This window comes from Patescibacteria group bacterium, from assembly GCA_041662665.1.
GTDB lineage: Bacteria > Patescibacteriota > JABMPQ01 > JABMPQ01 > JAQVVF01 > JAQVVF01.
Map to the genome: position 1 here is coordinate 576,714 of JBAZSC010000001.1, position 57,671 is coordinate 634,384.

The 57,671-nt window shown below is 29.6% G+C and carries 51 protein-coding genes (2 of these 51 cut by a window edge); 31 read left to right on the forward strand and 20 right to left on the reverse strand.

The window, feature by feature from the left end:
* The 5 genes in view from WC663_02955 to WC663_02975 are tightly spaced (at most 59 nt apart) and all read left to right on the forward strand, a layout consistent with a single transcriptional unit that may run on beyond the window.
* On the forward strand, positions 1 to 582 hold the 3' portion of the coding sequence (locus tag WC663_02955) for a glycosyltransferase family 2 protein (protein ID MFA6296285.1). 351 nt of this gene lie to the left of the window's left edge; only the last 582 of its 933 coding nucleotides appear in the window; the start codon falls outside the window, past its left edge; the stop codon is at positions 580 to 582.
* Positions 579 to 1,721 (forward strand): glycosyltransferase family 4 protein, encoded by a 1,143-nt coding sequence (locus tag WC663_02960; protein MFA6296286.1) that lies wholly within the window; start codon positions 579 to 581, stop codon positions 1,719 to 1,721. The genes WC663_02955 and WC663_02960 overlap by 4 nt, the downstream gene beginning before the upstream one ends.
* Positions 1,722 to 1,750: 29 nt before the next feature.
* Positions 1,751 to 2,320, forward strand: coding sequence for a hypothetical protein (locus tag WC663_02965; GenBank protein ID MFA6296287.1), 570 nt, complete (start codon positions 1,751 to 1,753; stop codon positions 2,318 to 2,320).
* 59 nt (positions 2,321 to 2,379) lie between these two features.
* The gene (locus WC663_02970) at positions 2,380 to 3,477 is read left to right on the forward strand and encodes a glycosyltransferase family 4 protein (GenBank protein MFA6296288.1); all 1,098 of its coding nucleotides are present in this window, start codon (positions 2,380 to 2,382) and stop codon (positions 3,475 to 3,477) included.
* A 25-nt stretch (positions 3,478 to 3,502) separates the two neighbouring features.
* Positions 3,503 to 5,062, forward strand: coding sequence for a hypothetical protein (locus WC663_02975; GenBank protein MFA6296289.1), 1,560 nt, complete (start codon positions 3,503 to 3,505; stop codon positions 5,060 to 5,062).
* Here the strand turns inward: WC663_02975 and WC663_02980 are convergent.
* The 3 genes from WC663_02980 to WC663_02990 are packed head-to-tail and all read right to left on the reverse strand — an operon-like array spanning position 5,059 to position 8,279.
* A complete protein-coding gene (locus tag WC663_02980) occupies positions 5,059 to 6,018 on the reverse strand; it encodes a glycosyltransferase family 2 protein (GenBank protein ID MFA6296290.1) in 960 nt (319 codons plus the stop codon). The two genes, WC663_02975 and WC663_02980, sit on opposite strands and share 4 nt — an antisense overlap.
* A complete protein-coding gene (locus tag WC663_02985) occupies positions 6,008 to 7,126 on the reverse strand; it encodes a glycosyltransferase family 1 protein (GenBank protein ID MFA6296291.1) in 1,119 nt (372 codons plus the stop codon). The genes WC663_02980 and WC663_02985 overlap by 11 nt, the downstream gene beginning before the upstream one ends.
* A gap of 1 nt (position 7,127) precedes the next feature.
* The gene (locus tag WC663_02990; GenBank protein MFA6296292.1) at positions 7,128 to 8,279 is read right to left on the reverse strand and encodes a glycosyltransferase family 1 protein; all 1,152 of its coding nucleotides are present in this window, start codon (positions 8,277 to 8,279) and stop codon (positions 7,128 to 7,130) included.
* Between the two features lie 68 nt (positions 8,280 to 8,347).
* Between WC663_02990 and WC663_02995 the strand changes: the two genes are divergently transcribed.
* The gene (locus WC663_02995) at positions 8,348 to 9,499 is read left to right on the forward strand and encodes a glycosyltransferase (protein MFA6296293.1); all 1,152 of its coding nucleotides are present in this window, start codon (positions 8,348 to 8,350) and stop codon (positions 9,497 to 9,499) included.
* On the opposite strand, the gene WC663_03000 is transcribed toward WC663_02995, so the two are convergent.
* Genes WC663_03000 through WC663_03030 form a run of 7 tightly spaced genes read right to left on the reverse strand, consistent with a single transcriptional unit; the run spans position 9,496 to position 16,288 of the window.
* Complete coding sequence (locus WC663_03000) at positions 9,496 to 10,650, reverse strand: glycosyltransferase family 1 protein (GenBank protein MFA6296294.1); 1,155 nt, start codon at positions 10,648 to 10,650, stop codon at positions 9,496 to 9,498. The two genes, WC663_02995 and WC663_03000, sit on opposite strands and share 4 nt — an antisense overlap.
* Complete coding sequence (locus WC663_03005) at positions 10,647 to 11,261, reverse strand: methyltransferase domain-containing protein (GenBank protein MFA6296295.1); 615 nt, start codon at positions 11,259 to 11,261, stop codon at positions 10,647 to 10,649. The genes WC663_03000 and WC663_03005 overlap by 4 nt, the downstream gene beginning before the upstream one ends.
* Positions 11,258 to 12,700 carry a flippase gene (locus WC663_03010; GenBank protein MFA6296296.1) on the reverse strand — a complete coding sequence of 481 codons (1,443 nt, stop codon included), beginning with the start codon at positions 12,698 to 12,700 and terminating at the stop codon, positions 11,258 to 11,260. The genes WC663_03005 and WC663_03010 overlap by 4 nt, the downstream gene beginning before the upstream one ends.
* Position 12,701: 1 nt before the next feature.
* A complete protein-coding gene (locus WC663_03015) occupies positions 12,702 to 13,631 on the reverse strand; it encodes a GDP-mannose 4,6-dehydratase (GenBank protein ID MFA6296297.1) in 930 nt (309 codons plus the stop codon).
* Positions 13,631 to 14,695, reverse strand: coding sequence for a GDP-mannose 4,6-dehydratase (gene gmd / locus WC663_03020; protein ID MFA6296298.1), 1,065 nt, complete (start codon positions 14,693 to 14,695; stop codon positions 13,631 to 13,633). Before gmd ends, WC663_03015 begins: the two co-directional genes overlap by 1 nt.
* A 4-nt stretch (positions 14,696 to 14,699) precedes the next feature.
* Positions 14,700 to 15,800, reverse strand: coding sequence for a UDP-galactopyranose mutase (gene glf, locus WC663_03025; protein MFA6296299.1), 1,101 nt, complete (start codon positions 15,798 to 15,800; stop codon positions 14,700 to 14,702).
* A 53-nt stretch (positions 15,801 to 15,853) separates the two neighbouring features.
* Positions 15,854 to 16,288, reverse strand: coding sequence for a DUF1616 domain-containing protein (locus tag WC663_03030; GenBank protein ID MFA6296300.1), 435 nt, complete (start codon positions 16,286 to 16,288; stop codon positions 15,854 to 15,856).
* 150 nt (positions 16,289 to 16,438) lie between these two features.
* Here WC663_03030 and cysD point away from each other — a divergent pair, with 150 nt between their 5' ends.
* The 6 genes from cysD to WC663_03060 all read left to right on the forward strand — a co-directional run bounded on the left by cysD (position 16,439) and on the right by WC663_03060 (position 23,038).
* On the forward strand, positions 16,439 to 17,242 hold the full coding sequence (gene cysD / locus WC663_03035; GenBank protein MFA6296301.1) for a sulfate adenylyltransferase subunit CysD: 804 nt from the start codon (positions 16,439 to 16,441) through the stop codon (positions 17,240 to 17,242).
* A 140-nt stretch (positions 17,243 to 17,382) separates the two neighbouring features.
* Entirely contained in the window at positions 17,383 to 18,624 is a 1,242-nt protein-coding gene (locus WC663_03040; GenBank protein ID MFA6296302.1) for a GTP-binding protein, read from the forward strand.
* A 116-nt stretch (positions 18,625 to 18,740) separates the two neighbouring features.
* Positions 18,741 to 19,454, forward strand: a complete 714-nt coding sequence (locus tag WC663_03045) for a hypothetical protein (GenBank protein ID MFA6296303.1) — start codon at positions 18,741 to 18,743, stop codon at positions 19,452 to 19,454.
* 68 nt (positions 19,455 to 19,522) lie between these two features.
* Positions 19,523 to 21,292, forward strand: coding sequence for a metallophosphoesterase (locus tag WC663_03050; protein MFA6296304.1), 1,770 nt, complete (start codon positions 19,523 to 19,525; stop codon positions 21,290 to 21,292).
* Between the two features lie 47 nt (positions 21,293 to 21,339).
* Positions 21,340 to 21,504: a hypothetical protein gene (locus WC663_03055; GenBank protein MFA6296305.1), complete on the forward strand. Its 165-nt coding sequence runs from the start codon at positions 21,340 to 21,342 to the stop codon at positions 21,502 to 21,504.
* A gap of 88 nt (positions 21,505 to 21,592) precedes the next feature.
* A complete protein-coding gene (locus tag WC663_03060; protein ID MFA6296306.1) occupies positions 21,593 to 23,038 on the forward strand; it encodes a flippase in 1,446 nt (481 codons plus the stop codon).
* Positions 23,039 to 23,103: 65 nt separating this feature from the next.
* Here the strand turns inward: WC663_03060 and WC663_03065 are convergent, their stop codons facing one another.
* From WC663_03065 to WC663_03080, 4 genes are all read right to left on the reverse strand, one after another.
* Positions 23,104 to 25,206, reverse strand: a complete 2,103-nt coding sequence (locus tag WC663_03065) for a DUF6541 family protein (protein MFA6296307.1) — start codon at positions 25,204 to 25,206, stop codon at positions 23,104 to 23,106.
* Between the two features lie 2 nt (positions 25,207 to 25,208).
* Complete coding sequence (locus WC663_03070) at positions 25,209 to 25,412, reverse strand: hypothetical protein (GenBank protein MFA6296308.1); 204 nt, start codon at positions 25,410 to 25,412, stop codon at positions 25,209 to 25,211.
* A 37-nt stretch (positions 25,413 to 25,449) separates the two neighbouring features.
* Entirely contained in the window at positions 25,450 to 26,034 is a 585-nt protein-coding gene (locus WC663_03075) for a hypothetical protein (protein MFA6296309.1), read from the reverse strand.
* Positions 26,035 to 26,096: 62 nt separating this feature from the next.
* A complete protein-coding gene (locus tag WC663_03080; protein ID MFA6296310.1) occupies positions 26,097 to 28,232 on the reverse strand; it encodes a hypothetical protein in 2,136 nt (711 codons plus the stop codon).
* A 77-nt stretch (positions 28,233 to 28,309) separates the two neighbouring features.
* On the opposite strand from WC663_03080, the gene WC663_03085 reads away from it, so the two are divergent.
* From WC663_03085 to WC663_03100, 4 genes are all read left to right on the forward strand, one after another.
* The gene (locus WC663_03085) at positions 28,310 to 29,260 is read left to right on the forward strand and encodes a glycosyltransferase family 2 protein (protein MFA6296311.1); all 951 of its coding nucleotides are present in this window, start codon (positions 28,310 to 28,312) and stop codon (positions 29,258 to 29,260) included.
* 67 nt (positions 29,261 to 29,327) lie between these two features.
* The gene (locus WC663_03090) at positions 29,328 to 30,389 is read left to right on the forward strand and encodes an adenylyltransferase/cytidyltransferase family protein (GenBank protein MFA6296312.1); all 1,062 of its coding nucleotides are present in this window, start codon (positions 29,328 to 29,330) and stop codon (positions 30,387 to 30,389) included.
* Positions 30,390 to 30,447: 58 nt separating this feature from the next.
* Positions 30,448 to 31,242 carry a CDP-alcohol phosphatidyltransferase family protein gene (locus tag WC663_03095; protein MFA6296313.1) on the forward strand — a complete coding sequence of 265 codons (795 nt, stop codon included), beginning with the start codon at positions 30,448 to 30,450 and terminating at the stop codon, positions 31,240 to 31,242.
* 129 nt (positions 31,243 to 31,371) lie between these two features.
* Positions 31,372 to 31,722, forward strand: a complete 351-nt coding sequence (locus WC663_03100; GenBank protein ID MFA6296314.1) for a hypothetical protein — start codon at positions 31,372 to 31,374, stop codon at positions 31,720 to 31,722.
* A 78-nt stretch (positions 31,723 to 31,800) separates the two neighbouring features.
* Here WC663_03100 and WC663_03105 read toward each other — a convergent pair whose 3' ends face one another.
* The 3 genes from WC663_03105 to WC663_03115 all read right to left on the reverse strand — a co-directional run bounded on the left by WC663_03105 (position 31,801) and on the right by WC663_03115 (position 35,608).
* Positions 31,801 to 33,372 (reverse strand): alkaline phosphatase family protein, encoded by a 1,572-nt coding sequence (locus WC663_03105; protein MFA6296315.1) that lies wholly within the window; start codon positions 33,370 to 33,372, stop codon positions 31,801 to 31,803.
* A 115-nt stretch (positions 33,373 to 33,487) separates the two neighbouring features.
* Positions 33,488 to 34,600 (reverse strand): glycosyltransferase family 4 protein, encoded by a 1,113-nt coding sequence (locus WC663_03110; GenBank protein MFA6296316.1) that lies wholly within the window; start codon positions 34,598 to 34,600, stop codon positions 33,488 to 33,490.
* A 63-nt stretch (positions 34,601 to 34,663) separates the two neighbouring features.
* Positions 34,664 to 35,608, reverse strand: coding sequence for a glycosyltransferase family 2 protein (locus tag WC663_03115; GenBank protein MFA6296317.1), 945 nt, complete (start codon positions 35,606 to 35,608; stop codon positions 34,664 to 34,666).
* A 253-nt stretch (positions 35,609 to 35,861) separates the two neighbouring features.
* Between WC663_03115 and WC663_03120 the strand changes: the two genes are divergently transcribed.
* The 3 genes from WC663_03120 (at position 35,862) to WC663_03130 (ending at position 37,115) form a co-directional block, all read left to right on the forward strand.
* Positions 35,862 to 36,134: a hypothetical protein gene (locus WC663_03120; GenBank protein ID MFA6296318.1), complete on the forward strand. Its 273-nt coding sequence runs from the start codon at positions 35,862 to 35,864 to the stop codon at positions 36,132 to 36,134.
* A 116-nt stretch (positions 36,135 to 36,250) separates the two neighbouring features.
* Positions 36,251 to 36,622: a hypothetical protein gene (locus tag WC663_03125; protein MFA6296319.1), complete on the forward strand. Its 372-nt coding sequence runs from the start codon at positions 36,251 to 36,253 to the stop codon at positions 36,620 to 36,622.
* 100 nt (positions 36,623 to 36,722) lie between these two features.
* Positions 36,723 to 37,115, forward strand: coding sequence for a hypothetical protein (locus tag WC663_03130; GenBank protein MFA6296320.1), 393 nt, complete (start codon positions 36,723 to 36,725; stop codon positions 37,113 to 37,115).
* A gap of 52 nt (positions 37,116 to 37,167) precedes the next feature.
* Here the strand turns inward: WC663_03130 and WC663_03135 are convergent, their stop codons facing one another.
* A complete protein-coding gene (locus WC663_03135) occupies positions 37,168 to 38,634 on the reverse strand; it encodes an oligosaccharide flippase family protein (protein ID MFA6296321.1) in 1,467 nt (488 codons plus the stop codon).
* Positions 38,635 to 38,825: 191 nt separating this feature from the next.
* Between WC663_03135 and WC663_03140 the strand changes: the two genes are divergently transcribed.
* From WC663_03140 to WC663_03165, 6 genes are all read left to right on the forward strand, one after another.
* Positions 38,826 to 40,646: a metallophosphoesterase gene (locus WC663_03140; protein ID MFA6296322.1), complete on the forward strand. Its 1,821-nt coding sequence runs from the start codon at positions 38,826 to 38,828 to the stop codon at positions 40,644 to 40,646.
* Positions 40,647 to 40,654: 8 nt separating this feature from the next.
* Entirely contained in the window at positions 40,655 to 42,934 is a 2,280-nt protein-coding gene (locus WC663_03145; protein MFA6296323.1) for an IPT/TIG domain-containing protein, read from the forward strand.
* Positions 42,891 to 44,189 (forward strand): glycosyltransferase, encoded by a 1,299-nt coding sequence (locus WC663_03150; GenBank protein ID MFA6296324.1) that lies wholly within the window; start codon positions 42,891 to 42,893, stop codon positions 44,187 to 44,189. The genes WC663_03145 and WC663_03150 overlap by 44 nt, the downstream gene beginning before the upstream one ends.
* Before the next feature lie 208 nt (positions 44,190 to 44,397).
* Entirely contained in the window at positions 44,398 to 46,272 is a 1,875-nt protein-coding gene (locus WC663_03155) for a glycosyltransferase family 39 protein (GenBank protein ID MFA6296325.1), read from the forward strand.
* Between the two features lie 438 nt (positions 46,273 to 46,710).
* A complete protein-coding gene (locus tag WC663_03160; protein MFA6296326.1) occupies positions 46,711 to 47,625 on the forward strand; it encodes a glycosyltransferase family 2 protein in 915 nt (304 codons plus the stop codon).
* Between the two features lie 53 nt (positions 47,626 to 47,678).
* Complete coding sequence (locus WC663_03165) at positions 47,679 to 48,293, forward strand: hypothetical protein (GenBank protein MFA6296327.1); 615 nt, start codon at positions 47,679 to 47,681, stop codon at positions 48,291 to 48,293.
* A 45-nt stretch (positions 48,294 to 48,338) separates the two neighbouring features.
* Here the strand turns inward: WC663_03165 and WC663_03170 are convergent, their stop codons facing one another.
* Complete coding sequence (locus WC663_03170) at positions 48,339 to 50,060, reverse strand: DUF2142 domain-containing protein (protein ID MFA6296328.1); 1,722 nt, start codon at positions 50,058 to 50,060, stop codon at positions 48,339 to 48,341.
* A gap of 50 nt (positions 50,061 to 50,110) precedes the next feature.
* Between WC663_03170 and WC663_03175 the strand changes: the two genes are divergently transcribed.
* Positions 50,111 to 51,298: a hypothetical protein gene (locus tag WC663_03175; protein ID MFA6296329.1), complete on the forward strand. Its 1,188-nt coding sequence runs from the start codon at positions 50,111 to 50,113 to the stop codon at positions 51,296 to 51,298.
* 111 nt (positions 51,299 to 51,409) lie between these two features.
* Here WC663_03175 and WC663_03180 read toward each other — a convergent pair whose 3' ends face one another.
* Entirely contained in the window at positions 51,410 to 52,102 is a 693-nt protein-coding gene (locus tag WC663_03180) for an HAD hydrolase-like protein (protein MFA6296330.1), read from the reverse strand.
* A gap of 269 nt (positions 52,103 to 52,371) precedes the next feature.
* On the opposite strand from WC663_03180, the gene WC663_03185 reads away from it, so the two are divergent.
* The 5 genes in view from WC663_03185 to WC663_03205 are tightly spaced (at most 44 nt apart) and all read left to right on the forward strand, a layout consistent with a single transcriptional unit that may run on beyond the window.
* Positions 52,372 to 53,853 carry an O-antigen ligase family protein gene (locus WC663_03185; protein MFA6296331.1) on the forward strand — a complete coding sequence of 494 codons (1,482 nt, stop codon included), beginning with the start codon at positions 52,372 to 52,374 and terminating at the stop codon, positions 53,851 to 53,853.
* A gap of 9 nt (positions 53,854 to 53,862) precedes the next feature.
* Positions 53,863 to 54,423: a dCTP deaminase gene (gene dcd / locus WC663_03190; GenBank protein ID MFA6296332.1), complete on the forward strand. Its 561-nt coding sequence runs from the start codon at positions 53,863 to 53,865 to the stop codon at positions 54,421 to 54,423.
* Between the two features lie 24 nt (positions 54,424 to 54,447).
* Entirely contained in the window at positions 54,448 to 55,500 is a 1,053-nt protein-coding gene (locus tag WC663_03195; GenBank protein MFA6296333.1) for a glycosyltransferase family 2 protein, read from the forward strand.
* A 44-nt stretch (positions 55,501 to 55,544) separates the two neighbouring features.
* A complete protein-coding gene (locus tag WC663_03200) occupies positions 55,545 to 56,408 on the forward strand; it encodes a glycosyltransferase family 2 protein (GenBank protein MFA6296334.1) in 864 nt (287 codons plus the stop codon).
* Positions 56,380 to 57,671 carry the 5' portion of a DUF4012 domain-containing protein gene (locus tag WC663_03205; GenBank protein MFA6296335.1) on the forward strand. The gene runs 646 nt beyond the window's last position, so only the first 1,292 of its 1,938 coding nucleotides appear in the window; it begins with the start codon at positions 56,380 to 56,382; the stop codon falls past the right edge of the window. Before WC663_03200 ends, WC663_03205 begins: the two co-directional genes overlap by 29 nt.

A 57,671-nucleotide genomic window follows, 5' to 3' on the forward strand; every position in this document is an offset into this window, starting at 1 on the left:
GGCACAAGGCTGGAACAAGCTACAAAAAAAACACTTCGGCCGTTGCACCAATTTGGCAATAGAGTTATCTTGGAAATTATAAATATTTTTTTTAGATGTAATTTTAAAGACATACTTTCAGGTTATCGTGTAATGAATAAAAAATTTGTTAAGAATATCCCAATCCTCGCTAATGGATTTGAGGTCGAAACAGTATTAACATTACAAGCATTAGAAAAAAACTTAAGTATTAAAGAAATTCCAATAAAGTACAAGGAGAGACCAGAAGGAAGTCACTCTAAACTTAAATCTTTTAGAGACGGATCTAAAATTCTGTATACAATATTATCGATTTTGCGCGATTATCGACCAATGACTTTTTTTCCATTACTCGCAGGAATTATGATTTTTATAGGCTTTATAATTGGCGTTGTAATAATTATTGAATATTATCAAACTGGATTTGTTTCAAGACTGCCTTCAGCTGTTTTATCAGTTTCTCTGATAATTTTAGGAGCAATAACTTTTATTACTGGCTTGGTTGTTGATACTATCAATCGAAGATTCAAAGAGCTTCAGCAACTTAATCAAAGAAGCAAATGAAAATAGTTTTTGTTTCAGATTCAATCTATCCATATTTTAAAGGTGGCAAGGAAAAAAGAATTTACGAAGTGACAACAAGATTAGTGACGCTTGGACACGAAGTCCATATTTTTACGATGAAATGGTGGCAAGGGGATAGTGTAATAAAAAAAGATAACATTACCTTACATGGGATTTCAAAGCTTTATCAGCTGTATAATAAAAAGAATAAAAGAAGATCAATCAAACAAGCTCTTTTATTTAGCTTAAGCGTATTTATTCCTTTATTGCAAGAAAAATTTGACATCATCGAAGCAGATCAAGTTCCATACTTCCAATTATTTCCATTGAAACTAGTTACGCTGTTAAAAAGAAAAAAACTAAATGTTTCTTGGCTTGAAGTCTGGGGTAGAGAATATTGGATGAAATATCTTGGATGGAAAGGGATTTTCGGTTACTTAGTAGAAAAATTTTCTACTTATTTGCCTGACAATTTCATAGCTATTTCTGAATTAACCAAGGATAAGTTAATCCAGAAATTTAATGTTTCAACAAATAAAATTGTATTTATACCGCCAACTGGAATAGATGAAAACAAATTTAAAAATTTTAAAAAAGTCGAACAATCAGATTGCATTTATTTTGGCAGACTTCTAAATCATAAAAATGTTGATTTATTTATTGAGGCCATAAATATTCTTAAAATAAAAAAACCAGAAATAAAATGTATAATAGTTGGTGAAGGTCCAGAAAAAGAATCACTCCAAAAGATTACAAAAATATACGAACTTGAAAATAATATTAAATTTCTTGCTTCTCAAGAAGAAAACAAGCTTTTTTCATATGTTAATGCCTCAAAAGTATTCGTTTTTCCTTCAACAAGAGAAGGATTCGGTATCTCAGTCCTAGAGGCAAATGCCTGTGGCAAACAAGCAATCGTAATCGATCATGAAGATAATGCAGCCAAAGATTTAGTCATCGACAATGTTACAGGGCATACCAGCAAATTAGATAAGTTGCAATTAGCACAAAAGATTGAGATAGCTTTGCAACAGTATAGCGATGACAGAATTAAGAAGGAATGTATCGAAAAAGCTGCAAGCTATCAGTGGCCAAAGATTATAAATAAAGTCACAAATTTATATAATAATTGTCTTTAATATATTTATTAATAATTAAAACAAACAAAATGAAGAACAAAAAAGTATTGATTCTGTCATTAGTTTTAGGTGGAGCATTTATTTTGACTACCGCCTTTGCTAGTGCAGCATCAATTTGGACAATCGACAATGGTCTAGTTAACAAAGTACTAACTATTGGTAACAAGAAAAACAAAGGTAAACTCTACGTAAAGGGTAAAATTTCTAACCCAAATAAGAAAAAATCAGTTACTGTTGATGACAATCTAAAAGTTAAAGGCACAGCTACGATTGAAGAGAATCTTAGCGTTGCAGGCACCACTACAATTAATGATGTTATTGATGGAGACGGTCTCTATAGAACGCCGGGGATAATTAAAGCGGCTGTGCATCTTTTAAGTAATGGTACTATATCTAAGTCATTTAACAAACTTTCCAATGAAGATGTAAGCTCAACAGCCATTAATGAAACTACAACTCAATTAGATTTTGGAGCAGATCTATCAAACGAATATATACAATTAACTGGGGTTTCAACTAATTTTTCACACATCGAAACCATATCTGGAGAAACCATAACTGTTCATTGTGGAGTTGTCTGCTATATAACAGTCTACTAGATTTCAGGTAGCACTAAAAATAATTAGTGCTACTCATTAATCTAGTATTCAAAATATTTATGAAAATTATTCAAACTCCTGTTCGATTTTATCCAGCAATTGGCGGAGTCGAAAAATATGCCTTAGATTTGAGCTCTGAATTAGCCAAAAACAATAATGTCAAAGTTATTTGTGCAGATGAACCTAAGACAAATCTTAACGAATCAAATAGTATAAAAATAAGTAGGCTTAGAACCTTTTTAAAAATTGCAAATACAAATATTACTTTATCTTTACCATTTAGATTGCTAAGAGAAAAATTTGACTTGATTCACACTTATTTCCCAACTCCATGGAGTTCTGATTGGTCAGTTCTAATCGCAAAACTCAAAGGCAAAAAGGCAGTAATATCTTATTGTAATGATATAAAAGGAAGCGGAATCAGCGATATTATTGCAAAAATATATAATAATACAGTTCTAAGGCTTACATTGAGACTAGCTGATAAAATTATCATTATCGGCCCAAATTTTTTAGAAACATCTAAATATTTAAAAAAATATTCAAATAAAATAATATTTATTCCAATTGGTGTTGATACTGAAAAATTCAAAAAAATAAATATTGATAAAGAAAAAAATACATTATTTTTCTTAAGCATTTTAGATGAATATCATCAGTACAAAGGATTAGATTATCTTCTTGAAGCAATCAGGTTAGTTAAAAAAGAAAATCCAGACGTTAAATTGATTGTTGGAGGAAAAGGAAAATTACAAAGTGATTATATTAAAAAAGCAAAAGGTTTAGGTATTGAAAGCAATGTCAAATTTATTGGATTTGTTGCTGATAATGAATTAATTAGTTATTATAATAAATGCGAGTGTTTTATTCTTCCTTCATGCGATTCAGAGCAAGAAGGGTTTGGAATTGTCCTGCTTGAAGCACTATCCTGCGACACTCCAGTCATAGCAACAGACGTTGTCGGCATAGCAAGGGAAATAAAAGAAAATAATGCTGGAATAATTATAGAGCCAAAAAAAGCCGACCAACTGGCAAGTGCAATAAATACCTTACTTAGAGATCCAGCAGTTTATACAAAAAACATTGATAATCTTGTTTCAAAGTACTGTATCCAGAAAACTGCTCAACAAGTAAGAAAACTGTATAATTCTCTTTAAGAATTTACTAAAATAAAAAAGCGTAATGAAAAACAAAACAAAATATCTAATTTTCCTATCACTATTGCTCGCAATAGGTATTTTGTTTTATACTAGTATTTTTTATAACCAATATCCAATTCTTTTAGGCGATGATGGAATTAGGCATATCAGCCATGCTCAGGAAATTATTAAAACAGGATATCCAAATCAAGTTCTTGATCCTCCAGTATTCCATATTTTGATTGCTACAATTTCCTTAATAACAGGCCAATCTAGTGCTACAGTCCTTACGTTTGGAGTTCCATTTATATTAATGCTTGTCCTCGCAGCAATTTTCATGTTTGCAAAGAAAGCTTTTGGAATAAATATCGCTATTTTAGCATGTTTTTTAGTTGCTTTTGTTTCAAGACAGCCGATTCAAACATTGGAAGATGGTTCATTACCAAGTGTCTTTACTAGCGGTTTCTTATTTATTTTTGGATTATATTTCTTATATCAAGCGCTAAAAAGTAACTACGATGTTCGGTATATCTCGTTATCTTCCATTTTCTTTATATGTCTAATCTTGACCCATCATCTTACATTTACATATTTTTGTATATTTTTAGGCTTAATGTTTATCTATCTACTAGTAAATTCACTAATTAAAAAAGACTTCAGAGCATTATTGATCTTTTTAATCATATGTGCAGCAATCGCTATCCTTGGTTTTTTGTTTGCCTTGCCATATTATGGATATGCAATAATCAATAGCGTTTTTAAAAATATATTTCCAGATATTGCAGTCGGAGGAACAAATGCAGCTCAAATAGTATTGGCAGAAACTGATGTTATGCCATCATTCGCAAGGATTAGCGATCTACTGAGCAATAATTTATTGCTTTATTTAACAATTCTAGGAATTATTTTATGTATATTTTTTAAAGCTAAAAATAATAAAACAAATGACTTTTCTGCTCCAATACTTTTTTCCTGGCTATTGGCATTAATTATTGGCGCATCAATACCAATAACAGTAGAACATCTCCGCTATATGCGTGATATGGCCATACCGATTTGTATCTTATCAAGCATCGCTATAATTCTGAGCATCAGCATTATAAATAATATAAAATACAAACTGTATGTTTCATTTGCAATTACACTTTTACTTATTATTCCAACAGCAAAAAGAGTTGACCACATAATTAGCTATAATACGATGCAAAGAGTTCAGCCTGTAGATACGCAAGCAATCAATTGGATAAAAAACAATACTCTGAAAAACTCTAAAATCTTAATTACTCCTGGTTTTGGAACAAGAGGTTGGGGAGATTATATATCGTTATTAACAGATCGTGAAACAGTTATCATTCAAAACATTAAAGATAAAAAAGAATATTTAGCTTTTAACGATCCAGACAACGAATCATCAAAAAAGTATTTTCAAGAAAATAACATTAGCTATATTTATGCGGGCAAGGAACCAATTGGCTGGTGGCCTGGGTTAGAAAAATTTCCATGGCATAATAGCAATCTAACAAAAGCTAGTAATTTGGATAAAAAAACCGAATTCAATAGTAAATTCGGCAATGTAGAGATATTCGAAGTTTTGAATAACTAATATTTAATTAAAAAAATCCTTTTATCAAATAGTTTCCTTATTTCTTTATTCGAAATACGGATTTTTTTTTGTATTATATTTCTCTTTTTAAAAACCAAGCCTATTTTTTTAAAAGCATCAATTTTTGACTTCAAAAAAAGTTTTAGTTTGCGTCTTTTCAAATAAACAAAGAAACCAGTAATCTGACCAAGTAAAATATACATTCCATATCTAAAAATTAATCCAACTGGAAAATTTTTAGCTATCAACCAAATATGATTTCTCTGATTATAAAAGCAAGAAAAATCGCTACCTGATTTCGAGCTTGCAGAAATCTTATGATAAACAAATGATTTTTCAGATTTTAAAGCTTTATATCCGAGCAAATGACCGCGAAACGCGAGATCAACATCTTCAGCATACATAAAAAAATCAGAATCAAAATATTTTCCATCTATTTCAATGTCTCTCAGCATTTTTGTAGAATATAAAGCAGCTCCGCCACATGGTCCTAAGTACTTATAATTATCATTTTTAATGCTGAAACTTAAGCCAGATTTTGTTATTAAAATACCCTCATTATCAATCTTTTTTTGATCATAATAGTTAATCATAATTCCGCCGATCATCCCAACATCATTATCAGCAAACTTTATCATCTCCCGTAAAAAATTTGGCTCCACAACAGTGTCATTATTCAAGCAAAGAACATAATCAGTACCATTTTTTAAGGCAGCAGAAATACCGATATTATTGCCTTCAGCAAATCCGTAATTACGGTTATTGCAAATTAATTTAATAAAATTGCCAAATTTATCTTTGAGTATTTTTGCTTCACTATTCTTAGAATTATTATCGACTAAAATTACTTCATAATTATCATAATTAATATTTTTTAACGAATTCAAACATTCCATAGTATCGCTAAGGCCATTCCAATTTAAAATAACAATTGATACCCTTGGATTATTGCTCATTTACACGAGTTAAAACTTCTAAAGTTTGTTTAGCGCATTTTTCCCATGAAAATAATCTAGCGCGCTCTAGACCTTTTGAAGAAAGATTACTTCTCAATAAATCATCATCAATCAAACCCAAAATTCTTTCTGCAATTTCTTCAATAGAATATGGATTGTTAATCAAGATGCCGGCATCAGAGCAAATCTCAGGAAGTGAAGAAACATTTGACGTAACTACCGGAGTTCCGCATGCCATTGCTTCTAAAAGAGGCAAGCCAAAACCTTCATACAGAGAAGGAAGAACAAAACATTTTGCGCCAGAAATCAATGCTGATAAATCATTTTCAGGAACATAATCAGTAAATATGACATTGTCTTTTAGTCTAAGTTCCGAAACTGCATTAAAAATATCATCATATAGCCAGCCCTTTTTACCAACAATAACAAGTTTTTCTTTTCTTCCTTTTTTCACTAGCAAATCATAAGCTCTAATTAATCTTTCGACATTCTTTCTTTTTTGCAACGTTCCAACAAAAATAATGTAGTCATTATTTATTTTATATCTTATCTTAGTTTTCTCAATTTCTTCGCTCGATCTTCTATAAAATTTATTCTTATCATAACCAAGATAGATAACAGAAATTTTTTCTGGCTTAACGTCATAGAATTCAATAATATCGTTTTTTGTTGATATTGAATCAGCAATTAAATGATCAGAATATTTTATTGCAAAATTAGTTGTCAATTTAGACAGCATTATATAATCAAAATTTGTAAAATATTCTCTAAATTTTTTGTAAGCCAAGTCATGGATAACTGCTACTTTTTTGCAGCCTGTATAAAAGGGGATAGAGTGAGCTGGTGCAAAAAACAAATCAAATTTATCTTTATTCGTCAAAAAATGGTAAGTTAGTCTAGTTTGAGGCCAGCACATTTTGGGATTCTTCAATATCTTCAAATCAATCTTTCTTGAATCAAAATTATTAGCACAATCCTCATTAACAAACAAAGTATAATCATTACTATGATCAATTTTGACAATATTATCTAATAGATTAGTAAAATATCCAGATATTCCATCTTTCTGTTTCTCAAAATATGGCCTTGAATCAATTGCTATGTTCATTTTATCTAATATAATTATTAAAAACTTTTAAGTATTCATCAGACATTTTCTTCCAGGAAAAGTAATTTACTCTCTTCAAGCCACGCTTTGAAAAATCATTTCTTAAATTATTATCAGTAATTATTAATTTAATCTTCTCGGCTATTTCTTCAACTGAATTAGGATTGTTAATTAAGACTGCTGCATCAGATGTAACTTCTGGTAGTGAAGAAATATTTGAAGCAACTACAGGAGTTCCAGTAGCCATTGATTCCAAAATAGGAATACCAAAACCCTCGTATAGAGATGGCAAAACAAAAACTTTTGCGCCGGCTAATAATGGAGAGATGTCATCTTTAGAGACATAATCAGTGAATATTACATCGTTTTCTAACTTTTTTTCCATAATAGTTGCAAAAATATCTTGATAAAGCCAGCCTTTTTTGCCTGCGATTACAAGTTTTTCATTAATTTCATATTTTTTCTTCAGTAAATCAAAAGCTAATATTAAATTTCTGATATTTTTTCTTTTTTGAAGAGTGCCTACAAAAAGCATATATTCAGAGTCTATATTGTATTTTTGTTTTAACCTAATGATTTCAGACTTTTTTTGCAAGCAAAATTTATTTTTATCATAACCCAAATAAACGACATTAATCTTTTCGTGAGAAACATTGTAAAACTTGATTAAATCATTTTTTGTGGCAATCGAATCTGCAAAAATTTTCTTAGATTTTAGGATAGTTAGTCTAGCAAAAAATTTAAAAATCAAACGGTCTTTAAAATTAAAACATTCCTGTTGAGTTAGAAAAGAAAGATCATGAATTACAGTAAACAAATTTGTTGTACAAAATAAAGGCCCCATCTGATTAGTTGATAAAAAAATATCCAACTTATCTTTCGCAATCATGATTGGTAAAGACAAAACATTCCAAAATAAAAACATTAGAATGTCTCTTCCTACTGATGGTTTTAATTTACATATTCTAATTGAAAAATTATCAGGCAAAATAAAATCAGGAGCCAAATCATAATAAGAATACAAAACATACTTGTTATTGCGATCAAGTTTTAAATTTTCTATTAAATTATAAATAAAAGTCTCAGTACCAGTTTTTTCAACTCTATGGATACCAGTAACATCTATTCCGATTTTTAATTGCTTGATTGCCATTTATATGCTTAAATTAAATAAATACTCAAATTTCACTGAACTAAATTAAGATAAATATATAAGCTTGTATGAAAGTCGCAATAGTACGTGGAGCAACAATCAATAAATGGGAAATGCAAAATTACGAGCCTCTCGCAAAAAATTTTAGCGTAGAAGGAATTTATGCAAAGCCACAATTTTTTAAAACAGAAGATATAAAATTACCGCTTATGAATTTTTTTTCTCTGGCAAAACCAATTAATGATTCAAAAATTGGCCATTATTTTGGTGAATTCTTTTTTGGCAATATAGATTATCCTTTTTTTCTAACAAAATATTTATCAAAATTCGATATTATAAATACAATTGAAACATTTAATCCTTATACTATCCAATCGCTAGATTCAAAAAAGAAAAATCCTAAGCAGAAAGTTATTGTAACAGTATGGGAAAATATACCATTTAATAATGAATTTTTCAATAAACAACGATTAAACAAGAAAAAAACATTGAAAGAAGCGGATCATTTTATTGCAACCTCGATTCGTGCAAAAGAAGCATTGATACTAGAAGGCGCTGATCCAAAAAAAATTACAGTCTTGTATATGGGAATAGATCTAAACAGATTTAAACCTCAGTCAAAAGATACTGAAATGCTTAACAGACTAGGATTTAAAAAAAATGATTTTATTATTCTTTGCATCGGCAGATTGGTTTGGGAAAAGGGGATACAAGATGTCTTAAAATCGGTGGCAAGCATAATAAGAAAAAATTCAAAAGTTAAATTATTGATAGTCGGGGACGGTCCTATGTCTAAGAAAATTACTTCATTATCGAAAAAAATGAAAATTGATAAAAATATCAGATTAATTAAGAACTTTCCTTATCAAGATCTACCAAAAGTACATAACTTGGCTGATATCTTCGTCTTGCCAAGCATTCCAGTAAAACAATGGCAGGAACAATTTGGTATGGTTTTTATAGAGAGCATGGCATGCGCCAAACCAGTCATTTCTACATTATCAGGATCAATTCCTGAAGTTATCGGGGATGCGGGAATCTTAGTATCACCAGCAGATAGCTATGAATTGTCTAAAAAAATAGATTTATTGTATAAGAACAAGAATTTAAGGATTGAGTTAGGTACTAAAGCAAGAAAAAGAGCATTAGATCTATTTGACTGTCAAAAAGCTGGAGAAAAAATAAGTCAAATATTCCAAAAAGTTTACAATCAAAATTAAAGATTAGCAAAAATATCAATAGTTTTTAAAGCAGCTCTATCCCATGTAAATCTCTTAACATTTTCGTGGGATTTTTTAATTAATTCATTTCTAAGATCAGAATCGGATAGAATTTTTGTCATCGCATTTTTTATTGAATCAGTATCTAACGGATCAACTAAAATCGCTCCAATGTTAGCAATCTCTTTTAATGAAGAATTGTCAGAGGTTACAACTGGACATCCAAATCGCATTGCATCAGCTACTGGCAAACCAAAACCTTCATAAAGAGAAGGAAAAACAAACAATGCAGCATTTCTATACAAATTAGGAAGATCTTTATTATCAATAAAACCTGCAAAAATAACGTTCTTTTTAAGATTTAATTTAGAAATAATACTATCTAGTTCAATTTTATCATTTGTTGGAATCTTGCCAGCTAAAATTAATTTATAGTTGTTCTTAATATCTAAATCTAATTTATTGTAGGACTCAAGAATCATTTTAACGTTTTTTCTAAAATCATATCCGCCTAAATGAAGAATATATTTGCCTTCAATTCCGTATTTCTTAATATTTGATTTTTCTAATTTATCGAACCTAACATCTACTCCAGGATATGCAACAAAAACTTTATTTCTATCAAATTTAATTTTTGAAAGTAAATCATTTTTAGCACTTTCAGAAATTGCTAATATTGCATTAGAATCAGTAAAACTTTGCAAATAATTAAGATATTTTTTCTTCAACTTTTCAGATCTTAAATATTGCTTTTCAAAAATCAGCGGAATCATATCAAAAAATACTCTTATGACTTTATAGTTTCCTTTCTGAATTCTAAAATCGCTATCACCAGTAGAAAAAGTCAACAAAATATCAACGTTATTTTTTTCGAGAGTTTTTTTAAGTAGATAGCTTTCAATAAACTGAAAATTTCTATAAAAATTAAAATAAATATTACTATCAATAAAAGATAATGGTTTTAAAATAGTATATTTTTCTAAATTAAGTATGCTAAAATTTGAAAAATTATTATATCCAATTATAAAGAATTCATGATTTCCAGAATGCTTTTCAAGCAAAGATTTTGTCAAATTTTTTGCAACGTAACCAAAGCCTCTGTAAGAGTAGGGTAAAAACTGCGCGATTCTAACATCTAAAGCAATTTTCATTTTTTTGCTACTATATAAGAATTTATCCCAGTAATTTTTAAATTAATAATGCTCTCAAAACTGCGTTTTAGATAATCGTATATGCTATTAGCAGAAATAAGACTGCATGAATCAACAATTTTAAAACCCTGTTCTTTCAATAAATCAGAAAGCAAGAGTAATGGATATGGTCGAACATGAGTTGGATCAAGCCAGAATATTTCTGACATAACCTGAAACGAAGCAGAATTAGGAGTTATAATACCCAAAACTCCTTCGTCGGACAAAGAATTATAGCAGGAATGCAATAAATGCTTTGCATCGTTAACGGAAAAGTGTTCAATGATATGCCCCAAGAATATGCCGTCAAACTTATTTTTATTTTTGTTCAAAAAATCTACAATATTACTCTTATAAACATTCAAGTTTTTTTCTTTGCAACATTTTATTGATTCATCGCTATTGTCAACCCCGATTGATTTAACGTTAATTCCTTTTAACATTTCCATAAAAACTCCTCGACCACAACCTAGATCTAGAACATTTTTGCGACCTGCAAAAAAATTCAAAAAATATTTTTGAGTTTTATAGACATCTAATTCTGAGCCACCAAAATTATATTGAGATTTCATCTATTTAAGATTAGCTTTAAAAATAATTTTATAACATTTTTATCAATAACTTTAAACATATATATTAAAACAGAATAGACGATAGCGCTTAAAATTATTACAACAAAAAGATTCAAATTCAACACAAAATAAACAAAAACACCCATAATAGCAGTACACACAACTATCTTCAAAACACTTAAAATAGTAAATCTTGATATTTTAAAATTGTATTTATGACTAAAACAAAGTAGTAAAATAAATGCTAATATTTCTGATAAAACAGTTGTGAAGCTTGCACCAGCAGCTCCATACTTTGGAATAATAAACACGTTGGCAACAATATTAAAAATTGCTGCAATAATGATTTGATAAGCTACTATTTTTTGTAAATTAACAACATTCATAAGATTGGCGATGGATACATTCAAGAACATAAATACTAAAGCCCAAATCAGAACTCTCAGTGAGGATGAAGCTGCAATAAACTTTTCGCCATAGATAAGCAAAATAAGTCTATCAGCTAGTAGAGCTGTTCCGACTCCTATTGGAAAAGCAAAAATCGCCAAAATCCTGATTGATATTTCAAACAATTTCATTAGTTGTTCTCGAGACGATACAAAAAGTTTTGACATTATCGGATATATCGATGTAATAACAATTCCTTGTATAAAATTCAATGCAAAGATTAAATTATAAGCTGCATTATACAAGCCGACTTCGCTATCTCCTTTAAAAAATTTAAGCATTACGCTATCAATACGATAATAAATTGTCACAAATATTACTGAGATACCAAACGGCAAAGCTAGCTTGATAATATTTAACCAATGTTTTTTTGCAAAAGTAAATCTAATTTTTGCCTTAAAATAAAAAATATAAATCAATAATGACAGAAGAAATAGAACAATGCTAGAAGCGAGATAAAGAAAAGCAAAGTCTACAGCATTTGCATTAACATCTATCCTGATCAAAAAGAAAGCACCTATCAAAATAACCAAAGTCGAAACAATTCTGCCAATTGAAACATACTGCATCTTATTAAATGCCTGAAAAACTGAAGTTAAAATTAATGCAAACGAATTAATAATTGCTGTAATAAACAAAACAACAATTATAATATTTAAATCATGTCCGTAGTTTACAAAATATAAGATTAATCCAGTGATTAAAGACGTGACAAGAATTAAAATTATTTTAATGAACAAAACATTATTAAAATAGGAATTCATCTTTGACTCGTTTTTAGAAATCTCGCGTATCAGAATTGCAGATAGTCCAAGATCTAATCCAATACCACAAATTTCAACAAAAGACATGCCAAACATTAGCATGCCGTAGTCATCAACTCCTAAAAATCTAGCAGAAATTACTACATAAAAAAAATTGATAATCTTAGAAAGAATATCAGCTGTAAATAAAAACAAAACATTTTTTGTCGCAGTCTTTGCTATTTCCATGCTAATTATTTTTAATCCACCAATTCAAACTATCTTTCAAAGTCTTATCGATATTATATTTGAATTTAAAACCAAGTTTTCTAAACTTTTTATTGTCTCCTTTTAAATCCATAATATCAACTGGCCTAAACTTATTTTTATCAATAACAACCTTAACTTTCTTTCCAGACATTTTAATCATTTTTGAAAGCAAGCTCTTAATTACATAAGACTTGCCGGAACAAACATTATAGGTCTCATGGCTTTTTCCTTTTTCAAGTAAAATTCGATAAGCAGCGACAACATCTCGAACATCGCTAAAATCACGTTTTGCATCTAAATTACCGACAAAAATTTCAGGTTCTGATTTTTTCAACTTTATCTCTGCTAATTGCTTAGCAAATTCTGGAATAACAAAAATAGGTTGTTGGCCTGGCCCAGTATGATTAAAACTGCGTGAAACAATCCAATCTAGATTTTTATAATTTAATAATAATTTTTCTTGCTCAACTCTTGATTTTGCATAAGGACTTTCCGGATGCAATTCAAAAGATTCTTTAAGAGGCAATACTTTTGGCTTGCCATAAACTTCAGCAGAAGTAATAACTAATATTTTAGGATTAATATTTAATTTAACAATTGCATCGAGCAAATTCTTAGTGCCTTCAACATTTATTTTTCTACATAATTCCGGTTTGTCCCAACTATCTTTAACAGAACTAAAACCAGCAAGATGAAAAACAAAATCTGGCTTAATTTTATTTATAACTTGAAAAACATTTTTTTTATCCAACAAATCGCATTTTAAAATCTTACTAGTTACTAGTTCCTTATTACTTGTTCCAGTTCTGTCTATTCCAAAAACCTCATATTTATATTTTAGCAATTCTTTTGCCAAATATGGTCCGACAAATCCTGATATTCCTGTTATTAAAGCTTTCTTTTTCATCATTATGCGTTAGGTTTTATAATATTAGTTTTAAGAGCTGCTAGATTGATATCACCTTTGCTTCCAAAATTCAATTTTTGATATTTCAACATTTCTGCTGACTTACTTTGCTCTTTCAATCTTGCAATATCAGCATCAACCATCATTGTTACAAGTTCCTTAAAGCTGACTTTTGCTTTCCATCCTAAGATTTTCCTTGCCTTGCTTGGATCACCAACAAGAAGATCAACTTCTGCAGGTCTAACAAATTTTTCGTCAACATGAACATAATCTCGATAATTCAAACCAACATGAGCAAAAGCAATTTCACAAAATTCTCGAACAGAATGTGTTTCACCAGAGGCAATAACATAATCATCTGGCTGATTTTGTTGCAACATTTTCCACATCATCTCAACATAGTCGCCAGCAAAACCCCAATCTCTTTTGGAATCTATATTTCCCATACGTAATTCAGACGCCAAGCCTAATTTTATTTTAGCTACACCATCAGTAATTTTTCTTGTTACAAATTCCAAGCCTCTTCTTGGCGATTCATGATTAAATAAAATTCCAGAACAAGCAAACATTCCATAACTTTCGCGATAATTAACAGTAATAAAATGTCCATAAGCTTTCGCAACGCCATAAGGAGAACGAGGATAAAAAGGAGTATCTTCGTTCTGCGGAACTTCCCTTACTTTTCCAAACATTTCCGAAGACGAAGCTTGATAAAATTTTGCATTTGGACAAGTTTGTCTAATTGCTTCCAAAATATTTGTAACACCCAAAGCTGTTACAGATCCTGTTAAAATAGGTTGATTCCAAGAAGTTGGTACAAAAGATTGAGCAGCAAGATTGTATACTTCAGAAGGATTTGATTGTTGCAAAGCGCTTCTTAATGAATTTTGATCAGTCAAATCTCCTTGAATCAGTTCAAGTTTATCCATGATATGGCTGATTCTGCCAACTGTTTCAGTGCTAGAACGTCTAACCATTCCAAAAACCTTGTAACCTTTAGATAATAATAATTCAGCTAAATATGATCCATCTTGTCCAGTTATTCCTGTTATTAATGCTTGTTTCATTGTATTAAACCTTATTTTTTAATTTTTTAAATAAATTTAAACTACTAAAAATGACATCGTCCATATCGTAATATTTATATTCAGCCAATCTTCCAATAAAATAAACATTCTTTAATTTAGACGCTAATTTAAAATATTGATTATATAATTTTTGATTTTTTGGTTCAAAAACTGGATAATATTGCTCGCCAGTTCTTGACGGATATTCATAACCAACTGTTGTTTTATCTATCTTTTGTTTAGTTGCATGTTTTATCTCAACAGCTTTCGTATATTTATGTTCATTCGGAAAATTAATTACAGTATAATCTTGATAAAAAGGTTGATTATAGTTCTTAAATTTAAATTTTAACGATCGATAGGGCAGCGCGCCAAATTTTTTTTCAAAAAAATCATCAATGCAACCAGTATAAATCAAAGTTTTATAATCAATCTTATCTTTTATCTTTTTAAAATCAGTTTTTAATTTAATCTCGATATTTTTATGTTTCAATATCCTTTTAAAAAGATCAGTAAAACCATATTTTGGCATAAATTGGTACGGATCTTCAAAATATCGATCGTCAGTATTTAATCTTATTGGCACTCTTGCAGTTACTAATGCATCTAATTTTTTCGGATGCCTTTCCCATTGTTTAATAGTGTAATTCTTAAAAAAACTTTCATAAATTTCCCAACCAACTTGTGAAACAACTTGTTCTTCTGCATTTTTAGGTTTTTTAATCTTTACCTTAATTTCATCTAAATACTTTTTGCATTCTTTCTGATCAAAATCTTTACCAAAAAATTTATTTATCGTATTCAAATTAATCGGCATATCATAAATGACATCTTTGAGACAAGCCTTAACTTTATGTTCATATTTATGCCATTTTGCAAATTTTGATAAATAATCAAAAACTTCTTTCTTATCAGTATGAAATAAATGAGCACCATATTTATGGATCAGCACACCAGACTTATCATAACAATCAAAACAATTACCTCCAATGTGATCTCTTTTATCAATAATCAAAACTTTTTTATTAAGTTGCGATGCCAATCTTTCAGCAATCACTGATCCAGCAAATCCCGCACCAACTACAAGATAATCATATTTCAACATAATAGAATGCAGCAAGTAGTAAGTAGCAAGTAGTTCTTTCTACTTTCTACATTCTACTTTCTACTTAAACTTATATAATTCTTTACAACTATTATTGTTACCCCAATTAAAATAATTCCAAAAATTTCAATCATTACACTCAGCAGATTTATTTTTACACCAATCTTATTTACAAAAAATATCACTAACGGCACCAAAGCCAAAGATAAAGCAATAGATAAAATAATTCTTTCAACCCAATCAATACCGTCATTTTTTTCGTCAGAACTATTTATCAGCGTCGTATCAGCGTTAGTATCAGCGTCAAATCCGCTTCTACGAAAAAAGACATAGCTCCACACAAAACCAGGAATAAATAAAACATAAATAATTCCAAATACCAATCTAAAAGAATTTGCAAAACCAAGCCAAATAGAAGATATTAAAGCAATGATTGACAAAATTGCTAGAAATATTAATATAAATTTAATGATTTGTTTTGGATCCATGTATTTAGATTATCTTCTTTATTTTAACCTAAAAATAAAAAAAATCAAGGAATTATCTACAGTTTGATACTTGCAAATAATTATACTACAAGCTACAATTAGAGTGTTGAAATTATATTTTATTTTTTAGAAACTTAAATTATTAAAAATATGACACATTTAGACAATCTAGAAGCAAAAAGTATTTACATTATTAGAGAAGCTTACAAGCAATATCATGACATTGCTCAACTTTGGTCAATTGGTAAAGATTCAACAACATTATTATGGCTTTGTCGAAAAGCATTTTATGGTCACTTACCATTTCCAGTTATGCATATTGATACTAGCTTTAAATTTAAAGAAATCTATCAATTCCGCGATGAATATACAAAAAAATGGAATTTAAAATTGATTGTTCATAGGAATGAAGAAGCCTTAAAAGCTGGAATGAATCCAAAGACAAAAGACAAACTTGAATGTTGTGGTCAATTAAAAACAGAAGCTCTAAAACAAGGAATTGCTCAATACAAATTCAAAGCTTTATTATTAGGCATCAGACGCGATGAACATGGCATCAGAGCAAAAGAAAGAGTTTTTTCGCCACGAAATCAACAATTTCAATGGAACTACAAAGATCAGCCAGCAGAATTATGGGATCAATATAAATCAAAACAAGCATCTGAACAACACATTCGCGTACATCCGCTTTTAGATTGGACAGAAAAAGATATTTGGGCATATGTAGAAAGAGAAAATATTCCAATCGTTGATTTATATTTTGCAAAAAATGGCAAAAGATTCAGATCAATTGGCTGTGAAACATGTTGTGGTCCTGTTGATTCTAATGCATGCAATGTTCATCAAGTTGTTGAAGAATTAGAAACAACAAAGGTTGCTGAAAGATCAGGCAGAGCACAAGATAAAGAAAGTGTTTATGTGATGAATAAATTGAGAGCACTTGGTTATATGTAGTCTTTATAAAGATACAAGAAACAAGATACAAACAATTTCCAATATCCAAATTAAAATAACCAAACGCGACGAGTTTGAATATTGGTTATTGAAATTTGTTTGTATCTTGTATCTTGATTATTTATTTAATTAAAAAAAATATGTTAGAAAAGCAATATTTGAAATTGGTCATAACTGGTCACGTTGATCATGGTAAATCAACTTTAATTGGTCGTTTGCTTTATGATACCGGTGCTGTTCCAGAAGACAAAGTTGCCGAAGTAAAGCAAGTTTGTGAATCTTTGGGCAGAGAAATGGAATTTGGTTTTATTACCGACCATTTTCAAGAAGAAAGAGAGCAAGGAATCACAATTGATACAACTCAAATATTCTTCAAAACAGAAAAAAGAGAATATGTCATCATTGATGCTCCTGGTCACAAAGAATTTTTGAAAAACATGATTACTGGCGCTTCACAAGCTGAAGCAGCTATTTTGATTGTTGATGCCAGCGAAGGCGTTCAAGAGCAAACAAAACGCCATGCTTATGTTTTAAGTATGCTTGGTATTCAACAAGTTATTGTTGCCGTAAATAAAATGGATTTAGTTGAATATAAATTAGATAGATTCAATGAAGTTGTCCAAGAATTAAAAACATTCTTATCTTCAATTAATTTAAAACCAACTTATATCATTCCAGTTTCAGCAAACAAGGGTGAAAACATTGCCAAAAGATCAACAAGCATGAAATGGTACAACGAAAAAACAATTTTGGAAGCTTTAGACAGCTTTACTCCGCTTAAAGATAAAGCAAATGAAACTTTACGTTTTCCAATTCAAGACGTTTACAAAGTAGGTGATAAGAGAGTTTTGGTTGGCAGGTTAGAATCAGGTTCAATCAAGCAAGGTGATAAAATAATCATGTTGCCATCAAATAATGAGTCAGAAGTCACATCCATTGAAGAATTTGGCAATCCAAATAAAAAAGAAGCTCATGCAGGCGAAAGCATCGGCATTACAATCAAAGATGATCCTTTTATTGAAAGAGGAGAAATAATTTGCAAAAAAGAAGAAGCACCACAAGTTTCTGATACAATCAAAGCAAATGTTTTTTGGATGTCAAAACAAGGCTATAAAAAAGGCCAAAAAATAGTTTTCAGATCAGTTACTCAAGAAGTTCCAGGAACAATTTCAATAATTAATAAAAGAGTAAATTCATCAACATTAGAAACCTTAGAAGAAAATGCACCAGTAATTAATAATACTGAAGTTGGCGAAGTTACAATAAAATTAGAAAAACCAATTGTAATAGACGCTTTTTCCAAAGTCCAAGAAACAGGACGTTTCGTTCTTGCTGATCAATATGATACTGTGGCTGGAGGAATTATTCCAGATATTAAATAATTTTACGAGAATCTAGAATTTAGAATCTTGAATCTTGAATCGAATTTAGAATGTAGAATTCTAAATTCCAAATTCTTCATTCATTCTAGAATCTAGATTCCAGATTCTAAATTCTTATGTTTATAATTCTAGGTTACGATGGTTTGGAATACGATTTTGTCGAAAAAAACAATTTTCCAAATCTCAAACAACAATCACATGGCATGACAGATTTGTCCGAATTTAAAGAACCAAGAACAATTGTTATTTGGTCATCTTTTATGGTTGGCAAAAATTTAGAAGCAGACATCTTGAAGCAAGGCGCCAAAATGTGGGGTTCAAAAATCAAACCAGAAGATACTTTTTTAAAAAATTTCAAAAGCCATTACACAATTGATGTTCCAGGATTTTCCTATGTCCTAAAACAACATGAAACAGAACGCGATTTGCTAAAAGGCTTTTTTGACAAAAAAAATGGAATTAAAGAATTTGATAAATGCGCCTTTGACCATCACAAATTTGTTAAAGAACAATTTTTTAAAGAATTAAAGACTAATAAAGATTTAGTTTTTGGCTATTTTAATTTAGCTGATGTTGTTGGCCACTTGAGTTTCGGACAAGAATTAAAGATGAAATTAATCTATCAAGAATTAAATGATATTGCCAAAAAAGTCCAAACAGAACACCCAGATGCAACTATATTAATCATTTCTGATCATGGTATGCAAGCCATTGGCCAATTTGGCGATCATTCAAGACATGGTTTTTGGTCATTAAACAAGCAAATTAGTTTAAATAACCCAAAACCAACTGACTTCGCTAATTTGATATCTCAAAATTTTCAAATTTAAGACTTAAAATATTTCTTGTCAAAAGCAGGAACATAAGTTAAAATTAATACATAAAGAACAAACAAATCATGAAAAAATTTGTTATTTTTTGTATAACGATCTTTACTTTATTCCAAACAAGTAATTTTGTTTTTGCTGAATCAATTATTGTCACTGGTATAAAACAAAATGAGTTACAGCCAATCAGAACTTATAGTTTGAATACAGGTAATAAAATTAAAGAATTTTATCCATATGGAAAATATTTTTCTGGTGGCATTAATATTGCTGTAGGTGATCTAACTGGTGATAATAAAGATGAAATCGTTGTCTCACCAAAAAGCTCATGGCAACCAGAAATTAGAGTCTACACAAAAAGAGGAAAACTCCTTTCAAAGTTTTTAGCTTATGGAAAAAGTTTCAAAAACGGCATCGATATTGCAGTTGGCGATACAAACAATGATGGCAAAAAAGAAATTATTACTGCTCCTGGCATACATAGCGATCCGATATTAAGCATTTTTAATTATAAAGGTAAAAAAATAATGCCAGATATTTTGGCATTTCCAACAAATTTCAATAGAGGATTAAGTGTTGCTACAGGAGATATAAATTCTGACAGCAAAGACGAAATTATTGTTACAACTAATTCTGGCCAAGCGCCATATGTAGAAATTTATAATGACCAAGCAAAAAAAATCGGACAATTTCTAATCTTTGACCAAGAATTCAGAGGCGGAGTAAATATTGCAGCAGGAGATATGAATAACGACAGTTACGATGAAATTGCTGCTTGCCAAGCATCACAAGGCACAGCATGCAAAATCTTTCGTTTTGGTTTCAAAACAAATGCTGTAAAAGAATTGAGTGTTGTCAAATATCCAACGAATATTATTCCAAATTTCGGCAATGTTAATTCAGACAATAATAAAGAATTATTAATCTCTGATAGCAAAAAACCAATTTTAAGTAGTTATAGCTTGGCTTTAAATTCAAGAACAACATTAAAATTAGCAAATGAAAACGTTCATTCAGAAATAGCTTTTATTCCTGATAATACTTTCAATTTTGTTGTCTATGGTGATACTCAACAAGTAGATCGTACAAATCATTTAAGAATAATCGAAGGAATTAACAACCAAAAATACGATTTTGCCTTTCATGTTGGCGATTTTACCCAAGATGATTCTGTTAATGAATGGGAAGTGTTTCAAAGACTGGAAAGCTCTATCATCAATAAAACACCCAAAAAAGGATTAAGCTCTGCTTTTTTTCCTGTCATTGGAAATCACGAATATGCATTAGATAATTATTTTACTCTTTTTAATACTTATCCAAAAAATCAATCATATTATTCATTTGATTATAAAAATGCCCATTTCGTAGTACTAGATACCGAAACTGATTTTTCTATGGGCAGTACTCAATATGATTGGTTAAATTCTGATTTAGCCCTAACAAACAAAACCTGGAAAATTGTTTTATTGCATCGTCCTCCATACAATTCAAATTATAAATACAATTATTTTCATCCCAATGTAGATGTTAAAAATGATATTGTTCCAATATTAGAGCAATATAAAGTTAATATAGTCTTTGGCGGACATTCTCATATTTATGAACGGACTTATCCGATTTTTCAAGATCAAGCAAATTTTGTTAATGGAATCACATATGTTATAACTGCTGTCGCTGATTCAAATCCAATTATGCCAAATTGGTGGACAGCAAAAAGCAAATCAGAATCATCATTTGTTAAAATTCAATTACGTGATAACATACTGAAAGGATACGCATATAACGAAATGCAAGGCTCGATAGACAAATTCGCAATCAATTCTAACTTATCAAATTTATAATAATTCAGTTTTTCTTCGCAACTTATTAAACTTATATTTATTAAGTAATGCCAAGAAAGCTAAACAAAATAATGTGTGATTGTACAAAATGCGATTGCGGATGCAATTGCGAACATGATGAAGAAGAAAAAAAAGATGATCAAAAAGAATATACGAATGATGAAGAAAAAATGATCAAGGACAAATTAAAAGGTCTAGGTTATCTTGACTAAAAAATCTCAAATTTACACAAATTTAGCACGAATTACACAAATATTAGTTCGTGAAATTTGTGTTTAATTTGTGTAAATTAGCGATTCTATGTTTAAAAGGTTATTATTTGATACAATGTTTGCCTTATCAGCAAATACAATCTTCAAAGTATTGAATGCAATCATTGTTATCGTTCTAGCAAACTATTTAGGACCTGATAAATACGGCATCTATTCAACAGCCATTGCTTTCATTGGTATTTTTTTAGTCTTCAGCGATATGGGCTTAAGAATGCTTTTAATTCAAGAAGGCTCTAAAGATATCAAAAAAGCGCCAGTTTATTTTGGCAATGCAATAATATTTCAGTCAATTCTAACTGTTTTAGTCATTCCGATTCTATTTATTACTTCAAAATTATTTGGCTATTCACACATTACAGTTATCTTGATATTGGTTTTAGGTCCAGCTTTATTTCTGATTGAACAATCTCGAGTCAGTTGGGCAGTTTTAAGATTAAAAAATATTAATAATAGCGTTTCAATTTCTGAAGTCTTGCAAGGTTTTGCATCATTAGGCGCAATATTTTTTATCACAAAACTTTCCGATACTCCTACAAATCAAACTCTATTTTATATTGCCATTTCACAACTTGTTATAAATTTTGTTTATTTTATAGTTTTATTTATCTATGCCTCAAAAGCTGTTTTTAAGCCAGAATTTGCTTTAAAAGCTTTAAAAGGCATGCTGAAAAAATCATATATTTTTGCCTTGTCAGAATTATTTTTCACTGTTTATTTTCAAGTCGATCAAATCGTAATATCAATCATAAAAAATGCTCAAGACGTTGGTTTTTATTCCGCACCATTTAAAGTCATTATTTTCTTTCTTTTTATTCCAAGAATTTTAGTTAGAATTTCACGTCCATTCATGTACAAACTGTTTTATGGAGGAATGGACAAATACAAAAGAATAAATATTTTTTTTCATCGATATTATTCAGCAATTGGCATTCCATTAGGCATTCTAACTATTTTGCTAGCTCAACCAATCATTTTGTTTTTGTTTAAAGAAAAATATTCAGCTTCAATTCCTGTTTTAAAAGTTTTTGGCTGGTTTATAATGTTTTATTTTATCTCAGTTGCATCTTCACAATCTTTAACAACATTATTAAAACAAAAAACATTAACCAAAATTCAAGCGACAACAGTTATATTAAATCTTATTTTAGATATTATTTTTGTTTGTTATTTTGGCTTCGTCGGTGCTGCTTATGCCACATTAATTGTCCAAATCATCGCATCATGTCTATTCATTTATTTTGATGCAAAATATATGCAAGAAAAAATAATAAACATAATAAAACCGCTATTTTCAATAATAGCGGCGGGAATCGGTATGGCAATTTTTACCTATTTATTACGTAATACAGTAGAATTTATACTCTTAGGAATAATGTCTTGTTTCGTTTATATTTTATTTCTTTATATTTTCAGATTTTTCAACGAATATGATATTAAATTATATCAACAAATAATTAAGAAAAAACATAATTAATTTTGACAATATCTCGATATCATAATATCCGTAATATTAACCAATTTAAAATAACAAACCTAAAACTATAAATTATCTTTATTGATTTTGAATATTATAATTGATCCTAATTTGTCTGAGTCAAAAAACTCAGCTTTTTTTTCTAAAAAATCTGTATTTAATAATTTTTCCTGATATTTCCAGTCGATGTCAGCTTTTGTACTAAAAGATCCAAGTACTTTTTTGCCAGCATAGACAAATTCAATATTATTTTTTTTATAAAATGATCTCGATAATTCAGAATTTGGATCAAAGATCCAAGGACATTCGCCTTTATAATCATTGCAATCGCTACCGTCGATTACAGCTCTGCCAGTCAATAAATTAATATAGCTACCCCAACTTCTCATTGCTAATGTCTTTGGATAAGATAAAATAATAGCATTTTGGTCAGTATTATTTCTTATCCAAGATAAAGCTTTTGCATCAGAATCTTGCAATCTAACTTTTTGATTATATTCTGTTGAATCTTTAATGAAATTTAATGTACTAAATGACAATATTAATATTAAAACAATCTTGAGAGCTAAATAGCTTTTATTTCTCAAAAATAATCCAATTGTCAAGAAAAAATAAGCAATCATAACTATCAAAGGCAAAGCTAAATCCAAAGCAAATCTATTAGGTAAAATAAAAAATGAAAAACGAGTCCCAATAAACAAAGCGATAGCCCAGGAAATTATAATAATTTTTTCAGCTTTCTGTAGAGACTTAAAAAAGAAAAAGGGGATTGATATCAAACCAAGGCTAAATATAAAAACACCTAAATGATTATCATACGCTTTCCAAGATACAGCTAATTCTGGTATTTCCGAAGTTACGCTCACATCGTTAATTTGGTTATTTACAGACATTGCACTTTGGAATTGAGCAATTATACTATTTAGAAAAATTTGAGAATAATATTCATAAGTCAAAGGCAATATTAGGACAAACAAAGAAAATATAAGAATTAAGAAATTTTTAAAATAAATATTCTCAAAAATTTTTAAATGTTTTTTAAAAGAATCAAATCTCGATAAAAATTTAAGAATAAGTAATAAAAATGCTATCAAAAACAAAGTCAAAATCATATATGTACTCGATAGTGAATGAGTCAAAAACACTCCACCAAAGAATAAAAAACATAATATTATTTTTTTATAATTAATTTCTTTGCTCAAAAATAGATCCTTCAGAAATGCCAAGCCAAACAAGAATAAGCACAATCCAGCAAAAAGATTTAGATAAGTACCAGTTGAATAAGAATTACCAGGCTGTCTTGATATAAAAACTAGCAAAACCAAAGAAATAATTGCTATCAACTCATTTTTAAATAATTTCCTCACCAAAAAATAAAAAGCAAGATAAGAAATAATAAAAATAAATGGCACGAAAAATATTGTTGTTGTTACAACGTCTTGACCAGTAAAAAACGTTTCTAATGCTAATAGAGTGTGAAATAATGGGGGATCTAAAGATCCTTCCCAAGCTTTTGTAAAACCTTGTTCAATAATTCCTTTTGCTTCAGTCATGTGTCTTGTTGGATCATCACCTGGAGGAACAATGTAGTTATGATGGAAAATTCCGTAATAAAAATGGAAAGCTAGCAAAATAATCAGCAAAACCAAAATTATCGCTCCGAGATTATTTTTAACAAATTGCCAAAAATTAACTTTTTTTGATGCTATTATCGCAGAACTAAAAAAATTCTTATTAAAACCGTTTCTCAAAGAATAGATTGATTGAGAAACAATAAATTCTTTGACAAATAAAATTATCAAGCCAATCATAATCAACAACGATATTTCAATCGCAGAGCTTAACAATGTAATTTTCACACCAAGCTTACTTGATAGAAACACAATTAAAGGCGACATTACAAAGGATAATCCAAACGACAAAATTATTCTATCCGCCAATCTTATAGAACCATTTTTCGGCGTTCTATCAGCGTTAGTATCAGCGTTAAATCTGCCTCTAAGCAACAAAAAGCCCCAAACAAAACCTGGCAAAAATAAAGCAAACACACTTCCTAAAACAAATCTTAAAGATTCAAGTGCTGTAAATTTAAAAGTCAAAACAAAAAAAGCAACCATAGCAGATGCAATAAAAAGAAAAACGCCAAAAATAACTTTTTTATTACTCATTTTTATTTTTTTATTTCGAAAGAATCATCTGATACAAAAGCTAAGATAATTCCGAAAGCTAAGCCTAAAATCAAAACAATTTGACTGTTTAAATATCTATCATTAATCACATAATCTGTCCAAGAGTTTAAAACAGTTAGCAGAATAAACAATATCATACTTAATAAAAATCCATATTTACAAATTGTAGCTAAATATTTTTTCATATTTTTGAATTTATCAGCGTTAAATCAGCGTTAGAAATCAGCGTCGAATCAGCGCTTGCTTCAATCTTGCATAAAAATTCTGCATTTCATTTTTACTATAATTTTTCTTTAAGTTTAAGTCAATTTCAGTCAGTGTTAACAAATTTTGATCTGTTACACCAGCTGCAGAAATCGCAAAAGTCAGCTTATTATTTTTAATATAATAATTACTCAACAAAAATTCTCTCAAATTAAAATTAGCACATGCTTTTTTCCATTGTGAATCGATATCTGTAACTTTTGTATCAACAAATTCATATTTATCAAATGCTTTTTCAGCACCTAATCTTATTGAACTTGGCTGTCCACTATATTTTACGCATAAATTTGCATCATTAAAATTGGGTGGAATTCTAACTGAAAAATAAATTAATTCTGCCTTAACTTTTTGCGAATAATCACTGCCAACATGTTCAACGGGCAATAGTCTATACCAAGGATACGGATTAGAAAAACGCAACGAATCATCAGGATTAAAATTATAAACAATTGTCATATTCTTATCAAACACAAAAAACATTGATAAAACATAGATTATCACTGCGACAAACAGAATCCAAATTATTATCTTCAAAATTTTCATATTTGTAAAATCAAAATGTCAGCGTCATATCTGCGTTAGAAATCAGCGTCGAATCAGCGATTTTAGAAGTTTGCTTCCAAAGAATCTTCTAAATAATTTCTAAAATCTTCGATAGCATCAACATCATAAACTCGTTCAGATAAATATAAATTATTTTTATCTTTTGCTTTATATAAACTCAATGATAGAAAATTATCAACAGAAGATAAAGCTGGCACATTATACATTTTATCAGCAACTTTTTTATCTTTTGTATCGCTATTTTTAAAATATTTTATAGATAGCGTACTAGAACTTAATGTTTTATAGTTCAAATAATTTTTCTTTAATAATTCCAAATTATCAACTCTATACGGATAAACAATTAGTTCATCTTTTGCCACAAGAAGATAAACATGATCATAATCCATTACTATTTTATTTAAAGTTTCAAATGATTTTTCATCCAAAAAAGTTTTTAATTTGATAATAACGTCATCATTATCTAAATCATTTTCAAATTTATTTGCTTCAACTAAAAATTCTTTTTTAGAAAATAATTCTCTTCGAGGAACTGCATTAACATTATATAAATAATGTAAAACGTAAGACCATTTTTGCCAAGCCCATCCAGGATTCATTACGACTAAATCGTCAGTTTTAAAATTTTGGCTAATTTTTTGCAACTCCTTATCCATTCCATAATTTTCTCTATAGAAAACAATTGGCAAAGATATCAAAAAATTTCCAACAATTAAAACTATGATTGCTTTCTTAACAAAGCTTGTTAAATTTGAATTTAAATTGCTTAATCTAAACCATACAAAAGAAACAAGAATAAAGATGAAAGGCAAGAATATCGGATAAAATCTCCTCATAAACCAAGGCTGATCAATTGCAATTTGTGCTCGAAATAAAAATAATAATGAAGGCAGACATAATATAACTAAAATAAATTCTTCTTTTTTAAAGACTTTTTTGTAAAGTCCAATCAAGACGATAACAAAATAAAACAAAATTAAGTAAAAACCTAATGCTTTAAAATTGAATTGTATTTGATAAAATGACCAAGCCAGATTTGAACCTTTTAAAAATAAAACAATTTCGTATAAACAAGCACCTAAAATGATTATACTGAAAATAATTCTTTGACCATTATTCATTAAATAATCAATTGTCTTTTTGCTAAAACCAAAAGCATATTTTCGAAGAAGATAATATACGATTAAGCATAATGCCAAAATCAAAAGCAAAACTAAAAAGACTTTAGAAAACAATTTCCATGGATCGTAAAATTGTTTATAAAAATAAGCTAAGCCATTATATTTCTGCAGATACGCACCAAAAAATACTAAAGAAGCAACAGTTATGCCTGCACAAATAAGAGAATTCCATCCTAATTCGATTTTTTCGCCAAAATAACTAACTCTTAATTTCTTAATAGCCAAAATAATTAATAAAATTGCGATTGCAACAGCAAAATACAGTAATGCCTCAGCACGAATAAAGATACAGAATAATAATGAATATAAACCAAAAAACAAACTAGATATTTTTTTGTTCTTCAAGCCTTCCATAAATAATAAAATTCCAAGCCAGAAAAAAACCATAAACAAATTTTCTGAATTCAATCTCTTCGTAAACCAGAAAGTAGTATAAAAAGTACTAAGCAACAACAACGAAAATAAAGCAGCCTTTCTGTTTGCCAAATCAGAAACAAGACAATAAATCAAACTTAAAAACAAAATCATTAATAAGCAATTCGCCCAAAGCATTGCATTTATTCCGCCAAAAAGAAAATAAACAGCTAAATAAACAATATAGCCAGGCAAAAATTGAGATGTAAAAACATTTCCTTCTAAATTTCTAAAACCTGAATAAGCATGAGTCAACTGATCATTAAAAGATAATGAACTAGTTTTAGTCAGCATAATCGCTGCTGACATATAACTCGCATCATCTCTGCCAGAAGGAATTCCATGATGAAAAAAAGAAACAATTAAAGAAAAAACAATGATTGCTCCAAAAACAATCAGATCTTTTCTCTCAAGCTTAATTTTTTGTTTTCTCAGAAAAATCCAAGCTAGAAAACCTATACCAAATAAAATTAAAGATATAATTACGCTAATTTTATTAAACCAGCCAAAAACAGCCAAACCTAGCAAAAAAGTTAGACAAAAAGCAAAAAATAAAGTAAAATATTTTAAACAGTTAAACATATTAAAATTTATTCAGCGCAATATCAGCGTTAGCAATCAGCGTCAAATCAGCTTCTACAAAAGATTATAACATAAAAATGAAAAATCAGGAAGTTAACAACTGGCCAAAAGTAACAATCGTTTTTCCTAATTGGAATGGCAAAAATGATACTTTAGAATGCTTGAAATCATTAGCTAAGCTTAATTATCAAAAAAATAATTTAGAAATAATTATTGCCGACAATGGTTCAAACGATGGCTCTCAAAAAGCAATCAAGCAGGAATTATCAAAAATGACTGGTTACGCAAACTTGAAATTAATAGAAATTGGCCAAAATATTGGCGCTCCAGCTGCTCTGAATCTAGCAATCAAATCTGCAAAACAAAATTATGATTTTATCTGGAAATTAGATAATGATGTTGTAGTTGATCAAAATTCATTATTATGTTTAGTCAAAGAAGCAATAAAAGAAAAAAATATTGGCATGGTTGCGGGCACAAATTACTATTATGATCAACAAACAACTATTTGGGCAATTGGTGGAAAAGTTAATTTAACATTTGGATTAAGCCGTAATATTGGTAAAAACAAACAAGACCAAGATCAATTTAAAAAAGATTCTACTTTTGATTATTTGCCAGGATGTGCCTTATTAGTAAAAAAAGAAGTAATTCAAAAAATTGGCTTGCTAGATGAAAAATATTTTGTATATTATGATGAAACAGATTGGAATATCAGAGCAAAACAAGCTGGCTTTGATTTAGTCTACATTCCAGAAGCAAAAATCTGGCACAAAGCATCAAGATCAACACAAGAAGGAAGCATTTTTAAAAACTATTACTTAACCAGAAATAAGCTATTATTTATCAAAAAATTTAATAATAAAAAGCTAAATATAGTTTTACCGATTGCCGCGATCTGCTTAGTTGACCTTCCATTCCGCTGGATTTTTAGAAGCAAAATAAAAGATCTGCCGAATATTTTAAAAGGTGCGACTTGGGGAATAATCGATGCCTTAAGTAAATATCCTAAAATAAGAAAGTTCTAGAGTTTAGAAATTTAAGCATTAAAAATTTAATAGAAATTAGAAATTGAAAATTAGAAATTCGCTATATATGCTAAAATTTTTCTTCAAATATTTAATTAAAGATAAAATCAGACTAACAACTTTCAACAAATTAGTTATTTTAAAATTGTTAAAACATTCCCTCAAAAAATCAGAAATGCCAGAATCATATCTCTATGAATATAATGCCAAAACAATTCAAAAGACACTTGACTTCATGCACAAAAAACAAGATACAATTGATTCAATGTGGTTGCAAAGAGGCTTAATCTGCGAAAATAAAAATTTTAAAGACACATCAAAAATCGCCAATGGTTCAACAACCACACTCAAACAAACTAATGGCAAAAATTATTTAACTGATGAAGATTTGAGTTTTATCGAAAAAAATGATCCAGAAAAAGCAAAGATAATTAGAGAAACACACCTGCAAATGGAGGATTTCTATAAAAAAGCACTGTGCAATAAAAACTTGATTTATCATCCTGAAGAATTAGCAAAAATAGGCCAAATCTTAAATCAAGGCTTAGCTTTTAAAAAAGATTTTACTTTTCATCGTGGAGAAATTAATAATTCCTTAAAATTATATTTCAATCGAATAGGGGAGTTCAAAAAAATAGATAAAACTGGAATTTTTGTTTTTGATGAAAAAATTGATTTATTAGTAAAAGGTTCGGAATTTATTTTTAATTTAAAAACTGCCAAAGCAATCGAGAAAAAAACTGGAGGAAAATTTTATGCTTTAAATCCTTTTGCCAAAAAATATATTGCTCCAAATGTTATCAGAGTTTTAAATACTGGAGTTTATGATTTGCCACATCTTGGCCATGCTTCAAAAATAAAGAATCTAAAACAAGCAATTGCAAAAAATGGCAAATTAATCATTGGTTTAACCAGCAATAAAAATGTCCGAGGCATAAAAAACAAACAAGTTGTATTTTTAGCAAAAGACCGTAAAACAATGCTTGAATCATTAAAATATCCAGATAAGATAATTCTTGAACCAGGCAATAGCAAAATCTTCAAAGAATTCTATAATTACGCTCAATTACCTTTTTATACAAAAACAATTTATAATTTTAAATCCATATTTAACAGAACGAACAATTGATAATAAGATTCTGCTTTTTCTGCGTTAGCTTCTGCGTTCTTCTGCGTCAAATTAAAGTATGCCCACATTAACAGAATTAAAAAGAATCTGCCGTAAAAAAAATTACCATAACTATTGGTCAAAGATTTTTTCTCGCCATATTTCCATTTATTTCACTTGGTTTTTTTGTCATACACCAATTACTCCAAATCAATTAACTTTTATTCAAATAATTTTAGCTTGGCTAGCAGGATTATCATTAATTATCTGGCAATGGAACGGAATTATCGCCTGGATAATTTTAATGCAATTATCATTTATCTTTGATCTAGTTGATGGAGAAGTTGCGAGATATAAGAAAAAATCATCTTTATTTGGTGTAATCTTAGATTCATTTGGCCATGTCTTAATTAATCCAGCAGTATATTGGAGTCTTGCAATTTTTGTCTATTATCAAACATTTGATGTCTGGATAATCTACTTAACAATTATTTTATCAATCTTTTTAATTTCTCCATCAAAACACGCTTTAATGCGCGGAATTTTATTTTTAACAACCAAAAAAGACAATCCAATCTATAATTACGAAAATCTAAGCAAGCAGTTTAAACAAGAATATCTTCCTCCAAAACAAAGGAATAGCTCTCTAAAACAAGTTGAAAAAATATTGAAAACAATCTCCGAATTTCCAAATGACATGAATATTTTCTGCATTTTATTAATCTTAACTCTAATTTTTCATAATACATTATTCACAACAATTGGCTTGGTTTTCTTTTCTGGATTAATAATCATAAAAGAATTTTACTTTTTATATCAAATCAAAAAGAAGAATTTAATTGAAAAAGAATACCTCAAGATTTATCAAAAATAAACTAAAAAACGTTATCGCCACCCAACTTTAGTTGGGGTTATATCAAAGCGAAATAATTTCGTTTTTTTGTTATCTTTAAGCCAAAAACCAAAAAATATTGACATTTTATTGAAAAAATGCTATCATTATATGTTCACTCAAGCCAGGGAGGAAAGAATGGCCAAGAATAAAAGACATGAATTGTTCGAAAGGTTGCATGAAATTCTTGGCAAATATCCGACTTGTCTCGAGACAAAGCCAGAAGATTTCAGATTCATCATGTTGAAACTTGCTCCAAACAAAGCAGAAGGTTTCCTGTTCGAAGGAAGAAATCTGAGAGATGACAAAATTTACAGATTTCTTGTATACAAAGAGGCAGAATCCATCAAATTCGTTCTTTCAATCGATGGTGAAATCACCAAGCAAAGCTCCTTCTATCCGACCGCCACAGAAATGACATCACTTTTCGAAGAAACTATCGACCACATCCTCATGTTCTAATAGACCCTAATCGGTCTTTTTTTATACAAAAAATCGGACAATCAGTCCGACTTTATAAACTTTATAACTTTAAGAACTTTATAGACTGTTAGTCATCACATTTTTAACAACATTAACTGGAATATTTACAAAATCCTTATAAATTTCACTTGCCGGCTTCCCATCCATGTATTCCGGTACTTGCAACCCCATATAATTCAAAACAGTTGGCGTAATATCCAAAATACTGATTGGTTTAATTTCCTTGCCAGCCAAGATATTTGGACCTAAAGACATAAATATTCCATCTTGATCATGATATGAATTTGTATGCGATGTCGTTTCCACAAAAAGTTTATCATCAAATCTTGCAACAGCCAATCTTTTTTCACCATTAACTTTAAAAATAATGTCTGGCGCTTCAGCAACATAATTTCCATGATATTGCTCTTCACATGACATTACTTCTGTAAAAACTTTATCGCCATTTGGATCAGTAACCAACTTTAATTTTTCAATAATTTCTGATCTTAATTTTTTATATTCTTCTTTACTGACAGTTCCATTATTCTCTCGACCTATCAAATTAATATTTACGCCCCAAGTTGATTTTGCGCCTAATTGAGCATAAGCAGTTGTATTTTTCCAATCAATCGTCTTTGTTGATTGCGGAATATTTTCTCTTATAATATTTTTAATTGATCTTGGAACAATATTCCTAAATTTATCAATAAACTTATTTTTAAATAATTTCTGTCTATCAAATTTAATTAAGTGAAAAAATCTGCGAAGTAGGGAAGTATTGCCTTGTTTTTCATGAACTTGTCTCCAGCCTTTTGCAACAACATCATTAATTTCTGATTTTTTGTATTGCATATAACCATTCTGATTCAACCAAGCCATGATATTAAATGTTTGATCATAATCATTAAAGCCATGATCAGACATAACAAATAATCCAGTTTCATTATCCATTAATTTCAAAATCTTGCCCATCAAATCATCAAGAGTTTTATAAGTCCTAATAACCTTGTCTTCTTCATGCCAAAAATCATGCCCACAAATATCTGAACAACGAAACACAATCATAGAAAAATCCCATTTTTCAGAAGTATAATATTTTTTCCAAATTTCATATCTTGCTTTATCAACTGAAACCATTGCATCAAATCTTTCTTCTCCGCCTTTATGTCGTAAATTTAATTCCATTGAATCAATAACATAATTTTGTTTTCGAAGCTCTTGTTCAAAAGACAATGGTTCAGCATATCTCTGAGTTGACAAAGATAATAGTCCGCCAACTAATTTGCCATTAATGCTTTCTGGAGGATAAGTCATTGGCACATTCCAAACCAAGCATCTCTTGCCATTTTCTGACAATATTTTCCATAATGATTTAACTTTTACATCAGAAAAAGTATGAATTTTTCGATCTTCAATATTGAATTTATGCGTTGATAAAAAATGAAAGATTCCATGTTTGCCAGGATTCACGCCAGTATAAAAAGAAGGCCAAGCTGGCACAGTCAAAAAAGGAATTGTACTTTTCAAAATTCCATGACTTCCTTTTTCTAAAATATGTTTGAATGTTGGCAATAAACCTTGATCACTATATTTTTTTATAGCTCTAAAAGTTCCGCCATCTAAACCCACGATTAACGCTTTTTTCATATATGATTTTTATTTTACTCTATATAATTTAGTCATAATATAATACGAATTTACGAATTATGCAAATGTTGCGAATATACAAATACGACGATTTGCATATTTGTATCATTTGCATTTATTTGTATATTCGTATTATATTTTCAAACAAAGACAAATACTTTCCACAAATTCTATCCCAACTATATTGTTTAGAATTATATTCAAATGAATTTCTGGCAAACAATCTCGCATAATCTGGATCATTCAAAAATTTATTTATGTTCTTTATGAATGATTTCGAATTCAGAGATTCAACTAAAACACCATTTTTTTTATTTTTAATTGCATCTTTGATGCCTTCAATATCAGAAGCCAAAACAGGTAAACCCCAATTTGAAGCTTCAATTGCCACAATTCCAAAACCTTCCAAATCATTCTTAATTTTTATATTTGGCATTACAAAGACATCAGATGCATAACAAACTCTTTTTAATTCTATTTCAGAAAGTCTGCCTAATAAAAAAACTCTATTTTCCAATTTCTGTTTTGAAATAATACTTTTGATTCTTGAAGCATCATTTCCAGATCCAACGATAAGATAATCAATACTTTCATCTAAATTTGGCATTACATTTTTCACAAACCAAGCCACGCCTTTTCTCTTTATTAATCTTCCGACAGTTATCAAAACTTTTCTTTTTTTCATCTGCTTTTTACAATATTTAAACAGATATTTTTTATAACTTGATTTAACTTTTAAATAAGACAATCTAGATTTATGCAAAGAACTCAAAACATCATTTTTATAAAAATCAACGCCATTTGGAATAAACAAGCACTTTTCTTTTGGAACATTTCTTTTCACACATTCATCAATTGTTGAATTTGAAACACAAATAACTTTATCCAAATGTTTTAATTGTCTGACAATAACAAATTGATACAAAGGATTTGAATAAGTCACATCCAATCCATGAGCAGTTATCAAAACAGGTTTCTTTGTTAAAAATTTCAAAATAGAACCTGCCATTGCCATAAAAGAATCGCAGAAATAAATCAAATCGCAATCGCGCGACATAAAAAAACCTTTGATTATAGAATAGGGAATAAACCAAACTAAATGCCATTGCGATCTTTTTAAAGCAATCAATCTTTTTTGACAATCAATATTCTCAATCAAACCCTTGCTATATTTTTCCATTCCACCAATTTGCGGTGGATATTTTCTAGTTATAAATAATACTTTCATAAATTTTAAAAGCACTTAAAATCAGCATCGTATCAGCGTTCGAAATCAGCGTAGAATCTGCTTCTATTTCCGAAATTCCATCCTTTTTATTTTATACAATATTTCCTCCAATAATTTTCTATTCCATCCAATTGCAGATCCTAACAGCCCAATCACTAACACTTGAAAACCAATCATCATCAAAGCACCAGCCAAAATCAAAGATTGAATATGGCCAGTTCCATTGCCAATAAGATAATAATATAAAAACCTAATAACAAATAATAAGCCAGCACCAAATAGAATAGAGCCCATTATACTCATTACTCGCAATGGTTTATAAATCGTAAAAGTTCTTGTTATAACCATCAAAGATTTTACAATGTGAGACGGAATGCTTTTGATCAATCTTGATTTTCTATTCACTTTCCTTGCACGAATTGGAACTTCAGCAATCAACATATCATGATCAAGAGCTTGAATTACTGATTCATGAGTATAAGTATGTTTTGATAAAATATTTATTTTCATTGCCGCTTCTTTTGTATAAGCTCGAAATCCAGAAGAAACATCATATTTTCTTGGCAAATCAACAACTTTATATACAATATAATTTCCAAACATGTTTCCATATTTATTGAATTTCGGCATAAAATCCAAATCTCGCACACATCTATTTGCAATCACAATGTCAGCCTTATTTTTCAAAATTGGAGCAATCAAATCAGGAATTCTTGTCTGATCATAGTGATTATCAGCATCAGTATTTACAATAATATCAGCCCCAAACCATAATGCAGCAGTTACCGCATCTTTGAAAGTAATTGCCAATCCTTTATTTTTTTTATGTGAAATAACATAATCAGCGCCAGCTTCTTTTGCGATGCTTGCTGTATTATCAATTGACCCATCATCCAAAACTAGCACTTCTACTTTTTTAATACCAAAAATCTGCCTAGGAATTTCTCTAATCACTTCAGCAATATTCGCTTCTTCGTTAAATGCCGGTATTGTAATAATTAATTTCATAGTAGAACTTTATGGACTTTATAACTTTAAAAACTTTATAAACTAATTATCATATATCATCTTACATTTTACCCCATAATAAAAAAAAATCAATCTTGACAGATTTAAAATATGTATCTATACTTATTTAATTGTTCCTTACCACCCACGAAGAGGAGGAAAGAAAAAGATGAAAATCGCCAAAATCAGAAAAAACAGAGCTATATCAGCTCAAAAAATCAGAGAAGACATGTATGCTACGCTTCTCAACTTTATGCTCGAACTCAACCAGCGTCTACCCTTTGACACAGATAGCCTCCATGAATTAGAAGGTATTACAGATGACCTTGAACAAAAAGGTGAAACAAGACTAGAGATTACAACAGATAAACCAAATCAAGTTATTGAAATTTTCGCTAAAATTAACACCAGACACAGCAACGATAGTGGTATTTTTCTTCCTGGCACAAGATTCTCACTTAGCATAGCTCCACCTGAAGTTAACAATTCAACAATCGTTTTACACATCAGATTAGTACTTTTCTAAACATATTACTCCTTATTAGGAGTTTTTTTATTTACAATAGATTCTTTACAAATCAAAAATATTTATCTATACTTATTCAATTGTACATTCTCAACTCAAGAGAGGAGGAAAGAAAAATGACCACCGACACAAACGAACTCAGAGAATTTCACAATAAATATCTAGAAGCACTTAAAATCGTCACAGCAATGCTTCAACAATACGAAAACGCTGTTCAAACACTACTAGATCAATATCCTGACATTCTCTCAATCATGACCCAAAGCGACTGGAATTACATGGTAAAACAAGCTCTGCTTTATGGAACACATTCTCAAGACTTTACAGGTTACAAATTACCAAAAAAATTTTTCTTCCAAAACCAATGCCTGACTATCAAACCGTCTCTTGAAATTTCTTTTGAAACGAAAGATGAAGACAATGAACCTTCGGGTTTCTGTACCACAAAAGTTACCATCAAAATTACTTCGCACCCTTTGAACCAATAGCTCCTGAATTAGGAGTTTTTTTATAAACACAACTTGACAGATCAAAATTATTTTTTTATACTCATTTAAATTGTTCCTTCAACAAGGAGGGAAAGAAAAAGTGACACCAGAAGAATCCGCAAGTTTTACCCAAGATCTCCAACATCTTTCAGAACATGGTTCTCGCTATTTAAAGTTATATTTTCTAGTTAGAAATGAATGGAAACGACTTTTTAGTAATCTGTATCTAGGCGAAAGTCCAAAAGATGTAGAACAAATTGCTCTAGAATTGATCATGAAAGGCAAATCAGAAAATAGCTTAGGACACTACGGAACGGTTGGAGATATCATTCAAGCGTATTTAAATTTCATGTCACTACTTCCCGAATCGGAAATTATTAATGTCGAAATGAAATGGAATGAGAGTACTGATAAACAAATTGATAAACCAAATATTTATATTGATGTTACATTTTTCCTAATCCAACATCCCTTGAATATTCAAAAAGACTAACCGCTCATTACTCCTTAATCGGAGTTTTTTTTATTTCTGCGTTTTTCTGCGTTCACTTCTGCGTATTTCTGCGTTGATTTAATAATAATTTAATCTGTCCAATTTCACCTTGTCTAAAAAATCTCGTTGCAAAAAGTAGAATAAAAAATAATATTAACAAACATAAATTCAAAAGTATGGATGTATAAAAAGAATAATTATTAAACAAATAGCTTAATGCCAAAAGACCGCCAGAAATTAAAACTAATTTGATAATTCTCATCCATTCATATACAACTTTATAATAAAAATTAGAAACAAAATAAGTTAAGACAACCATCAAAACAAAACAAACAAAAGTTGACCAGGCAGCAGCCATCATTCCATATTTTGGAATAAATATTATGTTCAAAATAATATTTAAGATTGCAGGAATTCCAACTAATAGGGGATAATATTTTGTTTTTTCTTCTAAATGCAAACCCGGCACAATCACAAAATGCATGCCGTACAAAACATAAGAAAAAGCAATCAATGGAATTATTTTATAAGCATCAAAATATTCTGGTGATGAAACAACTTCCACAATTTGTTTTGCAAAAATAGAAATTGTCAAAGCAATAAAAGAAGAAACAAGCAACCAATATGTCAAAGTTCGCGCATAAATTTGTTTTGTGTCATTTCTTTTTGCAACTGAAAAAGAAATCGTAGGCCAAGCAAGTTGAAAAGGAGTTACGAGTAAAATTGAAACTATAAATCCAATTTTATAACCAAGAGAATACAAACCAACCTCTGTCAAAGAATCATAAACTTTCAAAAAATATCTATCAGACAAATCCATTACCCACATTGCCAGAGATGCTGGAATAATTGGAATTCCAAAAGCAAATAATTTTCTCAACAAATCTTTTGAAAAACTTAATTTAAGATAAGGAATTAAATTAAAAAGGAAAGGCACGCTGATAAATACTTGAGCAATAAAATTACCAAGCATTATGCCAAACACACCCATTTTTGCAAACGCTACAAAATAAATATTTAGTCCCAAAACTAAACCAAACTTTAATAACGAAAAAATAATATATTTTACAGATTTTTCTTCGGCGCGAAAAACAGAAAAAGCAAGTGCCAAAAATACTGCAAACAAATTTGTAATCAATAATAAATTTACTAAATTTGCATATTGTGTTCCACCCAAAAATGTGTTTGCAATAAAATCTCTAAATAACCACAAAACCAAAGTGGATAAAATAGCAAGCGGAATTATAAACAAAAATGCAGTGCCAACCAATTGTTTCTGTTCAACGTCAGTCTTGCAATCTCTTTCATAACATTTAAAAATTGCCGAAGCAAAACCAAAAGACAAAAGCATTGATAAAATCAAAATCAAAGTATTCAAAATTTCCAACTGGCCATAATCAGCAGGTGATAAATACCTCGTGTACATTGGAATCAAAATAAACCCAACAATACTTTGCGCTAATGATCCAATAGCATAAACAAAAGAATGTTTAAATAATCTCCTAAATTGATCTAGCATTATTTAAAACCTAAATAAATTATTCAGCTTTCGTATCAGCGTTAGAATCAGTGCGTAATCAACTTCTACATATCAGCGTTCGAAATCAGCGCCGAATCAGCTTCTACATAAATTTAACACAAAAATACTATTTTGTGAATTTATTAAAAATGCTAAACTACATTAAACAACAAAATTATATTAAAAACAAAATGAAAAAAGTAACAATATCTCTTTTTATTGTTAGTTTAATAATTTTATTAGGACTTCCTGTCCAAGCCCAGCCTCAATTCATTTCAACTGATTTTATATTTGATTTTGCTGCTTATGGCGATCCTCAAAATAGTAATGTTGTTCATTTAGAATTAGTTGATCAAATTACTCCTTTAGCACCATCATTTACGTTAAACATGGGAGATATTGTCCAAAATGCGCTTCTTGAAGAACAGTGGACAATGTTTAAAACTGTAATAACTTCTTTATTAGTTCAGCCACTCAAAAAAGGACTTGATCGAAATTACTATCCGACAATTGGCAATCATGATATTCCTCTAGAAAATTATCAAAAAACTTTTGAACTAACATCAGAATATTATTCATTTGACTATCAAGGATATCATTTTATCAGCTTAGATACCGAAATAGATGGGTTGCCTGACAGTCAACAATATTCTTGGCTTCAAAATGATTTATCTATAGCAAATCAATCTGGAAAAAAATCGATTGTCTTTTTTCATGAACCTCTTTATGGAAGATTAATTCATTATACTGAAAATACGGAACTAAGAAATGCCTGGACTCCATTATTTCAACAAAATAATGTCAAATTAGTTTTTAATGGCCATGCTCATATTTATCAAAGAACATATCCATTATATGACAATGCAATAAACTATGATCAAGGCATAATTTATATTACAACAGGAGGAGCAGGTGGAGAATTAGGAATAATTGAGAATAACTGGTGGGCAGAAAAAGAAGAAAGTGTTTATCATTATGTTTATATTCAAATTACAAATAGCAAAATTATTATTAGCGCAGTAAACGAAGCTGGACAAATTTTTGACAATTTTGAAATCATTAACAATAACAATGAAAAAAATATTATTTCAACATCAACTGATCAAAGAAACAAAATTAATTTTTTTTCGGCATCAGGAAAATCAAAATCAAATTCATTTTACCCGCTGAATAATTCGTCAAAAACAGGAGTCAGACTTGCAAGCGGAGATATTGATCTAGATGGGAAAGATGAAATTATCACTGGAGCAGGACAAGGAGAACAATCATTAGTTAAAATATTTGAATCAGACGGAAGATTAGTAAGTAAATTTCATGCTTTCAAAAAAAATTATTTGGGTGGAATAGATGTTGCTGCCGGTGATATAAATAACGATGGTCAAGATGAAATTGCAGTTTCAAAACTAACGGAAAATTCACAGACAAAAATATTTAACTATAATGGAAAAACAATATATTTCGATAAAAAAGTTTTCAAAGAATTAATTGGTGCAACTGTTGCATTGGGAGACATCGACAATGATAAGCAAGACGAATTAATTATCGGAACAAATAATGGAATCAGATCTAAAGTCATTTTTTACGAAATACTTTCTTATTCAAAAAAAGGAAAGCTCAAAAAAATAGAAATTTCGCCATTCAAAAAAGAATATACAAATGGCATCGACGTTTCTTCTGGAGATATTAATGGTGATGGCAAAGAAGAAATCGGCATTTCAAAATTAAATAAAAAATCAAAAGTTAAAATTTACAAATACAATAAAAAAAGAAAAGTTTTAGGAAATTTTAATGCATTTAATAAAAAATATGTAACTGGTACAAACATTGATATGTTTGATACAAATTCTGATGGTATAACTGAAATAATTTCTAGTATGACTGAAAGTAAAACAAATCAACCTAAAACAATAGTTCATAATTATCTAGGCAATATTATAACTAAATCCTTTTTATCTATAAACAAAAAAATATCGAATAACGTTATTTCAATTGGAATAAATAAAAATAAATAATAAAAAATATGAAAAAAATAGTCGCGATTCTAACATTTTTCTTCATCTGTTGCATTTCTCAAAACGCAAATGCAGCTTATGGAGATGTCACAACATGGCTTAGCAGAATTTATACAGGCGATGGTGGACAACCTAGACAAGCATATTTAGACTTTTGTGAAGATGTCTTATTTGATAAAGGTGGCAATATGATAATTGCCGATACCTATAACAATGTTATCAGAAAAACAAACAGCAGTACGACAAAAATTATAACTTTAGCAGGTACAGGATCATATGGAGAACGAGATGGAAAAGCCAACCAAGCAGAATTTGGACAACCTCGTGGCCTTGCATTATCAGGAAGTACAACTTTTGTTGCAGATACTTGGAATCATAAAATAAGAAAAATATCTAATGGCAATGTTACTACAATAGTTGATGATGGATTATATTTTCCTGAAGGTGTTGAAGTTTATGGATCAACTCTTTATATAGCTGATACAGGACATGGATCAATTAAAAAAACATCTCTCAATGGGGGAAAAGTAACAACGCTCATAAGCGGAAAAGGATTAATTGCGCCTGTTAAACTTAGAGCTGATTTAACTGGTAAAAATCTTTATGTTGCAGATATAGAAGCGCATAAATTATTTAAAATTAGCACTTCAAATGGCACAATTGAAACAATTGCCGGAAGTACAGAAGGATACAAAGATGCGACAGGAACAAATGCAAAATTTCGTTTTTTAGCAGGTGTTGTTTTGGATGAAATACAAAACAGCCTTTTTGTAACAGATGGCAATGGCTCAACTGATTATGTCAGAAAAATAAATTTAGCTACCAGAGAAGCTACCACAATCGCAACTGATCCAATTATGGTTACTCTTAATTATCCAAAAGGTCTAGACATTAAAGGAAATTACATTTTTGTCGCCAATTCTGGCATCAGTTCAATACAAAGAATACATCGCTATACTGGAGTAACATTGCAAGATGGCGATCGTGTTGCTGGTAAAAAACGATTCGAAAACGATTTTGGAAAAAGAACACGCTCATTGGTGGGTCGTCCAAACGACATGATATATTCACTAAAGAAAAAGAATATTTATGTTGCTGAAAATAATTTAATTAGAAAAATTAGGGTAAAAGATCGTTTCACGAAACACGTAGTTGGAAGTGTTGTTGATGCATATAAAGAGGGTATTGGCTCAGCTGCACGATTTAGTAGTATTTCATCAATTATTTTAGATAAAACTGGCAAATACCTATATCTTACAGACCGTTGGAATAATAGGATTAGAAGAGTCAATTTAGCAACACAAGAAACAGAATTAGTCTCAGGCAGCGGCGAAAAAGACTGTACAGGACAATGTAATGGCTATGAAGAAGGCTCAAAAAATACAGCTCATTTTAGCAATCCTTCAGGAATCACTATTTCTCCTGATAATAAATATCTATACGTTACAGACACATCTAATAATCGAATTAGAAGAGTGGAAATATCAACTGGAGAAACATCATTTATAGCTGGCTCTGGAGAATCAACCTATGCAGATGGAATCGGCAAAACTGCATCATTCAACCGTCCTTATGCCATTACAATAAACAAGGCTGGAACAAAACTTTATGTCGCAGATTCATACAATAACAGAATCAGAGAAATCGATATAGCTTCAAAAAAAGTAACAACATTAGCTGGCAATAATATCCGTGGCTATCGTGATGGTTATAGAACAGATGCTTCATTTTCAACACCAAACTATGTCAAAATGGGGAGCGATAATTTTTTATATACAACAGAAGCTGGTACTCATACAGTTCGAGTCATTGATCCAAGAAATGGTTTAGTTAAAACAATCACCGGCACAGATACAAGAGGCTTTCAAAACGGAGATAGATATCACACTGAATTCAATAACCCATCAGGCATCTTGCTTAGACCAAAAAAAGGAAAATTATACGTTGCCGACACCTGGAATGATTTAATTAGAAAGGTTGACATCACAGGTTCTCACAAATTTTACGAAAAAGCTCCAGTTGTCACAGGAATTTTACCAACAAATCGTTATCCATATTCAGGAAATCCGAGTGAAACAAAATATCTTGATGTCACAGGTTTTAATTTTATGTCAGCTGCAACAGCATATTTTGGATCCTTCAAAGCCAATAAAACATATTTCAAAAATTCAACTGCTTTGACAGCTGTCATTCCATTCGGTAAAATGCCAAAAGGTACCTATGATGTTAAAGTTGTAAATATTGATGGCCAGGAATATACCAAAAAGGGTGCATTCGTTATTGAATAAGAATTCGAAAAGTAATTCGCAATATTCGAAAATTTATTTGAGTAATATTATGAAGTACAACGTTATTATGTTTAACATGTCAGAATTCCGAGAATGGAAATCTGGCATTGTTAATCGAAATTATCATATTTTACATAATCTATTAGAAAAGGATCAAATCAACAAAATATTTGCTGTCGATTTTTTGCCTTACACAAAAAAACGCGCTTTAAAAATTTTAATGCGTTCAATATTAAAATCACCTGGTGGCAAAAGAATTCATTTTGACTTAACTTCAAGATTAACAAAAATTAGTGATAAGCTTTACGTTTATTCAACAATAGATTCAATATTTAGCGAACAAAAAGTTTACAAAAAAATAAACAAACTGATTAACAAGTATGATCTTTTTAACAATTTAACAGTTAAGCAATCAAACAATTTATTAGTTTGGTCATATTTTCCAATGTTTTCTGGCTATTTTAACTATTTTAAAAATTCGAAAATTAATTCGCAAAAATTCGAAAAAGAATTCGAGTGCGTCAGCGTCTTTGATACAGTTGATAATTGGATGGAGCATCCAAACTTTACTAATTATAAAGACAGAATCAAAAATAATTATGAAATAATTTCTAAAGAATCAGATTATATTTTTACAGTTTCCAAAGATTTGCTTAACATTTTTCCAAACGCCAAAAATAAAGAATGGATTCCAAATGGCGTTGATCTAGAACATTTTAATAAAAAATCTGACAAAACAATAATCCATGCTGGTCATCCAATTATCGGCTATGTTGGTACAATTGAAAAAAGATTGGATTTTGAATTGATAAAATATTTAAGCCTAAAAAATCCAGAAAAATCAATTGTTTTAATTGGCCCAGTTTGGAAAAACGCTCAAGTTGATGAACTAAAATCACAAAACAATATTCATTTTCTGGGCAGAAAATCATATTCAGAACTTCCATATTATATTAATGAGTTTGATGTTTGTATCATTCCTCACAAAATTGACAAATTCACAAAATCAATGAATCCATTAAAACTTTATGAATATTTGGCTTGTGGCAAACCAATTGTTACAACCAAAGTTTCTGGCATCGAAAAGTTCCAAGAATTAATTTACACAGCTAAAACAAAAGAAGAATTCAATGAAAAAATAAGTCAAGCTTTATCAGAAAATAGTAAAGAGAAAATCGAAAGCAGAAAAAATGCAGTTCAAGATGAAAATTGGAAAAACAGAGTTAATCAAATGTTAGAAACAATCTCAAAATAAAACGCTCCGAAACTTGGTTTCCTGTGTTAATATTCACAGCCATTATAAATAAATTAGACTTAAATAAAATTTGCATATTTAGAAAATTAGTACGAAACCGAGTTTCTTAAGATAATTCACAATGAAACATTTCAAAAAATATTTATTCCCAATTCTTATAATCGCAATAGCGTTTCTTTTTTATTTTCCTTCTCTTAATGACAATTTTTTGTCAGACGATTATGATCATTTAATGTTTGCCAGATCGGTTGATAATGTAAAAATGATTCCGGGCATCTTCAAGATTCCAGGCGATATGTATCGACCAGTCATGAATTTATCAATTGTCATTGATTATTTAATTTATCATTACCATCCAACAGGCTTCCATTTTACAAGTTTATTATTATTTATTTTGTCTGCACTCTTAATTTATGCAATTGTCAAAAAGATTTCTAAAAATAGCTTAATGTCTTTTTTTGCTAGCTTAATTTTTATTGTCATTCCAAATCATTTCGAAACAACAATTTGGATCGCTGGCCGAACAGATTTGCTTGCTTGTTTTTTCTATTTATTAACAATTTATTTATTTATCCAATTTATTTTTAAAGAAAAATATTCTTGGCTCATTTTATCTTATTTAGCTGCCATTCCCACATTTTTCAGTAAAGAAATTTCCATGACCTTGCCATTCACAATTGCCTTAATCTATTTAGTCTACTTAAGAAAAGAATCAAAGTTTAGCTTCAAAAAAATATTCTTGCTTTGGCTACCTTATATTGCACTTCTCATCATTTACTTAGTAATTCGTAAACAAATCGTCGGCAGTTGGATCGGAGGCTACAGATTATTTGGCGAAGTGTCTTCAACGTCTTTCTCTCCAAAAGCAATTTTATTGCCATTTTATTTTGTAAAATATCTATTTAATTTTGATTACCTTGCATCTTTTATTCCCAAATTTGCTACCAATTTTTCTGCTAATTTAGTTGCCATTTCAGGAATTGCAATTTTTTCAATTACAGCATTTTTATTAAATTTAAAAAATCTCAAAAATCTAAAATTTTGGAAAAATATTGTCTTTTTAATTTTCATTACATATTTCGTCTCCATTCCAAATTTTTCAATTCTGCCTTCTTTGAAATTAAATTTAATGAATACTAGAGTCTTGTACATCGCCTCAATTCCAATTGCCATTTTAATCTCATATTTAATTTTTTCTACCCTCCCCATGGGAGGGGTGGGCAAAAAGCTAAGAATAATTTTTGCATCTTTGATTTGCATTATCTTTAGCATCGGATTTTTCTTTAATTACATGCCTTGGCACAAGGCCCAAGCTAAATCAAAAATAATTCTAGATAGTATACAACAATTGCATCCAGAATTTTCCCAAATAGTTTATGCAACTTATGACAAAGAATTATTTTTCAAAAATTTGCCAGACAATATTTATGGCGCCTTTGTTTATCGCAATGGATTTCCAGAAGCTTTAAGAATTAAATTTAATAATAAAAAGATTTTCGTAAATCCAAAAGAAAAAATTGTTTGGGTTGTTAAAAATAATAAGGATGCCATTACATCTTTATGTAATTTCAAAAAAAATCCGCAGACAACTGGAATTCAAGTTTTTAATTGGAATGACCTAGATGAAGTAAACAGATTTATTGAACAGCCAAGCATCGCCGAAAAACAAGAAAATAAAAAAATACTTAAACAACAATATTCTCAGCAAATTCAAGAGTTTAATCAACAATTAAACAATTTAGCGCTTGAGCAATTTAACAATATAAATTCAAGTGGAAAAACAACAGCATTAAAAAGTCCTGAATTAAATTTTCCTCCACAAATTATTGATGAATTAAGTTTTAAAATGACAGCGCAACAAAATTCTATCGCTGACTTTTTATGGCGTACAAAAAATTCAAAATTTAACGACTTAAATAATAATATTTTACTGCCAATTAAAGCAGGGGATAATGAATACAAAATTGATTTAACAAAATGCCCAGCCTGGTTTACATCAACAACAAATGATATCAACCAATTTGAATTAATTCCAACTGAAAAAAGACAGAAAATTAAAATAGATAATATAGAAATAAAATAAAAAAATCATGTTTTCACATGATCAAAAGTTCCATTTTATGCCTTTCTTCAACGAATCAATTCGTTTGAATGCTATTAAAATAATTATTACTGCTTCGCCTAAACCAAGAAACAAAAGACCCTCATCCCCCTCTTTTAAATAGAAACCACCCAGTATTAACATAAAAGAAAGAAAAATCCCAAATTTCCAAAATCGTATTGAATCAAGCCAACTCTTTTTCTTAGCAAAGAAAACATATGAAATAATAATTGTACAAGAAAACATTACGATACAAAACAAACACTTTAGTATTAGCATTATTGTTTCCATCCCTTCCTCCTCCTCCAGTTTCTGCTTTCAACGACAACCAAATATAGCATAAATTAAAAATAATATCAAATAATATAACAATTTATATTTATTCTAACCAAAATTATTAATATTTAATATTCAACATTCATGCTTCTCTCAATCATCATAGTCAACTGGAACACTAAAGAATTATTACGCAAATGCATTCAATCAATCATGTCAAACGCGCCTAGTTTTGATTATGAAATAATTGTCATCGACAATGCCTCAACTGATGGTTCAGCTGATATGCTAAAATATGAGCTTTCCAAAGATCAATATTTAGATCGTTTTGATTCTGTTACCAATGCTCATGTCATTATCAATGAAAAAAACTTAGGCTTTGCAAAAGCAAACAATCAAGGAATAAAAAGAGCAAAAGGGGATTATATTTTATTATTAAATCCAGATACCGAAGTCCAGCATAATTGTCTTCAAAGAACAGTTAATTTTTTGAATGAATTCAAAGAAGTTGGAATTTTAGGATGCAAACTTTTAAATCCAGACAGAACACTTCAACATTCAGTCAGAAAATTTCCAACTCTCATGTCTCAAGTTCTAATTCTCTTAAAACTTCATAATTTATTTCCAACCTTAAAGTCCTTACAAAATTACTTTCTTCCAAACTTTGATTACAATAAAAGCCAAGAAGTTGACCAAGTCATGGGCGCATATTTTTTAATTAACAGAAAAGTAATAGACAAAATTGGCATGCTGGATGAAAAATATTGGATCTGGTTTGAAGAAGTTGATTATTGCAAAATGGCCAAAAATGCTGGTTTTCAAGTTTATTATTTCAAAGATGCAGAAACAATCCATCAAAAAGCCCAAGCTTTTAATCAAGTTTTAGGAATAAAAAAACAAGTTTATTTAAATAATTCACTTTTGCATTATTTCAATAAATTCCATTCACTATTTAGCGTTCTTGTAATTTTATTTTTATATCCAATAAGTTTATTTTTAGCCTTGATTGTTGATTTTGTAAAATTGTTTATTCCCGTAAAGAAAAAAGAAAACCTTTAGCTTCTACCCTCCCCATGGGAGGGGTTTGTGAAACAAAAATAAAACAAAAATCAATGCAACAACCCCTTCCACAAAAACAAAAAATATTTTGGCAAGATAATTCTTTTTATTTTTTAACAACCTCAACATTTCTGCATTATCCATATTTTAAAGTGCCTGAACAAAAACAAATTGTTTTAAATAAATTCAAGCAAATCAAAGAGATTTTAAAAGTTCCTTTTCAATCACACAGCATTGCAATCAACCATTTTCATATTATGTTTTATTTAAAATCCGGAAAAACAATGGCTCAACTAAAAAATATGTTGCACAGTGGAATATCAAGAGAATACAAAAAATTTTATCAAATCAAATGCAAAAATTTCTGGCAAACAACAAAAATATTTTTTATTAAGGATGAAAAAATGTACTGGCAAATTATTGGATACATCAATGGCAATCTACTAAAACATCGAGAAGTTAGCAGATTTGAAGACTTAAAAGAGAATCCTTTTTCAAGCTACAAATATTATGCAGAAAAATATGGCGATGAAACAATGCAAGGATTAATTCGAAATGTTATAAATCTTGACGAAGACAATGAAGGAACGCTTGATCTTAAACAGCTTAAATCATTAAAAACAAAGAATTTACCTCAAACCACGCAACCCTTGGCATGGCCAAGGTAGAAGTTCTACCCTGCCCACGGCAGGGGTTCGTAAAACAAGCAAAAATCATTCAATCATTATCTTCTTAAACTCAACTGAACCCTTTTTACTTCCTACAAAATCCAATCTAATAATCTGCACCAAATCATTTTTTCTTAAATCAAAATCAAATTCATAAGCATGAAATTTTCCATCTTTATGAATTTTTTTTATAACAGAATTACTAGACAAAAAATCCTTATCGCCAAGATATCTAAATTCAACTTTCAACTTTTTAAATTCAGTATTCTTTAATTTTAATTTTAAACATTTAACAACATTAGTATCCAATCTCAAATTCGGATCACTTCTCAAAAATGCATCTTTCTTATTTATTTTTAAAACATAATTCTTATTTTTATTTTTCCATTTAGAATTTTTAGCAATCCATTTTTTAGATATTAAATTATATTTTTCATCATTCGAAATTAATGGTTTATGTTCATTTGTCCAATCAATATGCAAAAAAGCATTCTTATTTAAAAACGCTAGAATAATCAAAATCAAAACTGGCATAATAAATTTTAACTTGCCAGCAAAAATAATATTTATTGCCAAAACAAACATTAACATTGCAGAAAATAATGCTGGCAAAAGATATCGTCCTTGTGGCTGATAATTATCTAAGCTGTAATAAAAAGTTGTCAAAAAAGCAACAATAAAAAACAAAAATATTATCAAAACAATATTAAATTTATCTTTTTGCTTTTTCCAAATTAAAAATAAAGAAACAGGCAATAATATTGCAACTAAAATTAAAAAATATAAAAAATAATCATAATATTTTGGATCAAAACCGATATTAGCTTGTCCAAAAACACCTAAAAAATTCTTAAATAATTCATTTAGCCAAGTTACAAAATTATTAAAATTCCATAGATCTCGATGCTGTCCTTCCCAAAATTTATTGGCAAATTTCAATCCAAAGATGTCACCAACAAAAATCAGATTTCTAAACATCCAAGCAAAGCAAACAATCAAAGCAGGCGATAAAGTAAATTTCAAATAATCTTTCCAATTGTTTCTATTTTTCCAAAATATAATTATTAAAAATAACATTGCAAATGGATACAACGTCAATTTTGTCAAAAACGCCAAACCAGCAATCACTCCACAAACGAATAAATCAAGATTAAAAAATCGTAATTCGCCAATTCGCATATTCGTATCATTTGCATAAATTCGTATATTTGTATTATGCTTAACAACAAAATACAGCATCATCACACCCAGCAAATTAGCTAAAACATCATTATTAAGCACCCCAGAAATAAACAAAAACATTGGCCAAAAACAAAAAGCCAATGTCAAACTATAATAAATTATTCTTTCTTTGTCCGCCGTAGTCCCGCAGGCTTGTCTGCCGTAGCCGAAGCGAAGGCAGGACGAAGGCGGATTAAACAATAACTTAGCGGTAAGAAAAGCAAAAATGACGGTTAAAACGCCAAGCAAGCTTGAAAAAAATCTTAAAATTTTTATTTCGGAATCAATTAATATTTTATTTTTTAAGACAAGATCAATAGGCGATAAAAAAAGATAATATAATGGCGGTTGATGCGCTTCCCAAAAAGAAGTTTTATTTGTTAGAGCAGGAAAGTGATGATTATTATTTAAAAATCTGATATATTCAAAATGAGAGAACTCATCTGGTGCAGAAAACTTTTCTGTCTTAAAATTATATATATTTGCAACAATCAAAAATATCCCACACATCAGAATTAAGAAAATAGCATCAACTTTATTTTTCATAACAAATCAATTTAACAATTTAACAATTCAGCAATTTAGTTTAGTCTATCATGAAAATAAAAAAAATTTTAGCATTAATACCAGCCTTGATTATTTTAATTTTTCCATTCTTTTCGCAAGCTTACAATATTCAAGACTATATTAAAACAACATATAATCGTTATTCAAAACATTTTGACAAAAATGGCTGGCATTATAATCAGCCAAATTATTCTATAGATAACAAATACCCAAACACTGCGCGCGAATGGTCAATGTTTGCATCTTATTATTATAATCGATTAGATAATCAAAAAACAAAAATACAGATTAAGGCAGCTTTAAACAATGCAATCCTAGAATTGCAGGCTAGACCAACAATCACTCAATCATTTAACGATTCAATCGCTCATTACTTAATTTATCAGCAAAAAAACTTATTTAGCAAAGAGGAAAAAGAAATTTATTATTCTCAAGTAAAAGAATCACTTTTCGCTAGAGTGAATATTAACGATAGTGAAAATCGAGGAATAATTGCTGGAGTTCTAGATTCATATTTAGCTAACAAACTATATTTTGATAAACAAATTGATAGGCAACAATACAAATTTCTAATTAAAAGAAACAAGCAAAAAATTTCCAAAAGCATAAATCAATGTATTGATGAAAATGACTGGTATTTTGAAGGCGATCAAAAATATTTTTCAACCCATTATCATGTTTTATCAGCATATTTGTTAATGTTCTACAGTGATTATTTTAACAACGAAAAATATCTAGATTTGTCCAAAAAAATGACATCAAACATCAGAAAACTAACTTTCCAGAATGGATTTATTGAGGCAAAAATAGGCATGCGACCAATTGGCTTGGGCGCTCAAACATATTTAATGCTTGGCATTTTAAACAAAAGATTTAACCACAAAGATTATAGTGTTTATTTAAATTATGTTAAACCTCGTTTTTTTAATGATAAAGCATCTCCAAATCGCTTAGAATTTCATTCAACTATGATAGACACAGAACCAAATTATCATGACGATATTGGATTCAGTTTGATTGCTGAAATTTCCAAGAATGATAATAAAATAATAAACACAAAATTTAAAAAAGAAATAAATAGAATAAATTTAAAAAATAACTCGTATCAAGATAAAAGGTTTACAATAAAAAATAATGGTGGGATAATTATAATAAATAATAAAGAATACCAACTCGCCACAAACGGCGATTATTCCCGAATCTTCACGATTAAATAGTTTTACGAAGCATTTATTCGAAAAGGTATTCGCTTATATTCGCAAAAGTATTAGAGTGAGCCCCGAAAAAGTATTAGAGTAAGGCAACAAAAAAGACTACAAGCAGTAGTCTTAACCCAAAATGATCTTCAATAAATGTGCAGTATTCGTCAAGTCGTCAAACAGATAATCAGGAGATGCAATTACTAATTCTTCTCTAGAAACCAATCCAGTAGAAACACCAATCGTTTTTACACCAGCAATTTTTCCTGTTTTAACATCTCTAGGCGTATCACCAAACAGAAAAACCCTGTCTTCAGGTGCCCAATGATTTTCTTCATTTTTCTTCAAAGCCATTTTGACCAAATCTAAACGCTGTAATGCTTGATCACCAAATTGCCTAATTCTGAAAAATGGAATCAATCCAGCTTTCCGAAGTTTACATTTAGCAATTCCTTCAACAGCACCAGTAACAACTCCCAACGCAACACCATTTCTAATCAATGCCCTAAGCAGTTCTTTCACTCCTGGCAAAGCACAAATTTCCATTTGCCTAACATCAGATTCATAAAACGCAGCCATTTCCGAAAAAATTGCAAATAACTTTTCATGAGCTACAATTTTATCCATTCCATATTTTGCAAGCAAAGCATAAATCAATTGCGTGTCTGTCAAACCATGGTAATCAATTCCATCCAAAGAAGCATCCTTAATCCCACAAACTTTTTCCAATGCATAATAAACTGCTTTTCCATGCCCACCATTGTTAATTCCAGACGGAATCAAAGTTCCATCCATATCAAACAAAACCAAAACCTTAAACATATAGCTCCTGAACTGTGCATCTGACATCTCTCCCTCCTCTGCATGTAAAGAACCTACCGAAATCTGACTAATAAAATATATACTAAATAAGTATTTTTGTCAAAGCTTTAATATAAAAATAAATATTTAACTCAAAACAAAAAATAATGCCTAATTTCTTACAACCAAAATTAATCTTAAAAATAACAGCAATTTGCCTTCTTTTTTATATTCTATCATTTTTTGCATACCTATTTCCCATTTTTAACAGCCTAATTTTTTGGTTAATTGTGATTGGAGCTTTTGCCTTAACAATAAAAAAATTAGAATATGGCGTATTTATCGTTCTTACAGAATTGTTTATTGGCGTCAAAGGCTATTTATTTTCTTTTGATTTTGGCGGCAGATTTGTTCTATCAATCAGAATCGCTCTTTTTGCAATGGTCTTTCTAATTTGGTTATTTAGAAGAGCAAAAACATATGAAGCAGGTAAATATAATTTTCTTTATTCAAAATTTTTTGTTCCTTTTGCAATTTTCACTTTTTTTATTCTAATTGGTTTTTCAACTGGACTAATTAATGGCAATTTTGCTAAAAATATTTTCTTTGATGCTAATGGATATCTTTATCTAGCTTTTGTTTTTCCAATTTTTGATATTATTCATAATAAAATTAAAGTTAGAAAACTAATTCAATATCTGGTTGCCGGAAGTTTGGCAATTACAATTTTAACTTTTTATGTTTCTATTGGCTTTACCATAATGCATCAAGACGCAAGACCAGGAATGGCTGGAGCAAAATCAACAGAGCAAACATTAGAATCAGAAGAAGCTGGAGAGTTTATGATTTCACACTCAATTTTTGCTAAAGAAGAATTAATGTCTCGTGCCTTCTTCAGAAATCTAGATACCCCAAAACCATACATTTATCGTTGGACACAAGATACTGGAATGGGCGAAATATCATATTTGACAGGTCCATTTTTTCGTTTCTTTTCAGCTGGACAACTCTATTCAGCTTTAGTATTTATAATTCTACTGGCAAAATTTTTGCAAGACAAAAAATTACAATTTAAAAATAATATCTTCCAATTATTAATATCTGCTTTGTGCGGACTTGCTGTTATAGTTGGTTTTTCAAGAAGTCTTTGGATTGGACTAGTATTCGCATTAATCTTTTTGCTTTTCAATCTTCCAAAAAGAAGAGCTGCAAAAATTGCTCTCTATTCAATTGGCATAATTTCATTAATTATTATAATATTTGGAACATTATTGCCTCAAGTTTACGACGTAGTAGGCGATAGAGTCGCCAGTATTTTTCAGCCAAAAACAGAAGCTGCAGCCTCAAATCGTTATAATGTATTAACACCAGCTCTTCAAAAAATAAAAGAACATCCTATTTTAGGCTCAGGATATGGAACAACAATTGAATATACAAGCGTCGCACTTGAAAAATTTGGCACAGTCAGAGTTTTTTCATTTGAATGGGCTTATTTAGATACAATCATTGAAATCGGTATTTTAGGATTGCTTTCATATTTATGGTTTATTTTTTCAATCTTCAAAGATGGCTACAAAACAAAAGAAGAAGATAATAAAAAATTAGTCATTTGTTTTTTAACTGGAATTGTTTTAATATTATTTACTAACATTACAACTCCATTTTTAAATCATCCTTTAGGCATTGGATTTATTCTAATTACTGCTGCAATAATTTACGCCTTAGAAAAAATTAAAGCTCAGACAATTACTAAATCAAGTTCAAAAGCCTAACACAAAACAATGATCTTATCCGACAAAGACATCAAAAAAGCATTAGTTAATCAAGACATAAGTATTGATCCATTTGATAAAAAATACATTCAGCCAGCATCAATTGACTTACATCTAGACCGACATTTTTTAATTTATAACACCAGCAAAAATTACGTCATTGATCCAAAAAAGAAAATAGATACAATGATGGAAAAGATTTCTATCGAAAAAGATAATCCTTTTGTTTTACATCCTGGAGAATTTGCTCTTGGAATGATCTATGAAAAAACAGGTGTTTCTTCATCATATGTCGGCCGTCTAGAAGGCAAGAGCTCAGTTGGCAGAATGGGCTTGCTAATTCATGTCACTGCTGGCTTTCTTGATCCAGGAAATTCATTAAAAATGACATTAGAATTACATAATACAGCTAATCTACCAATTTTGTTATATTACAAAATGCCAATCGCTCAAATGGCTTTCGAAAAATTATCATCTCCTTGCGATAATCCTTATTCAAAAAAGAATAACAATAAGTATGTCGGCGATCTCATGCCAAAAGCAAGTCAAATGTGGAAAAATTTTTGCTAAAAAAAACAGTAGGAATTAAAAATCATGAAAGTCACAATTTCGTTATTAAATTATAATAAGAAAAAATATCTTCCATATTGTCTAGATTCAGTTCTTCAGCAATCACATCAAGATCTAGAAATATTTTTTGTAGATAATGCATCATCAGACAGTTCTTTTGAATACCTAAAAAGTTATGCTGAGCATAAATACCCATTAGCAAAAATAAATTTTATCAGAAACCAAGAAAATTTAGGATATTCAAAAGCACATAATGAAGTTATTAAAAAAGCAACAGGTGAATTTATTTTTTGCTTAAATCCAGACATTATTTTAAACAAAGATTATATTAAAAATTGCCTAGAAATTTTGATGCAAAATCCAAAAATGGGTGCAATTACAGGAAAACTTTTTAAATGGGATTTTGCTCAAAATACAAAAACTAATATCATTGATTCCTGCGGACATAGAATTTTAAAAACACATCGCATTATAGAATGGGGAAGCAATCAAAAAGATTCTCCAGAATTTGAAACTATAAAAAAAATATTCAGCGTCTCTGGTGCGGCTCCAATTTATCGCAAAGAAGCACTTGAAAGTATAAAATTCAAAATTCCCCAAAATTCGAAAAATAATTCGCAAACATTCGAAAATAAATTTGAGTATTTCGACGAGTCATTTTTTGCCTACAAAGAAGACATTGATCTATCATGGCGCTTATTACATGCGGGCTGGGAAATCTGGTTTGATCACAAATCACATGCCTGGCATGACCGCTGGGAGACAGGAACAGGAGAAACAGCTCTAAAAACAGCAGAGCAAAGAAACAAAAAATCTGACTTAATTAACAAATTATCATACCGTAATCATTTATTATTGTTATACAAAAATGAATTTGCAAGTAATTTCTTAATTTATTTCCCATGGATCTTCTTTTATGAACTTGGCAAATTCTTTTACACCTTATTCAGAGAACCAAAAAATCTATCAGCTATAATTGAATTATTCAAACTCTGCAAATTGACCAAAGCAAAAAGAAATGCTATAATAAAAAATAGCAAGATCAAGCCAAAAGATATCAGAAAATATATCTACTAATTTTAAAATAGAATCATTTTTACATAAAATTTAGACTTGAGATTATGAAATACACAAAAGATCTCTCCATAATTATCATTAATTACAAAACGCCTTCTCACTTGAAACAGTGCATTAAATCAATCAGAAAACATGCTCCAAAAATGGAATATGAGATTATTGTTGTTGATAATAATTCTCAAGATATAACTGTCCAGATGATCGAAGACGATTTTATGTATAATTATAAAAATCAAAAAATCAGCAACGTTGAATTAATAGCTAATGACAAAAATTTAGGCTTTCCAAAAGCCGTCAATCAAGGCGTCAAAATGGCAAAAGGAAAATATATCTTATTGCTAAATCCAGATATTACTATTTTAGAAGATTCTCTTGAACAAATGATGGCTTATCTTGAAAAGCATCCAAAAGTCGCAGTTATAGGTCCAAAGCTCATTAATCCTAATGGCTCAATTCAATTATCTTGTTTCAATAAATTTACATCTCCAGAATTAGTATTATATCGTCGAACATTATTTGGAAAAATGAATCATGCTAGAAAAATATTAGACGATTTTACTATGAAATCGTGGGATCATTCAACAGAAAAAAATGTCGCTTGGATTCTAGGCTCATGCATGCTAATCAAAAAAGATATAATCGACGAAGTCGGCATTATGGATGAAAGATATTTTATGTACATGGAAGATGTTGATTGGTGCCGAAGATTCTGGCAAGCAGGATATGAAGTAAAATATTATCCAAAAGTCAAAATGGTTCATTATTACGCCAGAGAATCTTCGTCTGAATCAGGATTAATAAAAGCAATGCTCAAAAAACAAACCAGAACACACATTACATCTGCTTTAAAATTTTTTCTAAAATATTTTGGACAAAAAGATGAACAATATCAATCAGCCAGTAAATAATAAACCAATTAACAACGAAATCAAGAAAAATAAAATAAAACCAATTCACATTACTTTAGGTATTATTGGTCTATTTTTGTTATTGATTTTAGGAAGTATCTATCCAGCTTTCGATGCCTACAAATATGCAATGCAAGGCAAACAAAATCTTCTTGATGCCGAAAATGCAATTAAAGACCAAAATTTTGCTCAAGCTGCAACAACATTAAAAAAATCAAGTGATAATTTCAGAAGAGCAAAAAATGACCTTTATTTTTTAGTCTGGCTAAAAATAATTCCATATGTCGGAATTCAATACAGTGCAGCTGATCATCTTGTCAAAGCAGCATATAACATCACTTCAGGACTTCATGAAACAACTCTTGCAATCGAAAACATTATAAAACCATTACAATCTGAAAATGTAAAATCAGTCAGAGCAGTTTCAGAAAATCAAAAAACAGAAATTATTAAAAATATTTATAATGCATCACCAAATTTTGCCGAAAGTTCAAGCAAAATTGAAATGGCTGAGATTGAAATAAATCGAATTCCAACTTTTTTAACGTTACAAAAAATAACTGATGCAAAAAAACAAGTTAATCAATATTTGCCTCAAATCAATGAGATAATGAAACAGGTTGCGCAAGGCTCAAAATTATTGCCTGAAGCTTTAGGATATCCAAACGAACAAACATATTTATTTTTATTAGAAAATAATTCTGAATTGCGTCCTGGAGGTGGCTTTATCGGAACCTACGGAATTATAAAAATAAAAGGCGGGGAACTGACAAAGTTAAAAACTGACAATATTTACAATTTAGATTATCCATCAAAAATCAAAGTTACACCTCCATGGCAAATCCTAAAATACATCGATCCAAAATTAAAATCATTATATTTCAGAGATTCAAATTGGTCGCCTGATTTTCCAACCAATGCCGAAAAAGCAATTTGGTTCTATCAACAAGAAGGTGGAGAAGAAAAAAATATTGATGGCGTAGTAGCAATCACTCCAACTTTTATTGAATATCTTTTGGAAGTTATTGGGCCAATTAAAGCTCGAGATGAAACCTTCAATGCTGATAACATAACAGAAAAAGTTCAGCAAATTACTACTGGTGCTTACGAGGGAAAGGTTGTAATTTTAGAACAAAAAACAAGAAAAGGTATTATCGGCGATCTATCAAAATCTTTACTTGGAAAAATATTTTTATTAAAAAAAGACAAGTGGCCAAATATGTTAAAAGCAATTCAAAAAGGCTTTCAAGATAAGCAAGCTCT

Bases quoted from the DNA above. Each gene is read 5' to 3' on its own strand.
- WC663_03145 (MFA6296323.1), top strand. From the start codon at position 40,655: ATGAAAAAAATAGTCGCGATTCTAACATTTTTCTTCATCTGTTGCATT.
- WC663_03180 (MFA6296330.1), bottom strand. From the start codon at position 52,102: ATGTTTAAGGTTTTGGTTTTGTTTGATATGGATGGAACTTTGATTCCG.
- WC663_02995 (MFA6296293.1), top strand. From the start codon at position 8,348: ATGAAAGTCGCAATAGTACGTGGAGCAACAATCAATAAATGGGAAATG.
- WC663_02970 (MFA6296288.1), top strand. From the start codon at position 2,380: ATGAAAATTATTCAAACTCCTGTTCGATTTTATCCAGCAATTGGCGGA.
- WC663_03010 (MFA6296296.1), bottom strand. From the start codon at position 12,700: ATGGAAATAGCAAAGACTGCGACAAAAAATGTTTTGTTTTTATTTACA.
- WC663_03040 (MFA6296302.1), top strand. From the start codon at position 17,383: ATGTTAGAAAAGCAATATTTGAAATTGGTCATAACTGGTCACGTTGAT.
- WC663_03030 (MFA6296300.1), bottom strand. From the start codon at position 16,288: ATGGATCCAAAACAAATCATTAAATTTATATTAATATTTCTAGCAATT.
- WC663_03195 (MFA6296333.1), top strand. From the start codon at position 54,448: ATGAAAGTCACAATTTCGTTATTAAATTATAATAAGAAAAAATATCTT.
- WC663_02990 (MFA6296292.1), bottom strand. From the start codon at position 8,279: ATGGCAATCAAGCAATTAAAAATCGGAATAGATGTTACTGGTATCCAT.
- WC663_03120 (MFA6296318.1), top strand. From the start codon at position 35,862: ATGCTCGAACTCAACCAGCGTCTACCCTTTGACACAGATAGCCTCCAT.
- WC663_03065 (MFA6296307.1), bottom strand. From the start codon at position 25,206: ATGAGTAATAAAAAAGTTATTTTTGGCGTTTTTCTTTTTATTGCATCT.
- WC663_02975 (MFA6296289.1), top strand. From the start codon at position 3,503: ATGAAAAACAAAACAAAATATCTAATTTTCCTATCACTATTGCTCGCA.
- WC663_03075 (MFA6296309.1), bottom strand. From the start codon at position 26,034: ATGAAAATTTTGAAGATAATAATTTGGATTCTGTTTGTCGCAGTGATA.
- WC663_03045 (MFA6296303.1), top strand. From the start codon at position 18,741: ATGTTTATAATTCTAGGTTACGATGGTTTGGAATACGATTTTGTCGAA.
- WC663_03070 (MFA6296308.1), bottom strand. From the start codon at position 25,412: ATGAAAAAATATTTAGCTACAATTTGTAAATATGGATTTTTATTAAGT.
- WC663_03200 (MFA6296334.1), top strand. From the start codon at position 55,545: ATGAAATACACAAAAGATCTCTCCATAATTATCATTAATTACAAAACG.
- WC663_03085 (MFA6296311.1), top strand. From the start codon at position 28,310: ATGAAAAATCAGGAAGTTAACAACTGGCCAAAAGTAACAATCGTTTTT.
- WC663_03110 (MFA6296316.1), bottom strand. From the start codon at position 34,600: ATGAAAGTATTATTTATAACTAGAAAATATCCACCGCAAATTGGTGGA.
- WC663_03015 (MFA6296297.1), bottom strand. From the start codon at position 13,631: ATGATGAAAAAGAAAGCTTTAATAACAGGAATATCAGGATTTGTCGGA.
- WC663_03000 (MFA6296294.1), bottom strand. From the start codon at position 10,650: ATGAAAATTGCTTTAGATGTTAGAATCGCGCAGTTTTTACCCTACTCT.
- WC663_03060 (MFA6296306.1), top strand. From the start codon at position 21,593: ATGTTTAAAAGGTTATTATTTGATACAATGTTTGCCTTATCAGCAAAT.
- WC663_03080 (MFA6296310.1), bottom strand. From the start codon at position 28,232: ATGTTTAACTGTTTAAAATATTTTACTTTATTTTTTGCTTTTTGTCTA.
- WC663_02985 (MFA6296291.1), bottom strand. From the start codon at position 7,126: ATGAACATAGCAATTGATTCAAGGCCATATTTTGAGAAACAGAAAGAT.
- WC663_03140 (MFA6296322.1), top strand. From the start codon at position 38,826: ATGAAAAAAGTAACAATATCTCTTTTTATTGTTAGTTTAATAATTTTA.
- gmd (MFA6296298.1), bottom strand. From the start codon at position 14,695: ATGAAACAAGCATTAATAACAGGAATAACTGGACAAGATGGATCATAT.
- glf (MFA6296299.1), bottom strand. From the start codon at position 15,800: ATGTTGAAATATGATTATCTTGTAGTTGGTGCGGGATTTGCTGGATCA.
- WC663_02965 (MFA6296287.1), top strand. From the start codon at position 1,751: ATGAAGAACAAAAAAGTATTGATTCTGTCATTAGTTTTAGGTGGAGCA.
- WC663_03050 (MFA6296304.1), top strand. From the start codon at position 19,523: ATGAAAAAATTTGTTATTTTTTGTATAACGATCTTTACTTTATTCCAA.
- WC663_03005 (MFA6296295.1), bottom strand. From the start codon at position 11,261: ATGAAATCTCAATATAATTTTGGTGGCTCAGAATTAGATGTCTATAAA.
- WC663_03105 (MFA6296315.1), bottom strand. From the start codon at position 33,372: ATGAAAAAAGCGTTAATCGTGGGTTTAGATGGCGGAACTTTTAGAGCT.
- WC663_03125 (MFA6296319.1), top strand. From the start codon at position 36,251: ATGACCACCGACACAAACGAACTCAGAGAATTTCACAATAAATATCTA.
- WC663_03160 (MFA6296326.1), top strand. From the start codon at position 46,711: ATGCTTCTCTCAATCATCATAGTCAACTGGAACACTAAAGAATTATTA.
- WC663_03175 (MFA6296329.1), top strand. From the start codon at position 50,111: ATGAAAATAAAAAAAATTTTAGCATTAATACCAGCCTTGATTATTTTA.
- dcd (MFA6296332.1), top strand. From the start codon at position 53,863: ATGATCTTATCCGACAAAGACATCAAAAAAGCATTAGTTAATCAAGAC.
- WC663_03055 (MFA6296305.1), top strand. From the start codon at position 21,340: ATGCCAAGAAAGCTAAACAAAATAATGTGTGATTGTACAAAATGCGAT.
- WC663_03115 (MFA6296317.1), bottom strand. From the start codon at position 35,608: ATGAAATTAATTATTACAATACCGGCATTTAACGAAGAAGCGAATATT.
- WC663_03135 (MFA6296321.1), bottom strand. From the start codon at position 38,634: ATGCTAGATCAATTTAGGAGATTATTTAAACATTCTTTTGTTTATGCT.
- WC663_03100 (MFA6296314.1), top strand. From the start codon at position 31,372: ATGTTCACTCAAGCCAGGGAGGAAAGAATGGCCAAGAATAAAAGACAT.
- cysD (MFA6296301.1), top strand. From the start codon at position 16,439: ATGACACATTTAGACAATCTAGAAGCAAAAAGTATTTACATTATTAGA.
- WC663_03090 (MFA6296312.1), top strand. From the start codon at position 29,328: ATGCTAAAATTTTTCTTCAAATATTTAATTAAAGATAAAATCAGACTA.
- WC663_03150 (MFA6296324.1), top strand. From the start codon at position 42,891: ATGGCCAGGAATATACCAAAAAGGGTGCATTCGTTATTGAATAAGAAT.
- WC663_03170 (MFA6296328.1), bottom strand. From the start codon at position 50,060: ATGAAAAATAAAGTTGATGCTATTTTCTTAATTCTGATGTGTGGGATA.
- WC663_03165 (MFA6296327.1), top strand. From the start codon at position 47,679: ATGCAACAACCCCTTCCACAAAAACAAAAAATATTTTGGCAAGATAAT.
- WC663_02960 (MFA6296286.1), top strand. From the start codon at position 579: ATGAAAATAGTTTTTGTTTCAGATTCAATCTATCCATATTTTAAAGGT.
- WC663_03095 (MFA6296313.1), top strand. From the start codon at position 30,448: ATGCCCACATTAACAGAATTAAAAAGAATCTGCCGTAAAAAAAATTAC.
- WC663_02980 (MFA6296290.1), bottom strand. From the start codon at position 6,018: ATGAGCAATAATCCAAGGGTATCAATTGTTATTTTAAATTGGAATGGC.